Consider the following 52,096-nt stretch of genomic DNA (forward strand, 5'->3'; position numbering starts at 1 on the left):
GCCGCGTCGGAGCGCGACCGGGCCCGCGCCCAGGCCCGGCACGCGCGGGCGTTGACCCGCTACCTCGAGGGCAAGCTGCCCGGGACCGTGCTCGACGCCGAGGACGCCGCGCTGGCCGAGGCGGTGGCGGCGGCGGACCGCGCCCTCGCCCGGCTCCCCCAGGCGCCGGACGTCGCCGCGCTCCGCCGGTCGTGGGACCTCCTGAGCGCGGCCGCCGGCGTGGTTCACGCCTACCGGGACGACGAGCTCGCCGCGATCCTGAGCGAGGCCGGGACCGTCGTCGTGTCGCGGGAGGGCGTCCGGCTGGCGTGGGGGGACCGCCTGGTCGGGCTCGGCGACCCGCCCGCGGTGCCGCTCCCCCGCGCGTGGGCGGTTCGGCCGCGCGCGATCTAACCGTGTCCCCTCGGTGGATTGTGGCTCGGCTTCATCGTCCTAGGGGACACGTTCAGACACCGTCGCGACCCCACGACGACGAGCGGCCGGTTGCCCGTGCCTACTCACGTACTCACTCTGTCGGGGTTATCGTGCCGCTACGCCCGCCCCTACCCCTGCGCCCGCGTGACCAGGACGCTGCCCGTGTCGCCGTGGTCGAGGGTGACGACGTCGCCGTTCGAGAGCGTGGCGATGAGTCGGTAGCCGTAGGAGACGAGGCCCAGCCCCGCCGTTTGCTGGGCCGTGAGTGGCGTGTGAACGACCTGAGCCGCCGGGTAGACGCCGCTGGCGAGTGTCCCCGCCGCCGCGACCACGACGGCGCCGTTCCGCGTGATCTGCAAGGCGATTGTCGCGCCCGCAAGGTTCGGCGCGTTGGCGAGCGTCCAAGCGGGCGGCCCCTGGCCGATGACGGTGTAGGCGTCTCCCTGGTGGAGATGGATGACTGGCGTTGCCATGGTGTTACTCCTCGACGATCGCGACGACGTGCGGGACGGTGACGGTGGCGGTGACGTGCTGGACCAGGACGACCGCGCCCCGCTCCGGCACGGCGATGGTGCTGGCCCGATCCGGGACCGCGACGCTGGCCGTGATGTGCGGGACGGAGACGACCGCCGAGATCGGTCCGGTGGCCGGGCCTGACGCGCCCTCGACGCCCGATGCGTCGTCGGTCCCGACGAGGCCCCCGGTGTCCGCACGGGTGAGCGCGGCGACCATGGCCAGCGCATCGACCGCCGTCATCGTCGCGAGGTCCGCGATCGACCGGGATACCGCCAGCGTTGCCGTCTCGGAGCCGGTCAGCGTCGCGCCGTCCGTCGTCGCCGCGTTGGCATCCATCGTCGCGGCGTCGACCCCGGTCGCCGTCCCCGCGTCCGCCGCCGTGAGCGACGCCGTGACACCCGCGACGGCGTCCGTCCCGATGAGGGCGCCGGTGTCGGCGGCCGTGACCGCCACCCCGCCGGTGGCCACCGACTGGGCATCCGCGCCGGTGAGCGCCCCGGCGTCGGCTCCCGTCAGGGATGCCGTCGGCGACGCGGCCTCCGCGCCGACGATCGATCCCACGTCGGCCGTGGTGATCCCGGCCGCTATCGTCGCGACATCGAGCCCAGTGAGTACGCCCGCGTCGGTCGCCGTGCGGGTGACGCTGATGCTGGTCACTGCGTCGGTGCCGGTGAGCGATCCGGTGTCCGCGACGTCGTGGCTTGCGCTGACACCCGTGACGATGTCGGTGCCCGCGAGCGATCCGGTGTCGTTGACGGTGACCGGCGTGACCGCCGTGGCCGACGCCGTCTCGATGCCCGTCGCGGTCCCCGTGTCGACCACGGTCATCGAGGCCGTGGCCGTGACCACATCCGTGCCGGTGAGCGTGCCCACGCCCGCGATCGAGCGGGACGCCGTGATCGTGGCGACGGCGTCGGCACCCGTAACGGTGCCCATGTCGGGGGCGCCGAGGTTCGCCGCGACGCTCGTGACCGCGTCGGCCCCGGCCAAGACGGCCGTGTCGGCGACGCCCACCGGCGTCACCGCGACGGTCGCCCGGGCGTCGACCCCGGCCATGCTGCCAGCGTCCGCCACGGCGAGGCTCGTCGCCATCGTCGTGGCGTCCGATCCGGTCAGGATGCCCGTGTCGGCCCCTACGAGGCTCGCAGACGCGCTGGATGCGTCTACGCCGGTTCCGGTGCCATCGTCGGCCATCGTGAGCGCAGCGGCCGTCGTGGCCACGTCCGCACCCGTCAGGCTGCCGGTATCGGCTGCGGCCACCGGGACGACCGCAGCGGTGGTCGGGTCGTCGACGCCTGTCATGGTGGCCGTGTCGGCCATCGTGAGGGAGCTACTTATCGCCGCAACCGTCTCGGTCCCGATGGGCAGCCCGGTATCGGACGAGGTCAGGGTGGCGCTGGTGGCGACAGCGTCAACCCCGGTCGACGTGCCGGTGTCCGCCAGCCCGAACGACACGGTCGCCGTCGCCGTAGCCGTGCCGGTTGCCGTCCCGCTGTCCGTGACGATGTGGGATGCGCTCGTGCTTGCGGCGTCTGTACCGACCAGGCTGACGGTGTCGGCGGTGACGAGGGACGCGGTGACCGCGTTTGTCGCCGTGCCCGTCGCCGTGCCCGTGTCGGCCATCGTGGGCGCAGCGGCCGTCGCAATGGCGTCCGCGCTCGCCATCGTCCCGCTGTCTGCAACGGCCAGTGACGCGACGAGGGTCGCCCGCTCGCCGCCGAAGGTCAGATCGCCGAACGTGCCGTCGCCGATGACGGCGCCCGATGCGATGCTCCCGACGTCCGCAGCGGATACCGCTACCGACGACCCCGAGACGGACACGGACGGCCCGTCGACCGCCGTGGCCGACCCAGCGTCCGCCACCGTGACCTCAACCGCGAGCGACGCCGACTCCGACGCTGCCACGAGCCCGGTATCGCCATGTGTCAGGCTGGCCGTCGTGGTGGACGCATCGGATCCGGTGAGTGCCCCCGTGTCGACAACGGTCAGGGTGACACTCGTGGCGGCGACGTCCGTGCCGGTGACGACCCCGCTATCCGTGTCGGTGCGGGAGGCAGACGTCGATGCCGTGTCGGTTCCGGTGAGTGCCCCCGTGTCGGCCGTGGTCAGCGATGCCGCGAGGGTGGTTGCATCCGATCCCGCTGCGCCACCGGTGTCCGCGCCCGAGGCGGTCGCGCTGCCCCCGGCCGCCGCCCGCAGCGTGCCCGCCCGGATAGCCCACGTCTTGCTGGCGGCGTAGGTCGCGTTGGAGACGTAGGCCCCGGTCGCCGCCACGATCCGGTACTGCGTGTGGAGCTGTCGGTCGTTGCTGCCCGCCGCCGTGGCGGCCTCGTCGAGTTCGGTGTAGTCAACGCCCGGCGTCGTCGCCGTCGCGCCAACGGCCGCGTCGAGCGAGAAAATCAGTTCGTCGGCCGCGACGGTCGCCCCGAGCGTGACCGACGGCGAGATAGAAGCCCCCACGGCCCCGAGAATCTGGTCGATTCCGAGCGCGGTGTCTAAGCCAGAGAAGGTGTGTAGCCGCGAGATGCGGGTCGACCCCGTCCCTGACCACGTCGCCGTGACCGTGTCGTTGATGGCGAGCGCGTTGGCGACGTGGCAGAAGGCGAGCGCGGAGCCGACCGACGTGCCGTTGACCGTATTGCCGACCAGGGTCCAGGTGTTGCCCTTGGAGTCGGTGACGCCGGTCAGCGTTCGAGAGCCGTTGCTGACGAAGAAGCCGACGACCGTCTCGCCGACCGCCGCGCCCGCCGTGAGCGTGATGATCCGGCTGGCGACGAGCGCCCCGTTGTAGCTGTCTTCGCCGATCCTGGCGACGTAAGCGATAGCCATCTAGCTGAACCCACCCCGCCGGGTCATCGGCCTATGGTGCTGTGACAGTTAGGCGGGCACGGGGCGAAGGTAGCCGTGGATGCCGACCTGATTCACGGTGGTCGAGGAGATGACGGCCCCGGCGGGCAGGATGATCGGCTCCATCTGGGCCAGCGGCCACTTGTCGCCCGAGCTCAGCCCGTTGATCGTCGCCTTGGTCAAGGTGTCGGCGGCCGTCATGGTCGTAATGACGAGCTGCTTGGACGCCGGGACGGTGTACGTGACGGTGCTGGTCACGCCGACGTGCAGCGGCTCGATGGTGGCGATGGCGTCCACGAGGAAGCCCCACAGCCGGTGGAGGGCGGCGGATCCCGCCGTCACCGTGAGGGCCTGGGACGCGGACACCAACACCGGGGCAGGGAGCGAGAAATTGGCCCCGCCGTGGCCGAGGAAGCCGTGGCTGATCTTGACTCCGTCGGCGAGCACGAAGTTCGTCCCGTCGTCCTGGGCCAGGAAGGTGATGTATAGCACCTTCCCCGCCGGTGGGGTGTAGGGCAGCGCGTTGCCGCCGAGCACGACGAGCGCCGACGACTGCCCGTTGACCGCCAGCGGGTGCGGATACTTGAGCGTGCCGGTGGATCCGCCGCCGCCGGTCGGGGCCGACCACCTGACCCCCATCGGCTGGGCAGCGTCGGCGGTCAGGACCGTCCCGGCCGCGCCGACCGCCAGGCTGTCCACCGCACCGAACGCGGTGCCGACGATCAGCGCCCCCTTACCGTCCACGGGGAGCATCCCTCCGGACGCCGACGGAACGCCGAGGTGGGCCAGCATGACGGCGGTGGGCGGCTTGGCGGGGGCGGTGTAGTTGGCGACGCCGTTGGTCGAGGACGGGGTCAGCGACGTCGCGGACGTGTAGGCGGGGCCGCCCGCCCAGTAGGTCGCGTGCGCCCCGTACTGGTCGAACAGACCGAGGAGGGTGTTGAGGTCGGTCCGCCACTCGGCCGCCGACGTGCTCGTGTCGTTGAGGACGCCGAACTCGCCGAGGAAGATCGGGAGTGCCCGCGTCTGCCCCCACGACAGCATCGGCGTAACGTTTCCGGAGAGGCGGTCGCGGTACGCGACGGCCCACGTGGCGTTCGCCCCGGCGTACGTGCCGGAGTGGTCGCTGTCCTGGTAGTAGTGCGCCGAGTAGTAGACCTTATTCACGCCGGTGTCCGGAACCCACGGCGTCGGGTCGGTGCCGTAGTTGTTGACGAAGTTCTGCATCCCCCCCCACTGGTCGAGCTCGACCACGACCGGGTGGACCGTGTCGACGGAGCGGATGCCCGCCAGCCCTGCCCGGTTGAGCAGCGTCGCGGTCGCCGTGGTGTTGTAGGTCGTGGGCGACGTCGGCACCGGCATGTCGTGGGGCTCGTTCATCACGTCGTAGCCCCACACGGCCGGGTGGGCCTTGTAGCGCGCCGCCACCTTGGCCCACAAGTCCTGGAGGTGTGCGGGGGTGAGCGTCCCGTCGCCGATGGTGTTGGCGGTGGTGCCGAAGCCCGTGGTCGAGCCGTTGACGTTGAAGGTGGTGTTGTCGATGGAGAGCTTGGAGAAGTCGGACTTGATGACGACCCGCCCGGCGGTGAGCGCCGCGTCGGTGGGGTACGTGCCCTTGACGACGCCGTCGATGGTGAAGCGGACGTTCCCCGCCAGCGCCTGGTTCGCATCGACGATAGCCGTGTAGTCGGTGTTCAGGGCGAAGACCTGCGCGCCGGACCCGAGCGTGGTGCTGACCCCGCCGACCTTCTTGCCCGCCGCCCAGACGCTCGCCGAGCGGTCGAGGCGCAGCCAGTAGTAGTTGTCTCCGTCCTTGGCGACGCCATGGAACTCCATGCTCGCCGCGCCGGCCTCGGAGGTGAACCGCGCGGTGGCCGTGAAGGTCTGCGTTGCGGATGAGAGCGTGGACCCCGCCCGCATGACGGGGAAGTCCGAGCCGGGGTCGGAGATCAGGCGACCAGCCGACACGGAGAGGTTGCTGCCGGTCCACGGCCCGATGGTGGACGTGAAGTCCGCGGTGAACCCGCCGGCGGTCTCGATCGTTCGCCGCCCGTAGTTGTGGCAGTCGAGGAGGACGAACACACCTGCTGTCTCGGCTGCGTTCAGGACCGCGCTGACCTGCGCGGCGTACGTCTCGTCGAGCACGCCGTTGAGGAGCGGCTGCATGCGCTCCCACGTCCATGGCACCCGGTACAGCGTCAACCCTTTGCCGCCCCAGAACTGGAAGTCGGCCAGCTTGGGGAAGAAGTAGTCCTGGTCGGGGGAACCGCCGAACGAGCCGTGCGCCCCAAACTCGCCGCCGGACAGGTTGATGCCGCGCTGCACGCCCGTGCCGGGCGTGGCCCCTCCACCTGTGAGGGGCCTCGGGACGTAGGTGGCCTGGGCCTGCCTCCACGCGAGGACGTCACCCTCGGTGCCCGCCGCGTAGCTCGACCCACGGTAGTACGTGCCGTTGGCGTCGATGTCGACCAGCGCGTCTTTGACGCTGTCGACGTACGTGCGGATCACGTCCGTCGATAGCGGGTCGGGGATGGTGTAGGCGTTGGGGTTGATACGTGCCATCGGGGACTAGGCCGCCGTCAACGTAAGCGTCACAGTTAGCGTGGCAGTAGTCGAGCTGTTCTTCACGAAGAAGCCCGCCGAGACGCCCCGGTGGAGCATCACGCCCGCCGCCGCCGCGTTGAACAGGGCGAACTCGTCCCAGGTCCCCACTGCGTCCGCCGCCGCCCACGTCGCGACCGACGTGAGGACGCTACCGGAGCGCGTGGAGGACGTGACCGGCTTGCGGGCCTTGGACGCCCCCTGGAGGTCCGTCTGCGCGATGGCGAAGGCGCCGGATGCGCCCACGCCGAAGCCGACGCCCTGGTGTGCGTTGGCGGTGGCGAAGTTGGTGAGCGCCTCGCCCACCGCGAGGCCCATCATCTGCTGTGCGCCGCTTGTCGTGAGGCCCATGGTCTAGTTGCCTTTCTCGCGGAGGATCGTCCGCATGTCGTCGCTGAGGCCATCCGCCTCGTGGTCGATGCCGGCGTCGCGGAGTTGCGCCCGCTTCGCCGCCCGGATCTCGGGGTCGTCGAGATGCGGCCCCTCCTCGATCGCGGGCGTGGTGTTGACCTCGCCCGCCGCCATCAACCGGGCGTACTCCTCGGCCGAGATCGTGACGGTCTCCGCCGCGTCGTCGCCGTGTGCCGCTGCCGTGTCCTTATGCGTCGCCATGTGCTGCCTCCTTGTGCTGAGCTTCGAGGGCCGCGATCCGGTCCTCGGATGTGATGAGCGACCCATCCGGGTCGTACCAGAGGGTGACGACCGAGACCTGGTCGGGCGGGCCGTCCGCCCACCCCGTGCGGGGGAGCGTCCAGCCCTCGGCCGTGGCCTCCAGCCGGACGGGGCCGGTGCGCGTCGTGTCGGTCGGCATAGCTACGTCGGCCTGTTCAGTTCGACCGCACCGACCTTGCGGTCTTTGGGGTCGAAGATGCGATAGCCCGCCAGGTCCTCGAGCTGGTTCTGGACCCACGCGACGATGCCGATGATCGCGGTGATCGCCAGCGCCTCCTCCAGCCCCGCGAACTGGTGCCAGTCGTTGCGCTCGATGGCCTCCACGATGACCGAGGCGACGGCGCCCTGGATCGCCGTGCGCCCGCCTCGCCGCAGGTTGTCGGCTCCGGCGCTGCTGCTGCCGTTGTTCGCCATGGTGCTGATCCTTTCTGCTAGACGTCGTCTGGGCGCTCGCCCGGCGCTTGCGGGAGGACGGTCGTTGCGTCGGCGAGGCCCATGAGGTAGCACGCAAGCCGCCCGGGCGAGCCGGCGCGGATGCCCAACGTGTCGTAGGCGGCGGTCATGTGGTTCTTCACCGTCTGGTCGGTGATGAAGAGGGCCTCGCCGATCTCCGTGCCCGTCTTGCCGAGGCACGATTGGCGCAGGACCTCCACTTGACGCGCCGTCAGGCGGGCGACCGGGGTCGGGTCGGGCGGCGGCGGGGCGTACATCAGGCGGCCTGGTCGACGTCGACGATCTCGGACAGGTGCGCCATTGGGATACGGGAACCTCCTGCGGCAATACCCCACTTATTGTTCTCGTGGAGGTAGACGATCCGCACGACGTCGCCGGGGCGCAGGCTCGACCGGGACCGCGTCGCGCTGCCCACCGACGTGTAGCAGCCCGTCAACGCTTCGACGCGAAACTCGCGGTTGACGAGCCGGAACGTCACGCCGTTGAGCATCGTGGCGTCGGGCATCGGGTCGAGCTTCATCGCCGGCGGCATGGGCGCCCGGCGGTAGACCGGCCCGGCCGGCTTAGCCGCCGTCGCCCCGACCTGCGCGGCCTTCAGAATCGGCTGGACCCGGTCGATGAGCTCGCCATTGATGTAGGCCCACAGGACGGAGCCGGGGCACGCCTTGTAGGCGACGCCGCAGAACTCGCGGTGGCCGTAGTTGTGGGTGAGGCCGTCCGGCTTGATCGGGTACCGGTCCCATGCGATGCCGTCGTCGTGCGCCCGGCTGGCCGCCCACCGGGCGAGGTCCCGGCGCGTGTTGTCGTGGATCGGGTCGTCGTAGAACCCCTCGACCTCGATCGACTCCAGGTGCATGTTGATGACGCTGGCGAACCCGCCGTAGGCCGCCACGAACTGTCGGGCGTCCTCGGACGCGACCGCCGAGTTGTACGGACCCTGCGCCCATCCACTCATGTCGGCGTCCGTGCCGGTGATCCGGTTGATCTCCGTCATCGTGGCGTCGGCGTTCTCTGAGATGGCCCAGTCGGTCAGGCCGCGCACGTCGGGCCGGGAGAGCCATCCCGCCGCGCCGTTGCCCTGCGCCCGGTGCCAGCCCAGCCCGTGCCGCGTGCGGGGACCGAGCAGGTCCATCCCGACGCCGTTCACCTTGCGCGTGGCGAGGGCAACGTTATGTTCGGGCAGTGCGACGAGGCCCTTGGTCATATCTGGTGTACTCATGTCGTCTCCCTCAGCCCCACCGGGGCGCTTGCTTCGTCCTGCATGAACGCGGGCTCGCTGAACCGGGCGCTCACGATACGACCCGGTCCACGAACATCGTGGCCTCGCCGTCCTCGCGGATCAGCCGGTCGAGCACCTCCAGCGGGAGGTAGACCAGGTGCGGATAATCCCGTCCCCACGAGTTGAGCAGCGGCACGGCGCCGAGCGTGGCGTAGGCGGGCGATTGCAGGCAGGCGAGCACCTCGTCGGCGGATTGCGCCCAGCGGTTCTCGACGATGCCCTCAGCGGGGTCCACAGGCCGTGCTACGCCACGGTAGATCGGCACATGACCCACACGCCGTAGCACGTCCATGGCCGCCCTGACGCTCGTCCCGTTGTCATCGCCGGGGTTGGTGTCACTCCACTCGTCGATTTCCTTCGCGCGGTTCCAGAGCCACCGGGCATCCAGGCGCTTCCGGTTGAGCAGCGTCATGGCGCGGCTCGCCGCCCAACCTACGCAGGCGCCTTCACGTTGCTGGTTGTGGTAAACCCACCATGCATTTGAGTCGCGGAGCGACTGCGGCTTGAGGCAGACGGCGTGGCCGCCGCGGACGCGGCCGAGGTCGCCCCGCCCGATCCACCAACGACCGTCGCTGCCGACGGTGGGCCGGTCAAAGGCGCTGTACCAGAGGGCGCCCAACACCACCGGCACCGGCGTCGTCGGGACCGTGGCGGCGGTGAGCGGGTAGCGGGCGGTGTGGACCCAGTTGGAGGGCTCACGACGGCCTAGCGGTCGTTCGATCATCGGGGGCCCCCGTCGTAGGGCAATCTTGTCCCGCGATCTGCGTTCTGTGCTTCTTGCATCGCCTCCTTTAGCAGCTCCTCACTAGCCCGCACACCCTCGACAAAGTGGGCGTTCTGTGGTTGTTGCGTTTCGAGTTGCCCCCGATACGCTGCAAGCCACGAGACAATCGCGTGAGCGCGTCCGTGGGGTATCTGCACCATCAACTCGTCGGTCATCGCGGCCCCCCGTCGTAGGGCACGGCGTGTCCCAAGTCGACGAGCTTCTGGTTGAGGTTCTCCCCGGCGACTATGAACACGGCAAGGTAACGCCCAAATTTTTCGCGTTGTGACTTGACCGTCTCGATCTCGCAGGTCGACCCGACCGGCAGCCAATGGACCACCATCGCCGTGGCCTTCTTCCCCGCCTCGGTGTACCGCTCGGGCGCGTCGATCCCCGCCCAGCGGAGCGTCACGTCGACGCTCACGTCCAGGCCGAGGTGGCAGCGAACAGCGGTGGTATCCGCGTCGATGTGCCGGAGGATCGTCGCCCGGTAGCTATTTGAGTCCCAAGGTTGACTCACGCGACGACGGCCTTGACGCACTCGCCCTGGTTGCGGAACAACGGCGTGCCGTCCTCCGCGAGGAAGGTTGCGAACCCACCCTCGAAACACACGCCCTGGGGCACGTTCAGGTGGTTTCCGGCAGAGACGGAACCCGTGAGCGCCGACGCTCCGAGGGTGACGGCGATGGCGATGGCAGCGATGAACTTCTTCATGGTTGTGCTCCTTGTGTCGATATGCCTGACGATGACGGCTCGGTACGTGTTGCTGTCGAAAGGCGCGCTCACAACGGCTCCTTCTCGCGGGCGACCAGCCTCTGCACGTCGGCGTCCGTCGGCGTGAGGTAGAAGCTCGTTTCGGCCTCGACCTTGTTCGGCAGCCGGTGGAATTGCCGAAAGAATGAGAGCGTCCAGACGGTGAGCCCGTAGCCGAGCAGGGGGCCGCCGACGAGGAAGTAGGCGCGCGCCACGTCCACCGCCGCCTCAGCGGTCATCGGCAGGGGCGGACTTGCCTGGATATCCGGGCGATATCCAGGCAAGTCGCGGATGTAGAGCAACAACGTGCCCGCGAACAGCACGCTCGTCGCGATCGAGGTGAACAGCAGCCCGGCGGCGCGGGGGCTCCACTCGTTCGGCCTGCGGCCGATGATCAACACCAGCGCCGAGTAGCCGAAGGTGATCGCCAACTCCGCCGCGATCAGCCTGTCCACCCAGTCGCCGGTCGACGATCGGTGATGCTGCCACAGCAGGTAGAACACGACCAGGACGGGGATATGCCAGAGGAGGAAGGGGGGGATGCGATTCATGCCTGCCGCCTCCGATCAGGGAAATAATCGTTTTCGAGCGGCCGGTCGCGGGACGTCCACGCTTGTGCGTCGATGTCAATCAGAAGTCGCCCGACCCGATCCGTCGTTCGGTACGTCTCCTCAAGGACCGCGCGCGCCGCCGCAACGTCGGGATCGGGCGTCAGGCGGACGAGTCGTGACCACCAATGTCGCAACCGCGTCACGTCGCCATCCTCCGCTCCAGGTCGTCGATCTTCGCCAGCAGGTCCGGGACTCGATCCGCGAGGGCGACCTTCTTCTGGTTGTCGACGTTCGCCGCGGTCGTCAACTCCTTGATGGTCGCCTTGAACTCCGCGCGCTCCTTCAAGAGGAAGGCGAAGGCCGCCCCAACCACGGCCGTGAGCGCCGAGAAGAGCAAGTCTGGGGTCATGCGTGAGCGCCCCGATCAGCATCACGTCGCGCCCCGCCATCACTCCGCTTCATCCGCACGGCGCTCCTCGGAGGGCAGCTCGGTGACGAGGACGGAGTTTTCCCGGGCATGCTCGAGCCGCGCCGCTTGGTCCAACCGTTCGTCCTTGCCGCCTTCTAGCTTGCCGATGGCCCGCTGCTCGCGACCCGCCGAGTCGACCGAGTCGGTCAAGCGGGCGCCGAGCGACCGCTGGATCTCCGTCAGCGTCGTCGCGTTGATCCGGGCGGCGTGCCACGCGGCGGTGGCGCACAGGGCCGCGACGATGGCCGCGACGGCGGCGATCCACTCGACGTCCATTAGGCGGTCCTCGTCATGCGTGCGCTCCGGGTAACGACAAAAGCCCCCTACCGGGACTCGGTGCGCGCCGTGGGGCGGTGACCAGTCCAGTAGGGGGCGGGGCCTCTCGCGAGGCGCGGCCCTTATTCATCTGCGCCTAGTGTAGCAAACCCCCGCCGCGCCTAGACGTCCTCGATTTTGTATCCGACGTGGTAGCTCGAGGACGCGGTCAGCGTGGCCGTCGTCATCAGCCGCCATCGCGACGATTGCAACGGCGCGTCGTTCCAGGCCACGTAGAAGGGGACGGGCGCGGCCGTCGGATCCACCGCCCACACGTTGACCAGGTACTTCGTGTCGGCACGCTCCCGGCCGAAGGTGACGGTCGCGACGACCGCTGGGATGGCGACGGTGGCCGCCGCCGGGTCGGTCCCCGTGACGACGACCAGGCGGCCGACCCGATCGTTGCCATCCGGCACGGTCGCCGTCGGGCCGCCCACCGTCCCCGCCCCGCTGTTCGCGGCGGCGGTCGGCACCGCGTCGCTCACCACGTCGCCGTCGCCGACCCGCGTGGTCCGGTCGTCGATCACGCCGGCGTTGTTGAGCACGCGTAGCGTCTCGTCGAGGCCGTCGAAGCCGCTCGGCACCTTGCCCACCACGGCCGGCGGCTGGCGATGCCTCGTGTCGTGCGTCGTCTCGTCGCGCCGCTGCCGGGCAAGGTCGGCCGCGGTCGTCACGTCGAGGTCCTGCCGCAGGACCCGGTCGTGGACGCTGCCGGGCTGGATCAGGCGGTCTCGTCGGCTCCTCATGTCCACGTCCCCGAGATGGTCAGGATGCCCGACGCCGGCGAGAGACTCGCCGCCTGGACCCGCAGCGAGACCGCCATGTCGGCGCTCGGCAGGGTCACCCGGACGGTGTCGCCGACGTCGAACCAGGCGAAGCAGCCATCCTCGTCGACGAGGTCGACCCGCGCCGTCTGCCCCCGGGTGACCGACCGGGCCAACTCCGACCGGGCGATGGGCCTTAGCGTCGAGCGCGTCACCGCCCCCGCGTAGGCGCGGCTGCCCTCGCGCCGCCCGACCGCCGCGATGCTGGCCGGGTCGAGCACCCAGAAGCCACGCGCCACCGCGTACCGCTCGTCGGACGGGGTCACGTAGAGCGCGTTCTCGACCGGCGCCAGCGACATCGGCAGCCGCCCGTCGACGACGTGGACGTTGGCGACCAGCTCCACCGCGCGGCTCAGGTCGCGCCCGATCCGGTCCGACCACCGCAGCTCGCGGTCGCCACGCGCCGCCATCCGCTTGGGCGTCCCGTCGCTCCACTCCTGGCCGGAGCCGGACGCCGTGCCGGTCACGACGCCGGCGAGCGTCTCCCCGCGCAGCTCGGGCGTTATGTCGTCGCCCAGCTCGTCGATATTTAGCCGTTCGAAGACGACGTTGCCCTCCAGCGCCACCGTCCGGACCGCCCAGGCCACGACCGCGCCCGGCGCGCCGCCGGGCGGGCGGTGCACCTTCGGCAGCAGCAGCTTCTCGCCGAGCTCCAGCCAGCTCCGCGCCCCGATCTCGACCAGCCCGTCGACCGCGCTCGGTACCGCGTCCGTCACGACCCCGGCCCAGTCGCCCCACGTCGGGTGGCGGTGGCGCACCCACATGCCGCGCAGCCGGTCGAGCGGGTCCGCCCCGATCGCCCAGGCGTCCGCGACCGTGACGTCGGCGCTGAGCGTCCCGACCCCGGAGACCTCCCACGACATGGTGGGGTCGAACGCCGTGATCGTGCGGACGTCCCCCCAGCCGGGCCGCGAGATGAGCAGGTCCGTGATGCCGGGGCCGACCGACGTGTCCGGGTAGAGGCCCACGGCGGCCGTCGCGACCACGGCGGGCGCGATGGTCACGGCTTGGACGCTGGCGGCGGAGACGCCGGTCGCGGTGCCGGTGTCGGCCCGGCTGATCAGGGTCACAGGCCGAACCGAGGCGGCGTCGGCCCCAGCCGTGATGCCGGTATCGGCCCGGCTGATCAGGGTCACGACCTGAACCGAGGCGGCGTCGATGCCGGTCGCGGTGCCGGTGTCGGCGGCCGAGACGAGCGTCGGCCCGCCGAACGTGAAGTCGCCGAACGCGAGGGTACCGAACGTCCTGTCGCCAGCGCCGCCGTCGGCCCCGTAGACCGCGGCCCCGTAGAGGAACGTCCCGTACAGACTCATGGCGCCTGCCTAGACCTCCGCCGCCCACGAGAAGGTCACGCCCGAACCGCCGGGGGCAACGTCGGTGTTGATGGTGAACTGCGTCGCCGAGACGTACGTCCACCACCACCGCGTCGCCGCCCCGGGGTTGCTCTGCGGCGTGATGAGCACCGTGTTCGGCGTCTTCCAGAGCCCGTGGGTGACGGTGACCGACGTCGCCGCCGCCGGCACCGCGTGCGACCCCTTGATGCGGTTGACGACGACCTCCGCCGAGCCGGAGACGAGCGGCACCGTGGCCGAGATCCGTGGTCCCCCAGCCACGACGTTGAACCAGGTGCCGATCCCGGTGGACGACCCGCACTCCAGCCCGTCGATGGTGACCGTCGGGTTGCCGCTGTCGATCTGGAGGAAGTCCGCGGCCTTGTCGACGTGGACGCCGATCAGCTTGATGTGCGCGTAGATCCCCGACGACGGTCCCGTGTAGCGGATCACGTCGACCGCCGGGTTGGCCGTCGTCCCGATCAGCGAGCAGCCTTGCAGGGTGAAGTTGAGCCGGAACGACGTGTAGTTCGCCGTCGCGAAGATCGTCGCGTCGATCTGCGTCCGGCAGTACCGCCATTGGCAGGCGATGAACGTGAGCGCCCGGACCCCGCACAGGTACTTGACCCCGGTCGTCCCCGCCGCCGTGTCCGACCCGCCGAACCGCATGCCTTGGACGGTCAGGCGGTTGAACTCGTTGACGTTCGCCAGCGTCTCCGTGCCGCCGGCGTTGAGGAAGGTGTCGAAGAGCATGCCGGTGGTGTTCGCCGCCAGGCACTCGCCGGAGCCGCTCGCCCACACGCCTATGGTTACGTCGTCGACGACGCCCTGGTAGAGGTGCCACGCCGCCGCGACCTGGCCGAAGGCGTCGCAGCCGATGAAGCTGAACCGGTCGAGGTTGTGGACCCGCCAGCCGTCGTACCCGCCCTTGGTCGTCACGTTGCGGAACTCGGACTTGCTCACGCCCCAGACGTCGATGGCACAGACGCCCGCGCCGGGCGCGCCGGGCACCTCGACCAGGAGGTCCTGGACGACGATGTCGCTGTGCTTCGCGTTCGCGGCGCCCGCGACCTGGGCGAAGGTGCCGACCTTGAGCGGCGTCACGGTGGCGTCGACCCCCCTGAGCACCGTGCTGCCGGGGCCGGCCGCGACCAGCTTGAGCCCGGAGCGGTCGAGCCAGAACGACGACGCGACCGTGAACGTGCCCTCGCTCAGCATGAGGACGTCGCTGATGGCTTTGGCGGCGTTGAGCTCGGTCTCGTCGTTGACCCCGTCGCAGACGTAGTCGGCCCGTGCCTTGATGGTGGCCGGGGCGTCGACCGCCGCGACGCTCATCCACATCGCCCCCGGCGTGACCGACCCTGTCCCGCCGGCGGGGGCCGCCCACGTCTGGTCCCCCCGGAGGTACGTCGTTGCGCTGGCCGCGCCGGACCCGAGCCGCGCCGTGGGGACGGTGCCGCTGGCGATGTCGGCCCCGGCGTGGGTGTGGACGGCCGCCGCCTTGCCGGGCAGCGCGGCCTCGACCGACGCCAGCGCGGTGTCGATCAGCTTGACATCGGTCTGGATCAGATTGACATCAGCCGCGAAGACGGTCGTGGTGCCGTCCGTCTTGGTCGTGTAGCTAACGGGCCGTGCCATGGTGCCCCCTCATCGCTCGTCGTGTCATCCGAGGAACCCTTCTGTGTAAGAGGCCCCGATCCGGATGCCGGCCGAGGCGATCTCGTCGTACCAGAGGACGGGGCTGCCGGGGTCGACCGCGTCGACGTAGATCGAGCCCAGCGTGGCCGTGCCGTTCGGGTCAGCCCGCACGATCACCTGGTAGGCCACGGCGCCGGCCGGGGCGGTGAACATCTCCCCGATGCTGAGCCACGTGTTGGCGACGGGCGCGTAGGTCGCCTGGAACGACGTCTGGATGATGCCGACGTTGTCGAGCCAATACAGCCCGATCCGGGGGCGGATCGACGTCGACGTCGTCTGGACCGCGGCGGTCACCTCGATGAGGTCGCCCGCACGGGCGGGCACCAACGGCCACACGAGCTGCGCGATGGCGTTCGCTCCGCCCGGGTTCGTCGTGAGCTGGAGGCGGAACGCGCCGGGCTGTTGGAACGGCGTCGGGGCGGACGTGATCCGGGAGACCGCCGCCACGACCCCGCCGTCGGAGACGACCGTCACGCCGGTCGTGTTGACCGCCGCGCCGGGGTTGGCCAGCGGGTTGACCCCGATCGGGAGCGGCATCCCGTCCTGGCTCCGCCGCGCCGTCGTCACCCCGCCCTCGGTCACGATGCTCAGCCACTGTACCGTCGGCTCGGTCAGGTAGCGGATCACCGCCCCGGTCGGGACGTGGTAGATCGTGGCCGTGCGCTTCGCCGAGTCGAGGCGGATCCCCTCCGACGAGCGCGTCAGCACCCAGTCGTCGGGCGTCCCAATCCGGACCTCGCCCCGCCGTACCGGGCTGATCCCGTAGCCCCCACCCAGCCACATCCGCCCCCGGTGGTGGTAGACCGGGTTCTCGTTCGCGACGGTGCCCGTTGCGACGAGCCCGGACAGGTCGACGTCGACGTTGCACTCGACGAAGTCGCGCAACGTCGCCAGCAGCGGCTTGTGGCGCAGCTCGTACGTGTTGTCGCCGCCGATGGCCGACGACGTCGCCGCGTACGACAACACCGTTGCGGTGTTCCCCGTGATCGTCCTGGTCGTGCCCTTGAGCTTGCCGCTCGTGATGCGCAGGGTCGCCCCCACCCATTGGCCGTCCCGCCACGCCTTCTCGCCGTCGGTGAGCGACGTCGTGGCGCCGCTCGTCGTGGTCGTGCCCTGGTCCGAGCGCCAGTCCGGGGGGATCTCGTCGCCCTCGGCGGGGATCAGGCCGGTGTAGAGGTGCAGCGTGTCGGTCGGCGTCACGAGCGTGCCGGGGTCCCAGGTCGTCTCGGTCGCGACGTGCGTGTCGATCCCGGCCAGCTCCCGGTACTGCTCGCCCCCCTGCCCCCGGCTCGCCACGATGGCCCGGCACATCCCGGACGGGTTGGTCCGCTTCATCTGCGTGCGGTAGGCGGTGATCGGGAACGGCAGCGACAGCGCGACGCCGTCGGCCGCGCCCTCCTCCGGCACGCTCGGCCCGTTCTCCCACGTCCGGGAGGCGTCGAGGATCGCGAAGCTGTCGAGGTCGCCGCCGGTGCTGAGGCGGCTGAACCGCCGCTGCCCCTTCTTGTCGCGGCCGTCCGCGTAGAGCGCGGGCCGCCACGCCACCGGCACGCGGTAGTCCACGAGGTCGGGCGGCGACTCGCCCGAGCTCAGGTACCAGCGACCCCGGCTCGGGTTGTTGCCCCGCTCGGTCACGGACGTGTTCCAAAGCAGGCGGCCGTTGCGGCTGCTGAGCACGAGGAAGCGGTTGCCGGCTGCCCACGCGGTCGAGAAGGTGTCGGTGAAGACGTTCGTCACCCCGGCCGCCGTCGTGAACCCCTGGATGGTCCGGCTCACGCCGGCGTTCGGCCCGGTCAGCCCGACGAGGGTCCCGCCCAGCGCAACGGCGTTGGTCAGGGCGAGGGCCTCGGTCGCGTTGAGCTGGCCGACGGTGGAGCCGGACAGGGCGTTGGCGACGTGGGTGTCCGTCTGGATCGCCGGCTGGTCCGGGTATTGAAGTGTCTTCGGCGCCCCCGCGACGCTGTTGCCGTAGACGACGTCCAGCTCGACGACCTGACCGGCCTCCAGGCGCGGCAGCAGCACCAGCGCGTAGGACTGGGCCTCGTTCCACGCGACCAGCTGCCGGGCAAGCTCCCGACCCTGGAAGAGCACACGCAGGTCGTTGCCGGTCGCCAGCGCCTTGCCCGCCGAGACCAGCGCGGCCGTGTTGCCGAGGTCGACCCAGTAGGGCCAGCGGTCGACGGTGTTCGGCCGGTTGTTCGTGACCGTGAGCGTCCACCGAAAGCGCCAGCCGAGGGTCGCCGTGCCGGTCCCGATGCCCCGCTGCGTCCCGTTCCAGTCCATCCGGTAGACCGGGTGGATGGCCGCCTGGCCCGCGTTCGGCAGCGAGACGGCGCTGTTCGTGCCCGTCACCTGCTGGAGCGGCGACGACGGCAGGATCGTCGTCTCCGTCTCCTTGCGCCACAGCGGGTCGGCCGACGTGAACCGGACGACCAGCCGGTCGATGGCCCCGTCCGGATCGACCCCGCCGGGTAGGACGACGTTGGCGTACCGCCACACCCGCACCCCGTCCGGCCGCTCGACGACGAGCTTGCGCTTCGGCGACTGGTTGAGCGGGTCCAGCCGCCCCACCATCCGGTCGAACGTCAGCAGCAGGTCGTCGGCCGCCCCGACCGGCACGCCGTCCCAGCCGATGGTCGCCTCGATCGTCGTCGGCGCCACCTCGCCCGGCCCGAGGTGGCCCGGCGCGCCGACCCGCGCGACGTAACGGGCGTTGACCTGCCAGTTGCCCCGGTAGCTGTCCGCGTCGAGCCCGCCGTACATGTTGAGGTCGGCGAAGGCGAAGCCGTCGTAGCTGATGAGCTCCACGCTAGCGCCTCCCCTGGGCCAGCAGCTGGCCGTTCAGCGCGTCGTGGATGTCCGGGGTGCTGGCGACGACGTAGATCGTGGCGCCGGTGAAGTTCATGCCCCCACCGCCGCCGCCCTGGCCGCGCGTTGCCACGGCAGACGAAACGTAGCTGCCCTCGGGCACGGTGTAGAGCCCGTCGCGCGGGGCGATGGCGCGCATCCCCGAGCCGGGGATCGTGACCGACTCCGGTCCGACCTCGCCCATCCGCGCCGTCACCACGCCGCCGACGGCGAACGCGCCGCCCTGGCCGCCGAGTCGGCGCTGCTCGACGTTGATGTAGTTGGTGCCGATGGTCTGCCCCGTCACGGGCAGGTTGGCGTAGTAGGGCGCGGTGTTCGCGCCGATGTCGACGGTGGCGCTCCACCCATCCACGGCCGCGACCGACGACGACACGCCGCCGACCGCGCCGTAGTACAGGGAGGTGTCCGCGCCGATGTCGACGATGGGGTTCCAGCCGTCCACCTGATCCTTGGAGACCTGGACGTTGTTCATCGCGTCCCAGAAGGGTTGCCCGTCGCCCCCGATCGAGATGATCGGGTTCCACCCGTCGACTTGGTCCTTTGAGACCTGGACGTTGTTCATCGCGTCCCAGAAGGGCTGCCCGTTGCCGCCGATATCGACGGTCGGGTTCCAGCCATCGATCGACTCCGCTGATGCCCTGACCAGTGCGATGACGCCTTCGAGTTGACTCGTCTCTCCACCGAAGTTGATGGTCGGGTTCCAACCATCGATCGATTCTACCGACGCCCTGACCAGTCCAATGGCGCCCTCTAACTGGCTTGTGTCTCCACCGATATCGACATCCGGGTTCCAGCCATCGACGGTCAGCACGTCGGTGCCGACCGCGTTGCGGACGGTGACGTAGTCGAGGTCGGACGCCCCGATGTTGACCGAGGCCGCGAGGCCGTCGAGCGTCTCTACATCGGTCGTGATGTCCTGCACTTTGCCGGCGACGGCCGACGAGACCGAGACCGAGACCGAGGCCGTGAGGGCGTCGAGCGCGGCCATGTCCTCCGTGATCGACCCCACAATCATCCCGACCCCCGACGTGGCGCTGATCGACACCGAGGCCGTGAGTGCGTCGAGCGTCGCGACATCGTCGATGATCTCCTGCACTTTGCCGGCGACGGCCGACGAGATCGAGACCGACACCGAAGCCGTGAGCGCGTCGAGCGTCGCGACGTTGGCCGTGACCGTCGAATAGGCGGTGTCGAAGAGGCCGGTGTCGAGCGATACGGACGCCGACGCGGTCGTCGTATCGATCGTGGCGAGCAAGCGCTCCGTCTCTCCGATCTTCTCGTTGGCGGTGGCGGCCTCCACGTCGATGGTCGCGGTGTAGTTCTTCAGGTCAGGCGGGTCGAACGTCTCGTACTCATACGTGACCTTGACCGGCGGCGGCGCGATCTGGACCGGGTCGAACTGCGGCCACTCGGGCTCGACCGGGACCGTGATCGGGTCGAACTGGGGCGGCGCGTTCTCGTTGATCTTCAGGTCGACCGGCCAGGTGATCGGGTCGAAGGTCGGCGCGTCGGCCCCCTCCTCCACCACCGGCTTGACCTTCATCTCCTTCTCGGGCGGCACGTAGCCGATGATCCCGTCGTCGTTGATGTCGAGGTTGAGCGCCACCTCGAACGACCCCTGCAACTGCTGGAGCGTCGTGTTGAGCGCATCGAGCTCGCTCGTGCCCTCGCCGAAGTTGACCTTGATCGTCCCCTCGGCCCCGACCGTGATGAGGCCCATGTCGACCAGCATCGCCTTGAGGATCGGGTCCGCCTCGGCCGCGCCCCGGATGATGTCTTTCGCGAAGCCCTTGCCGCCCTCGCCCATCTCGCCATTCGCCGCCGAGAGGGCCAGCGTCTGCAACTCCAGGGCCTTGGCCGACTCGGCACTGTCCATGTAGGCGAGCGCGAGGAGCTGCTGCTCGGCTGGCATTCGGGCGATGCTTTCGAGGTACGCCTCCTGGTCGTCGGCGAGGCTTGCCAGGAGCGGAGCTTGCTTGGCGAGGATGACGTTCATCTCCTCCTGAGCGCCGCCCGCGACTTCCGATGCCGTCGACGACGCATTGAGCGCGGCGCTGTACTCCTCTAGCGTGATCCGGCCGCGTGCGAGCAGTTCGTCAAGCTCGCCCCATTCACCCGGAGCGGCGACGAGTTCGAGCAAGGAGTCGGCAACCTTGTCCGTTCCGCTCCCAAGCCTGTCGAGCCCGCCGATGACGACGCTGATGCCTGCGTCGAGCGCGTTGGTCGTGCCGATCATCCCGGCGTAGGACTGCGTGGCGGCGAGGACGGCCTGGGCCTGGACCTGATGGGCCTCGGCCGTCGCGATGACCTCCTGCCCGAGCGCGTTCTGCTCAGCGATGTACTCGCGGATACCGGGCAATGCCAGCGCGCTCGGGTCGGTCGGGGTCTGGGCGTTGGCCCCGCGGTTCGCCTGGCCCTGGCCGAAGGCGGTCGACGCAGCTGTGGCCTCCTCGATGGCCTTGCGCTCAGCCTCCCAGTAGTCGTCCTGCGCGAGGCCGCGCCGCTCCTGCTTGACGCCGGCGATGGCGGTCGCGTTCTGGGTGTAGGCGCTGGTCGTCGCCTCGACCACCACGACCTGCGAATCGAGCGCGCCCGTCATCAACGAGACGGCCTGCGCGCTGGACCGCGCCTCCGTTGCCTGCGCCCGCAGCGCGATGTTGTAGGCGGTGGTGTCGTCCTCAAGCGCCTGGAGCGCGGTCGACGCCTGCGCGAACGTGATGGTTCCCGCCTCGAGCGATGTGAGGATACGGGTGATCTCGGCCTGGATCTCCGACCCCGCCAACTCCGGATCGAGCAACTCGTCGGTCAGCCCGGCGACCTGCGTCTTGAGCGTGGCCGCCTCGCCGGACGACAGGACGAACCCCCGAGCGAGTTCGGACTGAGCGGCGGCAAGCTCCTGAGCGGTGATGAGCCCGTCGCGGTTGGCGTCAGCTGCCGCGACGACGTTCTTCGTGTATTTCTCGACCTCGACGCCGTCGAAGATCGCGTCGAGCGGCGCGCCGGTGAGTTCGGCGTTCATCGACTTGAGGTTGCGTAACGCCGCCTCGACGTCCGCGATGCGATCAGCCGCGATGCCGCCGTTCTCCTCGAGGACCGCGAGGTACGCCTCGGTGCCCTTGGCGGCATCGTAGAGCCCGGCGTTGACGAGGGCGGTGGTGTTGTCGACGATGGACGCGGTGTAGTCCCTCGTCGCCTCGGCGAGTCGGCGCGCCTGGCCCTCGGCCTCGGACTCGCGTTGCGTCAAGGCATAGATCGCAGCCCCGCCCGCCACCGCAGCGGCAACGAGCCCGACCGGACCGGTCGCCAGCGACAGGGCGGCCGCGCCGATCTGCGCAGTCTTCGCGGCCGTGCCGACTTGCTTGAGTCCAGATGCTAGGGGGCCGAGCAACTGGCTACCCGCGCCGAGCGCGATCAGCGGTCCCTGGAGGTCAACCAGACGCGCACCCACCGATTCGAGGGTGTTTTCGACGGTGTTGCCGAACTTCTCATAGGCGGCGGCGTTTGTGGTGGCGTAGGCCTCGGCCTGCCCCGCGTACTTCGCTTGGATGACGCCGAGCGCCTCTTCCCGCGTGGCGTTCTCGTCGATCTGGATGCCCAAGCGGGCGAGCGAGCCGTACCGCTCCTGCTCGACCGCCGCCACAATCCTCGCGCTGTCGGCGAGCGAAATGCCACGGGCACGGGCGATATCCATGACGAGGCCCATGTCGTCGAGGGCCTTGGTGGCCGAGCCCGTGGCATCGGTCAGGCTTGCGAGGGCCGATGCGGCGTCCTCGTCGTCGAACGCGAGGTCGAGCGACGTCTCGGCCATCTTGTCGATGCGATCGGCGAGGTCGTCGTAGGACTCGCCGGTGTTCTCGATCGACTGCTTGAGTCGGCTCTGAACCGCCTCGGACTCGTTGGCTGCCTTGATGGCGAGCGCGCCCAACGCACCGAGCGCAAGCCCGGTGGCGCGCCCTGCGTCTGCCCAATCCTTTAGGCCCTTTGATCCGCGCTTGCCCGCGTCCTCGACCTGGTCGCCCATCTTCTGGGCGGCGGCGCCCGCAGTGCGGAAGGTCTGCGTCGTCCCGTCTTTGGCGGTGAGGGTGATCTGGACCGTCTCAGCCACGGCACACCGCCGTGGCGACGCTTAGCGAGTCAGCAGGAAGAGCACGATCAGGAAGGGCACCACACCGATCACCGCGAAGGCGACCGTGAACTTGAACGCCAGCTCGAACACCGGATACCAGCCGAGGCGGATGTCCGTGATGGTCTGGCCGTAGGCGGTCGCCGCAACAGCAGGGGGCGGAATGGCCGACGATTGCAACCGCTGCGCGGAGACCGCGGCGTCGAGTTGGGGCGAGAGGGCTACCGGGTCGTCCGCCGACGGCGGCGACGCGATGCCGGCCTGGCGTGCCGCTGCCCGCGCTGCCGCTTGCGCCTTGGCTCCCATGGGCTGATCGTCCATGTCCGGCAGGATACCGCATCACGGCCCGCCCGCCGCCTTGCGCCGCTCGGCCTTGGCCTTGGCCGTCGCCCGCTCCGAGCGGTGGACGTCGTCCCAGATCGTGCGCGCCTCCACCAACTCCCCCCACCAGGCCACGTCCTGGTCGAGCCAGTCGGCCGGGCGCAGGGGCGACAGGTCGAACATCAGCGCCTGGCTCAGGACCCACGGCTTGTCCGGCTCCGCTTCTTGGGCGTCGCTTCCGGCGGGTCGGTGCTCGCGTCGGGCGTGCCATCCGGCGTAGTGGCGGATGGCCTTTCGTCTTTTCCCCCGTCGTCGTCCCGGTGGTAGGTGCTGGCGACGAGGCACCCCCGAACCCACTCCCAAAGGGCAGTCGGGTCGGGCAACGCCGTGGCCGCGAAGGCGTCGGCGCCCGTCTCGGCCGGGGGCGGGACATCGCACGCCTCGACATCCTTGACGATCCGCTCGGGCAACGCGCCATCGGCCGGCAGCGTCACGTCGACGACCCGTTCGCCGGGCACGTCCCACGCGACGACGGACGGGGCCATGTGCGGCAGGAGGTCCGCAAAGTACGTTCGGCTCAGGAGCGCCTGCAGGTGACGCCCCGTGCGGAGCGCGCGAACCTCCACCCACAGGCCGGCCACGGGGCTGTCGTCGGACCCGTGGTAGCGGACGATCCGCGTGCCGTCGGGCTCGACCCGAACGACGTGCGGGCCGATGGTGGTAACCGCCTCGGCGTCCCCCACTACGGCAGCGTGGCGAGCTTGGTCTTGCTCGCGAGCTCGACCACGTACCCGGCCGCGGGCACGTAGGCGACGGCCGCGTAGGTCGCCGTGATGTTGCCCTCGCGCTCGCCCTGGGGGTCGATGTCGTCCCACTGGACACGGGGGCTCGTGATGATCGCGGTCTGCTTGGACCCGGCCGTGGCGTCGATGACCGGGCCGTTGAGCTGCTGGACCCGGAGCGCCCGGTCCTTCGGGTAGGCGAGCTCGAAGAGGCGGTACTCCTTCCAGTCGTCGAACTCCATGACGATGGTCCAGACGACCTCGCGCATGCCCCGGCCGCGCTTCTTGGAGACGCCGCCGATGTTGTCGCTGAACCGCTTCGACTTCAGCATGTTGGTCTGGGTGACGCCGAAGGAGATCATCTTGTCGTTGATGACGTTGGACGAGACGCTGAGGCCCGCCAGGTCGTCGGCGATGATGAGCTGGGTGCCGGGGTTCTGGATGTAGTCGAGCGTCCGGTCGGCGACGCCGGCCGTGAACGCGCCGCTGATCTCGAACGTGTCGGCCGCCGCGACCGCCGCCGGCAGGGCCGTCGCGAGGGTGAGCGTGTCGGCGGTGTTGCTCAGGATCTGGACGATCTGGTCGATGTTGGCGGCGGTGCCGGTGCGCATCGCGACGTACCTCCCCGCGTAGGCGTCCACGGTCCAGGCCGCGAGGCTCTTGACGATGGTCGTGGTGGTGCCGCCGGTCGCCGCGGTGGCCGCGAGCGCCAGCGGGATCATGTCGTCGTCGACGACGATCAGGTTGCTGCCCCACATCCAGTTGCCGGAGGCGTCGTCGCCGTTGTGGGAGATGGTCCACTCGTCGGCCTGGATGCCGATCGTCACGAACGGCATCCCGACCACGCCGCGCTGGACGACGAGGCTGTCGAAGACGGCGTCGCTCGGGCGGTAGGCGCGGGTGTAGCCGGGGACCGCGTTGGCGTCGCTCACCGCGGTGGGCGGCTTGGAGACGGCGATCCGGGGCAGGATGGCGAGATCCTGGAAGCTCAGCTTGTCGCCGTAGGTGTAGCCGTCGAACGTCTCGGGTCCACGGGCGGGGTTGTAGTTGCCGTCGTAGCTGCCCCGGAACTGCGGGTCCCGGATGAGCGAACGGCTCTTCTTGCCCGCGAAGGTGCCGTAGAGCGGGAACGTGACCGCCCCACCCGCGCCGATCGTGGGCTCCACGCCCGCGAGGACGCGGCTCCGGATCGTCTCGTTTTGGATCGTTGAGCCGGCCATTGATTAGTCCTTCCCCGGCTTGGAGCCGGGCGTGATCGTGGTGCCGGAAGTGCGAGCGACCGGAGGGCCGTCGGTGACGAGGACGGGCGACGCGCGCTGGGGGACGATGCCCCCGGTGTCGACGTCGTCGGGCGGTGGGGCGGTCGGGATGTCGGGCGCGACGATCACGTCCGGCAGGCCGGCGTCGGCCAGGCGGTCGGGTCGGGTGCCGACGGCGACGTAGAACTTGGATACCCGCACGTCCTGCTTGCGGGTGGGCTCGACGTTGGACTCCCACTCGCCCGCGGTGAGGTCGCGGGCGGGGACGCCGAAGAAGAAGTCGACGGCCGGGTCCCCGGTGTAGCGGTAGACCACGTCCTCGGGGTTGAGCTGCTTGCTGGTCGCCATGGCTAGAAACCTCCAACGCGTTGAACGGAACAGATGGCGTGGATCTCGGTGCCGACGTAGCTGCCGTCCCGGAACGCGAACGTCCCGACCGCGGCCCCGGCCGTGGGGCTGCTGACGGCCGGCTCGCCGTAGGTGGTGGTGGCGAGGAGCAGGCCGTTAAACGTGGCCTTGCTGTCGAGCTTCGCCACGATCCGCTCCGGCCAGGGAAGGGCGGCGGCGATCTCCGCCGGGCTGTCCCCCGCCCGCTTGCCGGTCAGGACCGTCAGGTGGATGGGCCACCGCCACTCGCGGGTGTTGGACTTGGCCGACACGGTCGGCTCGCCCGGCTCGATCAGGACCACGGGCCAGGCGGTCACGATCACGGGCTGACCGGGCGCGGCCGCGAGCGCCTCGGGGATGTACTCGAGGACCGTCCCGATCCCCGCGATCTCGCGCAGGGCGGCGGCAACGGCGGGGACGATCAGGGAGAGGTCACCGTTCATCCGAGCGCCTCGAAGCGGCGGATGGCCCGGCGCGTGCCCTCGGCGACCTCCTGCCGGATGCCGGCGCGCGCGTCTTGGAGGCCGCGCCGCGCGAACCACTGGGCCGGGGCCGCCTTGACGCTCTTGGCGAAGACGACCTCGCCGGTCCGCGTCTCCCAGCGCAGCATCCGCCCCTCCGGCGCCGAGAACGCCTTGCGCCCCCGCTCGACCCAGTGGGCCTGCTTGGCCGGCCAGAGGACCTGGACCTCGTGGGACGGGCCGCGCTTGGTCGTCGTGACGGAACTCGTGTCTTGCAATTCGCCGGACCACCGCTTGACGCGCCGGTTGCCGGCGGCCCGCGCCCGGTGGCCGCCCCGCTGGAGCGCCCGCCCGTGCTCGTCGTCGGAGATGGCCGGCCACTGGGCGGCGGACTTGCGGCCCCACCGCTTGATCGGCTCGGCGTCGACGTGGAAGGCGTCGCTCACAGCAGCTTCACCTCGTACCGGGGCGCGGCCTGCTGGGTGGCGGCGGGCAGGCGCTTGACGACCTCGTAGGTGCCAACGATCGTGTCGGCCTGGACCACCATGGCCACGATGACCCGGTCCCCGGCAACGAGCGCGGGCGCGGCGTGCGTGACCCTCATGCGCGACCCATGGGCCACCCCGGATTCGCGGTCGAATCGGCCACCGCCGATGTCTCCCGTCTCCCGCAGGGAGCACCCGAACGTCGCGGACCCCGTCGACCGGACGGGCGAGACGACGGCCTGCCCCGTGTCGGGGAGCGCATCGTCCTGCCACCGGTGGAGGCGCGCCTGCTGGGCAGGCGTCTGGAAGCCGGTCACGGCCACACCGCCAGCCAGTCGCCGACGAGCGTCACCGGCGTGCCGTAGCCGCCCGTGACGAGCTCGCCGGCCAGGCAGTAGGGGCGCGCCGCGATTGCGGCCTTCTCCGCCCGCTCGGCGACCTGGGCCGCAGCCTGGCTCCACCGGGCGTTCCCCTCGGGGTTGCCGTTGTCGACCTGATCGGCCAGGCGGTCGGCCAGGAAGGTGAGGGCGCTCCACCGCAGGACCGCCCGGTAGCCGAGCGCGTCGCCCGCGTAGGGCTCCGTCGTCGTCGGATGCCCCAGCGCCAGCAGCGCGCCGTCGATAGCCACGTCCCAGTCGCCCGCCGCGACGCCGGCCAGGTCCCGCGAGGGAGCCAGCACGGCATCGAGGTATTGGGTTGCCTGAGCGCGGGACGTGGCCACGGGTTAGCCGTCGCTCTTCTTGACCGGCTCGCCGTTGCCGTCGACCTTCTGGTCGTTGACGACGTAGACGCCGGGCTTCTCCTGCGCCTCCAGGAACGCGATGCCGTCGAGCTGGTTCTGGGCGCCCTCCGCGGCCCGGTCGGGCTGGACGATCTGGACGGTGATCGGCTGCCCCGACGCCGCGTCGGTGGCCTTGGTCGTCGTCGTGGTCGTGGCGGTGGTCTTGGTCGCGTCGCTCATGCTCGGATGCTCCTTGCTACGTCACGAATGACTAGGCGATGACAGGCGCGGTGTAGGTGCCCGAGTTGGACTGGAGAACTGCGGCGTCGACACGTCCGAAGACGCCGATGCCGAACTCGCGCTCGAAGTGCTGGGCGCGGAGTGGGAACTGATCCCAGTCGCTGACCATCTGGAGGTCAGCCATCGCGCCGCCGTCGCGGGTCCGGAAGACCAGCGGCATGGTCGGGCCACCGATGCGGATGGCGACGGGGTAGTTGGCGAGCACCCACGGCTTGACCCAGACCTCGGCGGTGTCGTAGATGCCGATCGGCCGGTTGGTCGCGTCGTTCACGTCGAGCGTCGCGGTCGCCTGCTGGGTGTTCTGGGCCGGGACGATCCGCGCGTCGAGGTAGGCGGTGAAGTTGGCCGTCATCGCCCGGACGGCCGCCTCGTTCGTGGCGCTGATGTAGAGCCGGACCTGGCCGGTGACGGCGTGCTCGCGCACGGTGGTGATGAGCGCGGACAGGCTCGCCGCCGTGAGGGTGGCGCTGGCGAGGTAGTGCGTGTGGGTGGCGCCGTCGAAGGACGTCCCGCTCGGGCCGACCGGCAGGATGTCGCCGGCCGTCGCGTTGGCGAGGGCGCGGACCTGCAGCTCCACCTGGTCGACGAAACGATCCTTGTACGTGAGCCGGTTGGTCGGCGTGTAGAGCGCCCGCTGGAGCTCGGCCAGGATCCGCTGGGAGTCGGCCTCGCGCATGGCGAGGTACTGCGCCGCCAGCTCGGCCGGCGTGTGCATCTGGAAGTACTTGCGCGTCCACTGGACGGCGATTTGGTAGTTGTCCATCGGGAAACCGATGTTCTGCCCGGCCGTCACCTTCTGGGCGTTGGCGCGACCGTACTCGTCGGCCGGGATCATCTCCATCCGGGAGACCCCGCCGTAGCGGCGGAGGCGGTCGGTGGTCGGCTCGGCTATCTCGGCCACCATCTCGCGGACGATGCCGTTGTAGGCGTCGAGGTTGGCTTGGAGGGCGCCGAACGTGTCGTTCTCGCCGAACTGGGCGATGGACTGGTTCGTGACGGCCTGGAGGTCGCTGATCGAGAGGGTTCCGTATGCCATGGCTTAGCTCCTATCGGTTCGGAAGGAGCACGATTTGGGTCGCGTCCCATGCGCAGGCAATCGGGACCGTGCCCCCGACCGAGGCCACGGTGTCGAGCCCGCCGGGCACGGTGCCGGATAGGTAGAAGTCGGCGGGAGCCGTGAGGCCGGCCCCGTAGTGCATCATCACCCCGCGACCCAACAGGGTCACCGAGTCGCCGACGCCGGCCGCCACCGCCGCGAAGCCGTGGACGACGGCGGCCGCGTTGGCCGCGGCGCCGCTGGCCAGGCCGACGGTGGTGTTGTTGAGGATGGTGAGGGCGTCACCCGCCGCGACGGCCACGGCCGCGCGCTTGCCGGTGCGGAGGACCTCCGATGAGGGGTGGGTGGTGGAGAGGGACGGCGTCCCGGACTTCGCGACTGCGGCCATACGGCCCTGCCTTTCGTGTCAGGGCCACATGACCCCGCGTTAGAACTTCGGTACGCGCCCGCTGGCGACGAGGTGCTGCCGCTCCTGGGCGACGCGCTGGGCGTCGGTCATGTCGCCGCGCGACGCCGGGATCACCCCCGCTGCGCCCCGGAGGGCGTCGCGGTGGGCGTCGGTCTGCGCCCCGAGGGCCTTCACCCATCCCTGGATCGCGGGGCTGTCGAGCCACTCGATCTGGGCCAGGGGGGCGGCGTCCGTCGGAAACGTGGCCTTGACCTCGTCCGGCAGGGCGTCGCGGCGGCCCTCGATCTGCTTGGAGAGGACCTCGATCGCGCGGTCCCGCTCGGCCTTCAGGGCGTCGGCGTCGGCCTTGTGGGTGTCGCGCTCGCGCTCGAGCCCAGTGCGGACCGTGTCGAACTCGCCGCGCTTGGTGGCCTCGTCGACCTCTCGCTTCGCGTCCTCGTCGGCCTTGGCCTTGTCGGCGTCGGCCTTGAGCTTGGTGGCGGCCGTCTGCTCACCGTCCCGCCTTGCATTGGCCGCCCGCCGGTCGATCTCCTTGCGCTGGGCATCGGTCAGCCCGGCCAGCACGTCGGTCGTCTCCGTCTCGGTGCGCGTCTGCTCGGTGGTGGTGGTCGTGGTGTCGCTCACGTCAGCTCCCCCGCCGTTGGTGCGGGGACGGCGACCCCGAGGCGGCCGGTGATGCGCCCCGGCCGAGCGGTGAATCTCGGGACAACAAAAAACGCCCACCCTTGGCGGGGTGAGCGCGAAAACGCGGTGGCCCGTCATGGGTGGGCGAGACGGCAGATGCCGTGTGGCCCGGTATTCGATTGGTGCTCGCAGTCTAGACGCTGGGTACGCGGATGTCTACGCCGTGGGCGTCACAGGCGAGGCGAGCGGGCAGGTGATGAGGTCGACGTAGTCCCACGGCGTGATGATGGGCTCGGCGCCCTGACGCCGGACCCGAAGCTCGGTGCCGCAGGAGTCGCACCGCATGAGCGCCGTCGTCTCGTCTGCGTCCACCGCTGGCGGGAGCGTCCAGTCGTGCGAGTCGAAGGCGACTTCACGGGCCGTGTTGTCTGCGGTGATCTGGTCTGTCCGCGCATCGCGGGCTTCCTGATCTCGGGACCAGCGGATTGGATCCCGGAGCGCGGCAAGCCGGCGGCGGACGGTTGACGGGGATACAGCGAGCGATCGGGCGATGCTGGCGTACGACTCCCCGCCGTTGACGTGGCGCACGAGCGCGTCCCAGTCCCGCGCATCGACGAAGTAGCGGGGAGCCGCATCGTCGAGCGTATTCCGAGACCAGTAGGCTTGCTCTGCGGTCGGTCTGTTCGTCGCCATTACCACCCCCGCGTCTTCACCCGACGGATCAGGAAGCATCCTACGTGAACGACGGGGCGGCTGCTGAGTAGCCGCCCCGTCCCTCGCATTGCCGCGCCTGCCGTGTCGCGCCCGAACGCGCCCTGCCTAACCCCGTCACACCTGACCGTGCCGTGCCTGCCATGCCCGTCCTCGCTTCACCCAACCTTGCTCTACCATGCCGTGCCTGCCATGCCCTACCGCGCCAAACCACGCCCGGCCGCGCCTTGCCTCGCCTGCCTTGCCAAAACGCGCCAAAACCAGCCGTGCCTAGCCTCGCCTGCCACGCCTCACCTGGCCAAACCCGGCCCAATCTCGCCAAGCCTCGCCTGCCGCACCTGGCCCCGACACGCCGTATCACGTCTGACCTTGCCTGCCGTGTCTCACCGCGCCAAGGCGCTCCGAGACGCGCCTAACCTCGCCAAGCCTGCCTTGCCAGACCCGGACAGACCCCGCCGTAACGCACCTGACCCTGCCTTGCCTGCCTTGCCTCGCCTACGCGGCACCCAACGCCTCCTGAGCCGCGCTCACGTGACGCAGCGCCCGCCGCGTCTGCCGCTGCGCCGGGGCGGGCGAGAGCAAGTCCAGCGACGTGATCGACCGCTCCGCATCCCGTAGCCGTCGCAGGGCCTCGTTTCGCGCCAGCGCGAGTTGATCCGGTTCCCGCGACAAGTCATCCGCCGAGCGGTAGACGTAGCTCCGCTCCGCGTTGCCCGGCACCGCGTGATAGGCCCGCAGCGTCACCGGCTCCTTGTCCGGCTGGTCGACCCGGATGATCCGGACCGACTGGATCAGCTTGTGCGCCCGGAGGAGGTAGTACGCCTCTGCCGCTTGCGCCGCGTCCATTCCGAACACAGCCACATGTCCAGGGCTCTTCTTGTCCCGCGCCGCCTCGCGGACGATCTCCGGCGTCAAATACCCGTGCGCGTCGTAAAGCCCCTGGAGCCAGTCCCGCATGGGTGATCCTCCCGTCCCGTCCATCGTGTCCTCCCCTACGCCGCGCGACGGCCGCGGCCACGCGACTCGACTTCGACATCGAACCATGCCAGCAGTTCCTCGGTGTCGCGGTCATACGTGACCGGCGTCTCCATCGCGGCCACCTGGGCGTCGCGTCCGGCGGTCGCCCGCAACGCCACGTAGGCCGGGTGGTCGGGGTCGACCAGCATGAACTGGCCGTAGTCGCCCTTGCCCTTCTCGGGTCGCCAGTCCCCGACCCCGGCGAGAAGTCCAGCCGCGCTGAACAGGTTGACAACGGACCGCGCGGTGAGGATCGGGACATTGAACTCGACCAAGATGGTCGCAGCCCAGGAGCCGACGATGGCTCGCGTCCGCACGTCCGGCGTCCGGTTCATGTCAGCGGATCGGACGATGGTCGAGAACACCTCGGGGATACCGTAGACGCCGACCTGCTGACCGCGCACCCAAAGCAGCCGCCCGATCTGCGCCTTGCGGGTGCCGGGCAGGTCGAGTGATGCCGTCATCGCCGCGCCCTTGAAGGCGGAAGACATGTGCGCCAGCAACGTGGGGGCGTCCTCGTCTTCGACCATGTACGGCGACGCCCGGAACTCCGCGATCGGGTCGTGCTTTAGCGTCGCCGCCCGGTCCGCCGTCGTCTTGCGACCAGTCGGCAGCAGCAGGTCGTGCTTCGCCTTCTCGGACAAACGGTTCAGAATCAGCGGCGTCGTGCCGAGGATGTGAATCTGCATCACCTCGGTCTTGATCGGATCGACGACGATCCCGGCATCCGCCGGCTTTATCGCGCCCAGGGCGCCCTCCTCGATCCCGGTGCTGATGCGCGTGGGTACGTCGCCCGTGCGAGACCCGATGGCATTCTGTGTGGGATCATACTGATATGGTATCACAGCGATACCGTATAACGGCAGTATCGGGATGGTGTCATGCTTCGGGCGATGAAAGACGCGGTGGGGTTCTTGCTCAGGCTTCCCCCTGAGCTCCACGAACAGATGAAGCGGTGGGCAGAGCGTGAGGAGCGATCCCTCCACGCGCAGATTCTTTATGTCTTGCGCCGCGCGCTCAGGGAGTGGTCGAAGCCTTAGCGGCAGACCCGGTCGATATGGGCGCAGATCATGAGCAGCGCCCGCCGGACGACCAGCAGGAAGTCGCGCAGGTCGTCGGACATCGGCTCGGCCTCGCGCTTGGTCCGCTCGGCCGTCGCGCTCATGGCGTCGCTCCGATCACCGGAATCATCATCTCGTCGGGCAGGCCGTGGCGGGTCAAGACCAGCGCGCGGGCGACCTGCTCTATGCCTCCCTCGTGGAACAGGTCGTACCGTTTCCAGGCCAGGTTGCGCTCGGGCTTGGGAACGTACTGTCGATAGACCCGCGCAATCTCGTCGTGCTGGGATCGGTTGGCGATGTGGAGGAGCTCGTGGACGAGGGTCGTCTCGGCGTCGTGGTCATGCTGGCTGATGTTCGTCGCCGCAACCGACGACAGGTGCAGGGTCGCAGCGGAATAGCGGTCGCTGATCCAGCACGCTCCTGACGGCTTCTCGGGGTCGTCGGTCATAGCAACGCTGATCTGCCAATGCGCCAGCCCCAGCCGCGGCGCCCACCACCGGACCAACTCGACCGCCCGCTCGGCGGTGATGTAGGGCTCGTTCATCGGCTCCTCCTCACGGGTCCGCCGGGATGTCGACGTTACGCCCGGTGCGGGGGTAGGACAGCCCGGACGGACCCGGTTTGCGGCCGTCGGCCACCGCCCTGGCCCGCGCGTCCCGGACCGACGCCTCGTGGTAGTCGCGCCCGTAGCGGGTGTCCGTGCCGCGCGTGATGAAGTCGCGCAGCTCCAGGCGCCCGTTGACGAGGTCGTCGCGGGCCTTCGGCGGGATGTTGCGGAGGTCGCCCGCCGCGATCCGGCCGGCCAGCCAGTCGTCGCCGGTGTCGTCGAACGGGGTCTCGCCGGTCAGCGTCAGCGATGCGCGACAGCCGCACCCGAGATGCATGGGGGCAAACTCGTCGTCAAGGGACATCACCTGACCATGGAGGCCGATGCAGCACAGACACGAGCGCTCCGTGAGCTGGCAAGTCCATACCCATCCGGAGACCTGGTCGTCGTTGGCCCGCCCCGCCGCCAGCGTCGCGGTCCGGCCGGCGTCGTGGATCGCGGTCCGGCTGCCCATCAGGTAGCGCGACCCCACCTCGCCCAACGCCTCGGCGAAGAGCCCGCTCGGGTCGGCGACGCCGAGCTGGGCGAGCAGTAGGTCCGCGATGGTCTCGACCCCGGCGTCGCCGACGCCGCCCAGCCACCGTCCCACCGGGTCGCCGCCCCGGACGACGCCGACGAACCGCCCGGCCTCGATTGGGTCCGCCGCCCGCCAGACGTCGGCCGCGTCGGGCTTGGCCGTCGCCGTCGCCACCGAGACGGCGACCTCTTGGGCCTTGACGATGCGCGGGCCGTTGGCCTCCGCGTAGGCGGCGAGGAGGCGACGGGCGTAGGCGGTCAGCCGGTCACGGTCTGCCGGGGTCGGCGTGCCGTCGGCGGCGGCCACCAGCTCCCGCCAGGCGTCGGCGAGCGCGCGGTGGATCGCCCCCAGGTCGCGGGCGAGCCGGGCCTCGACGGCGTCGCTCAGGGTGCGGACGGTGGGCATCAGTACGGGAGGTCGCCCCGCGCGGACAACGCCTTGACGGCCTCGGCTATCCGGGCGAGCACCTCGTCGGCGCCGGGACCGCCCGTGGTCAGGACGGGGAGCTGGATGCGCCGGCCGTACTCGGCGACCAGCTCCATGACGAGGTCGACGGGGTGCTCCCCCGCACCCGGCGGGGGCACGACCTCGCCCCCGTCGGACGGGTCGGGGCGGCGGTCCGTGTAGTCCCGCACGTACGCCGCCACGTCGAGGTCGATGGCCTTCGCCCTGCCTGCCCCATCCACCCCGACGTCCGGCGGGGCGGCGCCGTCCGGCCAGCGGATCACGTCCACCCCGGCCTCGTCGTAGGCCAGCCCGGCCGCGCGCATCCGCTCCCGCCACACCACGTCGATGGGCTCGCCGGTCTCGGCCTCCAGCTCGTCGAGCGTCCGGGGGCGGCGGGCCCCGCTCGGCTTGACGTACGCGATCGGGCCGAAGCTGAGCTCGACGCGGGTGGGGCTGGACATCGCTACCCCCTCCCCTCGAACAGCGCCCGCAGACGCAGCCACCAGATCACGGGGTGCCACGGCCGGGGCTCGACGACCGTCCACGCGAAGATGCGCCCGTCGATCTGGTACGCGCCCAACCGGGAACTCTCGCGCCACGGCGACGGGAATGGACCGCGCCGGGCCGGGCTGAGGTTCATCGTCTCGTGCGGCTCCACCCCGACCCCCTCCCCCCGAACATCGTGCAGCCGTGGCTACCCGTTGTGGCTATCCAAGCAACGATAGCCTCGGCGTTAGACCCCCACGCGGTAGACTGCCGATCAGTGGTCACGCCGTCGCCATTCGCCTCTCCCTTGCGGCAAACTCCGATGTCCGTCTCCGATCGGGACGGTCGGGCGTTCTCCCAATGGCGGCAATCCATGCAGTGCCCAACGGTAGCCGTATCGCCCGGACGAATCATCGCTACACCCTCCCCGTGGCGAGCATCTGGCTGAACACGTCTCCAGCCGACGATGCCCCCGTCTGCCGCTCGACCAGGATGCCGGGCCGCGTCCGGGCCGCGTACTGCTCGTCCGTCTCGCCGTCCGGAGCCGGGCCGTAGATCTCCTCGTCGTCGAACCCCGCGTGGCGGAGCGCGAACGGAGCCGTGAGCCGCTCCAGCGCCTGAGCCTCGGTCGCCAGGTCGAGCATCGTCGGCGGCAGCACCTCCCGGTCGCGCATCGCCATCGGCATCTCGCCCCGGTCGAAGCTGTCGAGGGTGAACGCGCGGAAGGGCTCGTGGGCGGCGGTCGGGTTCGGGACCATGCCCTGGCGCAAGTACTCGCCCATCATGGCCGCGCCCATCTGGGCTAGCTTGGCGATGCCGCGGTCGGCGGCGGATCCGTAGACGCTGTTGACGTCCTCCTGGACCCGCGCCACGACGACGCGGACGCCGAGTTCCCGGACGCCCGACATCTCCACGTCGAAGCTCAGCTCGGGCAGCGCGGTCCGGATGTCCCGCTCCAGCCGGTTCACCCATGCCAAAGAGTCGGCGAGGCCGAGGTTGCTCAGCAGCGGGAACGCCTGCGAGCCGACCGGCATGGGGATCAGGCCGCTCGACTGCCGACCGTCCTGCGTCGCGGTGAGGTCGACGACGGCCCGCCCGAACTCGTCGTAGGCGGTCGCCTTCGACCCGCCGTTCACTGCCGCGCGCAGCCCGACCGGGTCGGTCGTCGTCACGACGGTCGTCTGGTGGTTGAGCAGGCCGATGAAGTCGTGGCCGTCGCTGAGCGATCCGTTGAGTTGGTGGATCATCGGGATCAGCCCGTCGAGCCGGCTGCGGTACCCCGGCCCGCCCTCCAGGATGGCCGGGCAGAAACCGAACGGGTTGTCGCTTTCTTCGACGTTCGTCTCGACGCCCGTCGCGCCCCAGACCTCCCAGCGGCGGAACGTCGCCTTGTCGACGCGCTGGTGCTTGACGTACTTCTCGACGGTGCCGTTGGCGGCGGTACGCGTCTGGGGGATCGCGACCTCGTACCGCTTGACGTCGCCCCGGATCGACAACTCCAGGTCGACGAGCTCGCGCGGGTGGATGAGTCGGGGGTAGACCTCCCGCAGGTCGTCGGCGACCTCGGCGATGGCGAAGGCGACGCCGAGCAGCGGCAGTCGCTCGGCGTAGGTCAGCAGGTGGCGCTGCGTCCACCCGCCCCAGCGCATCGCCTGCTCCCACGCCTCGATCAGGAGCGGGTTGCACTCCGGCAGGTCGTAGGGGATGCGCCCGGCCGGGAAGAGGTAGCCGGGCCAGCGCTCGATGGCGCTCTTCGGGAGCGTCGTGATGGCGCGGATGTTCTTCGTCAGCGCGGGGGATCGGCGGGCGGCCCGCTCCAGCCCACGGGCCAGCGTCGGCTCGTCGTAGAGGGTGCCGTCGTAGAGCCCTTCGAGGAAGTCGTAGCGGGCCACGGGCGCGGTGTACGCGGACGCCTCGGTCCGGGACGCGGGGGCGTTGGCGAGGAAGCGGGCACCGACGGCTTGGACGCCCATCAGGAAGCCACCGGCTCACGCTGGCGGAGTGCGTGTGTAAGGTCATCTCGGAGATCAATGATCGCCGTGCCGCTCGCGTCGAACGTCAGCGTCACCGTTACCTTGTGCCCGTCGACGATGCGCACCACGACGTCCTCACCCTCGCGGGTCACGAGGACCGACGCCACGTCTGAATTGTACCGATCACTCATCCTAGCCCCCCAATCCAGCCGACGATGACCACCGACCCGGCGACCAGCGCCGCCGCCAGCCAGACGGCGGCGAGCACGGCCAGCGTCGTCGGGAACGCGGCCACGAAGTACCCGACCATGATCTCGACGCGGGTCCGCCCGATGCGGTCGATGATGTCCACGGTCAAATCCCGCCCTCTGAAAATGCCCGAGCGTAGTCGAAGGTCGGGTCGAGGCCGGGCGGCGGGTTGTCGAGGTACATCGTCAAATACCGCGTCATGTCCATCCCGTGGTCGTCCACCTTGACGGGCCGCTCCCGCCGCGCCACCGTCGCGGACTGGCGTTCATCCCACACGTAGGTTGGGATCTCTTGGGCGGTACAGACGGGCTTGCCAGCCGCGCGGAGTTCAGGGTCGGGATGGTGGATCAGGGCGTCGCGGACGATCCGCAGCCGCGGCCCCTGGCCCTCCCCCTTCAATCGCCGCTCCACGGCCTGAATCCCGGTCTGGATGTCTTTCTTGGCCGCGATGGTCGTCAGTTTGGTCTCGCGCTCGAAGGTCGCCCGGTCCTCGGCATCGTGGTCGGCGACCACCCCGACGGGCTTCGGGCGTCCGCCCCAAAACCGCATGATCTCGTGGGCTGCGTCGGCGACCAGGGTCCGAGTCCGGTAGAGCTCGTGCTCGAGGATCGCCCCGCCGTCCGGTTCGATTGCCCAGCATCCCCAGACGAGCGGGTTGACGTACCCCCAGTCGAGCACCCACACGCGGTCCCACTCCGGACGGATGTCCGCCTTGGAACGATCGACCAGGTGGGCTCCGTCGTCCCACGACTCGTAGACCTGGCCCTCCGCCGCCACCCACTTGCCGTGCCGGAGCCGTTGGTAGCGAACGCCCGTCAATCCGTCCAAGATCGCGAGGTACCGCTCCCCGGCCACGGTCCACCGCTGAGCAACGCGATCCCACATGGCCGGGTTGTCGACGTGGGTGGAGGTCCAGAGCGTCAGGCGTCCCTCCTCCGCCCGCTGCTTGATCCAGTGGGTGGGAGCGTCAGGGTTGCAGTCGCCGATGACCAGGGACGGGGGACGATCAAAGAGGGACGGGCGATCGGTCCGACCGGTGATCATCTCCCAGTCGTTGAGGCTCAACTCGGTCGCCTCGTTCGCCAGTACGATGTCCCACTCCGACGATTTCACCTTCTCGACGTTGTCAAGTCCGGCGGTGACGATGACGGACCCGGTCTGCTCATAGACGAAGTGGGCTGGTAGCAGTTTGTTGCCCCCGAAGTACGTCACCCCGTCGAGCGCCGCGCGCTTGCCATCGAACCCGTAGAGGACCTGCTCCCGATACGTGACCAGCATGGACGACTTGAGCGACTCCTCGGTCTTGCGGATCATCAGCACCCGGAGTCGATCGCGTTGGCAACGACGGTGGACCGCCTCGAGCAACGTCCGCGTCTTGCCCGTGCCGGCCGGGCCGCTGTAAACGACCTCGCCGGAGATCTCTTCGGTGAAGAGCTTGGACCCCTCGCCGCGGATCTCGGTGACGAGTCGGACGTCGGTCCGGCCATGCGGTTGCAGCGCCTGGGCGACCATCAGGCGGCCTCTGCGGACGGGTCGACCGTCGGCGTCACCGGGTCCGCCACGATGACGAACTCGCGGGTGATCGAGCCAGACACGTCGACCCGATCGGTCCGCTGGCCCAGTTCCTTCGCGGCCTGCTCGTAGAGGGACTGGATCTCCTTCGTGACCGCGACGTCAGCCTCGTACTCGGCCACCATCGTCGCCGACTCGCCCGAACCGATCATTTTCCACCGCTTGACGATCAGGCCGGTCCCGCCGCCCGCCGCGCCCTCGTCATCCCGATACTTATCCGCCCGCTCCTGAATGACCGTCCAGTAGCGACCCTCGAGGTCGCCCAGCCGGTCCACCCGATATTCGATCTGGGCGATGGCCGATGCCCGGACCTCGTCGCGCCACGCCTGGATGGCGGCCTGAATGTTTGCGTTTGCCAATAGCAGGGAGCCGCGGGTCCGAGCGCCGCGCTCGCTGTAGCCTGCCAGGATGGCCGCTTTGGTCGCGTTCATCCGAGCGTCGCCCAGATAGGCGGCGACGAACGCCTCCTGCTTAGGCTCGAGCGCCTTGCCCTGTGCCATCCACCCACCATGTCGTGATCGGCATATGCCGGTATGCCGCAGACCGTATGCGCTCAGTCTAGCGGGCCGGGGCCGCGCGTCAACCGGGACTCCGCTCGATCCGCGCGGCCGTCGGGTCGGTGGGGGTGGGGGGGTCAGACCACCTCCGTTTCGGCGAATAGATCCCACGAGACTTCCAGGAGTGGGTCCAGAATCAACATGGCCCGGACGAGCGACAGCGGAAGCGTTTCGACGGTGCGGGTGACATGGTCGAGGCAACCTAGCGCGAGCCCTCGGTCCATGAACTCGCGGATGATCTTGGACAGCATCATGTCGTCGATCAGCGGGTTTCTCAGCGGAGCCCATCCGTACTTACGTCCATGCTCAGCAAGCACGTCGAACAACTCCATCCGCTCTTGCTGGCGACGCCTCTTCTTGCTAGCCACCTACGCCCCCTCCTGTGCTTCCAGCAGCGCCCGCAGCCGGTCAACCTCGTCGTGGATATTCGTGCAGTCCCGACTCCGCACCTTCGGGTTGTCGAGGATCGTCCGCAGGTCCGCCACGTCCTCGGCGCTGAAGATGCGCCCGCCCTCCCCCACGGCGCCGGCGAGGGCGGCGCGGGCCTGGTCGCGGTACCGCCCCTGGACCTCGGGGACCAACTGATGCCAACGACGCCCGTCGTCTCGCCCGTCCAGCACCGTCTGGGCAAACGCAGCCGCCGCCGCCTCGACCTGCTTCTCGGTCGACCCCGTCTCCCCCGTCGCGGGCGCGGGGGCCGAGGCGGCGAGGGCCATCCGACGCGTGATCTCGTCTCGGAGCGCAATCCGGTGATGTGGGAAGTCCGGGGGGAGCTGGCGACGCTCAGCCGCCGCGAAGGTCATAACCAACTCGTAGTCAGCCATCCCCCCCACCCCCTCCCGCTCCGGCGGGGTCGCGGGGGCCGGGGCTGCGAGGTGGGTGGCCGACGACCCGGTACGGAGTTGCCCCCACGCGCCGTACCCGACGTCGAAGATGGTGGGCTTGGGACCGATGACGGCACGGACCGCGTCGACGGTCGCGTTGGGGTCGTCCGGGTTTGCCGCATCCGCTGGCACGAGGACCTGGATCATCGCGAGGACGTACACCTCCTCCCGATCCGGCGGGGTCGCGCCGGGCTCGGTCGGCTCCGGGGTGTTGGTGGCGGCCATATCGGTGGTCACGGCGTGACTCCTTCGGTGATGATCTCGACGACGGTTCGGGGGGTGGGGTCGGTCGCCATCGTGGCGAGGATGCGCTTGACCTGATGGTCGTCCACCCACGCCACCTTATTGAGCGCGTCGGACACGAGCTTGACGACGTTGTCGAGGTCGGGTGCGCGCGTCTTGGCGCTGTAGGCCCGGACGATCAGGGCCACCTCCCCGGCGTAGGGCAAGTCGAGACCGTGGATGGCGGCGACCCGCTTGTACTCCCAGGCGACGGCGGCCTCGGCCGCCTTCAGGGCGTCGCTGTTGAACATGCGACCAGAGCGGGGGTTGTAGCGGACCCGCTGCCATGCCTGCGGCTCCCCGTCGACGGTGAAGGCGACCACCAGCACAGGCTGCGCCTCGGTCGCGGGCCGGGGGCGGGCAGGGGCAGTCATCGGATCCTCCGCTGGTCGAGCAGAGCGCAGAGGCGGGCCTGCCGATCGTCGATGCGGGCGTTGACCGCGGCGTCGTCCCGCCACGTCGCCGCGTCCGGCTCGACCGTGACGACCATCGCCGGCACGCCGTCGGTGATGGCATGGACCTCCCGCTGGCCGCTCGCGCGGTCGCGAAGTCGGTACCAGCGGAACGTGTGGTCCGGGGGGCGGGTGGGGTTGACGCCGATCCTCATCCCGCCCCCTCCGTGTCCACGTCACGCCGTAACTCCACTCGATAGCCAGCGGCAATGCACCGCCACACGTAGCCGATGAAGTCGCCACGGGCGTCGTAGGCCGCCGACTCCACGATCTCGACGGTCGCGCCGTCCCGGTTGCGGACGGTGGCGGTGAGCTCAACGGCCTGGAAGGTGGTGGTCATCGGTTCTCCTCCGCGTGGCGCCTGATGAATGCGTTAGCCTCGTGGATGGCAATGTCGAGGCAGGCATAGTGCTGCTCCCTCCCGATCAGCGCGCACCCCTTGAAGAGCATGAACCCCCACCACTCCTTGCCGACCTGCGTAAGGTGGATCGTGTAGCCCTTGACCGCGGCAGGCTCGGTCCGCTCTGCCCCATAAAAGGCGGTGAAGTCGTCGCCCTTCATGGTCTTGTGCCCCGGCGGGGTCCGCGACCCCCTGCCGTCCATGCCCGTGTGGTTCGTCATGCGGGCACCTCAGGCGGATGCGCCAACGCGGGCGGGACGCGCACGGCCCAGGCGTCGTAGGTCTTGATCTCCCCCTTCCGGGGGCGCCCGGTGCCACGCAGATACCCGTTCCACCGCACCTCGATCAGCCAGTCCGACCGGTGCTCTTCGAGGATGTCGGCGTCCTCCGTGCGCCCGAGGAGCTTGTGGAGCTCGAAGTCGGCGTTCGGGACGGCCCGCTCCCAGTAGAGCCAGCCGGAATCGTTGTCGCCCAACCCCCAGAGCGACAGGTTCCACATCGGCGGCGCCGCGGCCATCGCCTCGCGGCAGGGCGCGCAGAAGGTGAAGATGTCGAACCATCGATCGTCGCTCTCGATGCCGACCAGGTCGCCGGCGGTGGAGTACCCGCGACACGCCTCGCATTGCTCGGTGGTCATGCGGCGCTCCACTCGTGCTGCGTTCGGACGGCGACGGTGCGGGCGACCGAGCGGGCGGTCAGGACGAAGGTGGGGACGCCACGGGCCGCGCAGGTGTCGGCGTAGGCGTAGGCGTAGGCCGGGTCGCACCACGTCCAGCACCCGTCGGGGATGCGGTGGACGGCGGCGAGGCGGTCGGCCTCGGGCTCGCTGCGGGCGGGGACGATGATGGTGGCGGTCATAGCGTCTCCAGTCGGGCGAGGGTGGTCCGGCCCTGGGCCAGCGCCACGCCGGCGAGCTGCGGGCGGGTGGAGCGGGCGACCTCCACGCCGTCGCGCTCGACGACGTAGACGAACAGCGGGCGGTCGCGGTACGTCGCGCCGTCGGGGTCGGGCTCGATGCGGACGGTCATGGCAACCGTTTTCCTGGATCAACTGCCCACGGGTCGACGCTTGGGTCTCGGATCTCCCACTCCAGGGCCTCATACGGGGTTAGCGACTCGGGGTGACGGTCCCTCAGGGCCAGCACCTCGTCCGCGGGCGACACGAGTCCCCGCTCGTCGACATACGCGGCGAACTCGTCCCAGGTCATCTCCCACCAGAGCACCGTTCGATGCGCGGGAGGCTCCCGCTGGGTGAGTCGGCGCCATTCGATGTCCCAACGATCGAGCGGAGCGCTCACGCCGTTTCGGAGATGTCGAACGACCGGGGGTCAATCCCGTCGATCTCGCACGCCTCGCCTGGGGTCTGCGTGTGCGGGTACTTGTCCTTGAGGGTGATAACGTCGCTGAACGCATCGACCTGTGCTGACATGACATCCCGTCGAGCGGCCACCGTCTCGACCATCTTCTCGAACTGCTTCCACGTCAGCTCCCACCAAAGGGGCTGCTGGTAGTGACGACTGGGGACCCCGTCGTCATCGACCGCGGGGACGCCCCGGCGAGACGGAACGGAGAGCACATGTCCGGTCCGCGCAATCCGAAACACGGATACATCGGACTTGAGCCACGTCTGAATGCGGCCACGAGCGCCGTCACGGCCGAGCGCCGACACGACGCGCTGCGCCTGGCGATCGCCGCCCTCCGCCATGCGCTCGACGTTGGGGTAAACGTCGTCTGTGAGCGCGGTGACGGCGCACTCGACCCCCTTGGTCGACGCCGCCTCGATCAGCGAATCGAACCACTTCTTGTCGTCCGGCTTGAGCGCTGACATCTTGGACACTACGCGCCTTCCTTTCCCACGAGGCGGATTCCCCGCCCCAATGCACTGCGGAGCTGCCCCGACCACGTGTCGAGGGTGTCAACGAACCGGCGGGCTCGCTCGGCGTCGCCCGCGTCCAGCACGTCGGCGATCCGTTCCGGGTTGAGCGAGATCAGGTTGCGGTGCGCCCCGACGACCGCGGTGGAGAACGCGGCACGCAGCACCGCGTCCTGCGTCCTCGGCGACATGACGCGCGACAGGATCGCGTCGCCCATCGCTTGCTCCGCCTTGGCCTGCCCGCGGCGGGCCTCCCGCTCCCGTTGCCGGCGGTGGTCGTCGAGGTCGAGGGGCCGCTCGGTCATGTGGCAGTTCTGGCAAGAATCGCGACCGAGCGGCCAGTGGTGGTCGCACTCCGCGCAATGCCAGACCTCCTCGCTGAACAGTTCACCGCAGTCCTCACACGGGACCGAGGCCTCGATGACGTGCTGGGGAAGGGGCTCGGGTCGGGCAGCCTGGATGGCGTCGCGCACGTCGCTGTAGCGGACGGGTTCGCCAGACTCGGCTTGGGTCACGAAATGCTGGCGAACCTCGGCTGGGGTGGACGGCGATGCGAGGAGGTACAGCGCGGACGGGCCAAATCCCACAAGTTGTGGGATTTCCCCGAACGTTGTGGCGACCCGCATGAAACGATTGGCGGTCTCGTCGGACCAGCCGAATTCGGCATTAAGCCACGGTAGCCACGCCCCGCGTCCGACCCGCTGCTTGACCAGGATCAGCCGCTTTCCGATATCCACAATGTCGGTGCTGGATCTGGTTGCGAGTCGGCGTATCTCCTCAGCGTGTGCCTCCACAAACGGGTCGCTCGGTACCGCTAGCGCTTCCACGGAGAACCCACCTTGCTCATACTCGTTCATCGTCCCGTCCCCACCTTGACCATCGGCACGACGTTGCCGGCGCTCGGCATCCGCTTGAGCCCACCGGCCAGCTCCGCGATGCGCTGCGCTGTTCCGCCGGTGACCGCATCACGGTCATCGTCGCGACGACCGCTCGCCGCCAGGCCCCGATACACGTCCCGGTACTGCGCTCGCATCGTGTTCTCCTGATCACTCTCGACCATGCATATCGCCTCGATGCCGATGATCCTGGCCGCCCGAAACGCGAGCGGATCCGTCATGGACCACGGTCGCCACAGGTGGTTATCCCGGCGCTGCGCCTTGACCGCCTCCCACGCCGTCTCCCAGTCGGGCGCCCCCCCTTCGGTGAGGTCCTGGATGGCGTTGGCGAGGGCCGGGGCGCTCGGACAGAAGTCCGGATGGCGGCGCAGGATCGTCGGCAGCGCGGCCAGCACGACCTCCCACGGCACGTCGCCGATCAGCGCCCGGTACATCTCGGGGCTTCGGGCGCCGAGCTTGGCGTTCGGGTAGGTGTCCGACAGCACGGCGCATAGCTCGACGGACTGAAGCTCGGTGATCACGATTGGTTCCTCTCTGCGGCTCGTAGGGCTTCGGCTCTGGCGTAGAAGTCGGGTGTTCCGTTAGCGCTGCCCGTCGGAGATCGAGGCCGGCCGAACTCCTGGTAGTTCCCGGCCCACGTTTGCCACGCCTTGGCGACATCGAGGAACGTGGTGCCCTTGGACCGGTGGTGGTTGACGAACTTCTCGACCTGACGAGGCACCTGCTCGAACGGCATGCCTTGGGCGAGGGCGTAGTTCACGCCGGCGTCGTCGGGGTAGAAGTCATCCGGCACCTGCTGCTTGCGTTTGGCGCGCGGCGCAGTCGCGCTCGAAACAGAGGTGACGATAGGAACCTCTGTTTCGTCTAGGACGGGACGGGACGGGACGGGGCCATCGGTTTGCCATTCGTTTGCTACGGCTTTGCCATTGCCGTTGCCATCCGTTTGCCATCTCGCGGCAGCTCCTGCCCGTCCGGCAGCGGCGCGTTTTGCCGACAGCGAGGTCCGCTCGGCCTTCACCTTCTCCGCGCTCGGCTGATAGTCGAGGTAGTCGTGGACGCGGTAGCCGTCCTCGCACGTTTCCCACAGGCCGACGTCGACCAGCCGTTGGGCGAGGTCCTCATCGGTGTACTCGGCGTAGTCGTCAGCGAGGCGGAGTGCCATGCGTCTCGGAATCAATCCATCGGTTAGCAGTCGGTTGCAGTAGCAAAGTCCGTCGACAAACAACGACTTCGCTAGCGGCCCCGCTGCGATCACCTTCGGGTGATCCGGGAACTGGTCATCCAATCTCGCCCACGCCATCGGTTAGCGGTTCCCCCACGTCTTGACCGGCGCCGTCGTCTTCGCCGGCGGCGCGAGGCGGGCCACGTCCTCGGCCCGCTCGCTCGCCATCCGCCGTCCTTTGGCGCACCAGCAGAAGCCCGACCGCCCGGACCGGGGGTAGCCCGAGTCCACGCAGTCGACGCACTGCGTCCACGGCGGCATGCCCTCCGCCTCGATCGTCTCCGCCGCGTGGCGTCGGTTGCGCTCCACCGGCCCGTCGGGGCCGTAGAACCGCGCATGCCAGTCCGTGGGCTCGGTGTCGTGCATCGCTACTTCGCTCCGTACTTGCGGAACACCTTGTCGAACGCGGTGATGATCTCCATGTCGTTGATGAGCCCAAGCAGCACGGCGACCGCCTTAGCCCAGTCCTGATCCTGCGCCGGGGCGTCAGCAGGAGGTGGCGGCTCCGCGGCGAAACGATCGAGCAGCTGAAGGGCCTCGCGGCGGCTGATCCCGACGTAGCCGGGGATGTTGGTGGCACTCATCGTTTAGTTGACCCCCGCGATCTGGTCCGCCGTGCGCCCGCGCGTGGTCGTCGGCATGCCGGCGAGTTGGTCCGTCGCGGCGACCTTGCCCACCCAGTCGGGGATGCGCTCGCCCGTGGCCGGGTCGTACTCCGCGTCGTCGTCGGGTGTGGCAGCGGCGAACCCCTTGACCAGGTCCACGCGCCCGCTCCTGGGGCTCACGGACAACACCATCGTGTTCGGCATCGGGTCCTCGTCGGGGCGATTGTCCGCATCATCGGCGTCGCCCGCCTCGATCAGCGCCGTGAGATCGGCACGCCGCCGGTCGAAGTGCGGGCGGAGCTGCTGACCCTTGCCGTTGGCCGCTTTCTCGAGCCACGCCAGGTGCGTCTCGGACGGGCTCTGCGCGATGAGCGCGGGCCAGAGGTCGACGTCCTTCCCCACCTCCGCGACGAGTGCCTTCCACGCCTCCTGGTCGCGGTTGGCGGTGGCGGCGACGGCGCGGTCGGTGAGGTTGTCGTAGATGTGCTTTACGCCGGTACCCGCTCGCCCGCCGCTGCCCTCCGGCGTGATTGAGCCGGTGAGGCGGGCGGGGTCCGCGTTGATGTGGGCGCCGGGGATCGTCTCGATCTCCGACTCGTCCAACATCCCCAAGCCGCACAGGGAGAGCGTCACGCGGCGCTTGGCCTTGGTCAGCGCCTTCATGTAGGCGTTCGCGAGCGCATCACCGGTCAGCCCCTTGACCGTCGTGACACCCATGTCCATGTCTTGCCGACCGGTCGAGTCGGTTGCGTAGACCTCCACGATCCGCATGTCCCCCTCGGTCCGCGCGTCGACCTTCGTGACGCTGATGCCGCGGATGCTGCGGAGTTGGTCGGTGCAGGACTTGGTCGCGTACAGGACGGTCTTGCCGGAGAGGGTCAAGTAGTCGAACGGCTTGGTGAGCGGGTTCAGCCCGATCGAGCGGCACGTCTCGGAGTAGTACTGCCACTTCTCCTCGGGGGTGAGCTTGCCCAAGTCGCCCTTGGTGATGACCGCTTCCATGACGGCGTGGTGGTCGCGAACGGCGGGGCTGTTGTCGGTGTCTGCCACGGGGTTACACTCCTCAGTAGGTCGTCGAATCCTGTCGATGGGGGGCTCGCCGTTCGCAGCGGCGAGCCCCCCGCGTTATCCGCCGATCTCCGGCCCCTCCAGCAGCCCCATCCCGATCGTCACGCTCGGCCCCACGAGCAGCGCCAGCACGACCCGCTGCCACCGCCTGGCGTAGCGGCGCAGCACGCGCGGCCGTCGCGGCTCGGGCATCGGGGCGACGGGCAGCGCCGCCTCCCCCAGCTCGGCCAGCGCCCGCCAGTACGGCGAGGTGCGCGGGAAGCACGCGGCCAGGCCGTAGTAGCGCCCCGCGAGGTTGAGCCGCTCGACCTCGCTCAGGTCGGCCACCGAAACCGCGACCGAGTACGCGGCCGTCGCCGGCGGGGCAAGCGCATCGCCCTCCTCGTCAAGCCAAGACGTCGGCACAGGCTGTCGTCTAAGAGCCACGCGGCGAGCCGCCGCATCCTGGTGCCGGAGAATGGCCCGGATGTCGTCGGGGGTGCGGCCGTAGTCGTCGTGATCGTCGGTGGCGCGCATGTCGTCTCCATCGGGTGCCCTCGAGGGGGCGGGGTCGCGGGTCCGGTCGGTTAGGTGGCTTTCGGGTCGTCGGCGAAGGCGGGATCGAGGGTCACGGCCAGCCGCATCCACGCGTCCATCCCCTCGTCGTCGTAGATCGGCGCCTCGCTGTGCAGCACGATGTCGAGGTCGGCCCGCGACACCGTTACGGTGTCCCGCGTCGACGCCTCGGCCCCCGGCAGCAACAGCGTCAGGAGCGGCAGGGTGGCCTCCCGAAACACCGCGTAGTCGTCGGGGTCGACGATCACGCCGGGTCGATTGCCGTAGCGGACATAGGCGTCGTGGATCGACTGCTCGTCGTCGGCCGCCTGCAACTCGGCCAGATGCGGGCTCCACGCGGCGACGTCAGGGTGGGGGTCAGCGGTGATGGCGTTGAGCTGGGCCTGAATGGCCTCGATCATGTCCATCACGAGGTGATCGCTCGGGTCGTGGTCCCCGGCGGGCATTGCGCCCCACGCCTCGCGGGCGGTGTCGTAGTCGCCGCGTGGATCGTCTGGAGGGCCGTCGGTCGTCGGTTGCATGGTTTAGACTCCCCTTGGATCAGTCCACTGATTGGTCGGTCGGCCCCCTGCGATCCCCTCGCACGGGGCCTTCTTCGTTGTGCGCGTCAGGCGGCTTGTTCGCTTTCTCCCGGAAAGTTGAGTCGGGCGAACTCACCGAAGTGCTCTCGCGCCATCCGGTCGTAGTCGCGGGCGGCCTCTTCGGGTGACGGCCTCCATCGCCCTCGAGTCGTGACCCCGTTCACTTGGATTTGGGCCTGCCAGCGGTCGTTTCGCCAGAAGGCCGCATGGACGCACCGGTATCCAGACCGACTCGGTTTCGCCCGGACGTTGGCGCATTGCTGTTGACGGGTAGCCAGACGCAGGTTGGTCGAGCGTCGGCAGTCAAGCCCGTCACCGTTCTTGTGGTCGACCTCGATCCCAGCCGTCGCATCCATCACCAGACGGTGCAGATAGACCGTCTTTCGGTCGATCTGCGTAATGGCATAGGTCGTATGCGGATTGCGCGATGCACTCCAGCGGAGCCCGCTGACTCGCGGAAGATCGATGTCATCGATGAGTGCAACGTCGCCGTTCGTGAGCAACACCTGTGCGGTCATGCGGCTTGGTTCTCCAGCCCGTACACGCCGGCACGCATCCCGAGGTCGGACAGATAGCTGTCCGTCTCGATGTCGCGGGCGAGGGCGGCGTTGAGCTGGCCCCGGTAGGCGGCCAGGTTGACGACGCGGGCCTTGCGCTCCTGCGACTCCAGGACCCGCAGGTACTCGGCGTCGGAGATGTGGCGGTCGGCGATGATCTCGAGCACGACGTCGTCGTGGCGGTCGCACTCCTGTCGTGCGAGGACGACCAAAAGCGGCTTCATGGCCATGGCGGGGGTGGACTCCGTTCGCGGGATGAAAATCAATTTGTTGCCGGGGCGCGTCCTGGTTGATACCGTCGTCGTATGGGCATTTCTCCTCAGGTAAAAACGAATGTCTCGGACGGGCGCCCCGCCCTCGTCGATCGACGCGCCGCGCTGGCTGGGGCACGGCCGGGCGGCTCCCGCCCCGGCGCTTACTCCGCCCCCTGCTGGTCCGCGGAGCCAGCCATCGCGCCAAAGAAGACCCGACGATGCGGCGGGTGCCGGGGCGCGTTGACGCGGCGTGTCGATCGACGAGGGCGCGGTGCTCAATCAGGCCGCCCGGTCCAGCGCCACGCCGGCCGTGTCCACGACCGCGAGCGCGTCGCGGATGGCGGTCGGGAGGTCGAACGCGACGCCATTGCCGAACGCCCCGCCGTCGACGGTCCAACCCACCTCGTCGGGCCAGACGGTGAACAACGTCACCACCGTCGGAACGGGATCGTCGGTGAACGTCTCGTTCGGATCGGGAACGGCGATGGTCACGGTTGCGGGCAGCTCGTCGCTGATCCGCGCGAAGTGGCTGAACACGGCCCACCTGGGGTCGGACTCGCGCCGCCGGGGCCGAAGCTCGGCCATGAGGACGTAGACCGTGCCGGCCGTGACGGTGTCTGGGGTGGTCATGCGGCTCGCCTCCGATCTTTCAATTCGCGATGTCGACGGGCGTCGCACGTCCGGCATATCCGCCTCCCACTGGAATGGATCGAGATGTCGGTATGTCCTTGAAGGCAGTGGCCCGCGTGATGAAGGACGACGTTCCGGTTGAACCCACGCATGAGGTTTTCGCGCGGCGTCACCGGCTCCAAGTGCTCGGAGTTCACACACGACGGGTTTCGGCACAGGTGGTCGATCACGAGACCGTCCGGGATCGGGCTAACGACCTCCTCGTATGCAAAGCGATGAGCCAGCACTTTCTGGTCTCCCAAACTGAAAGTCCCGTAGCCGTCTCGGTCTCGATATGCCATCCACTCGTGGCATCCGGTGGCGGCGTTGATTCGGACCTTCGACGTGAATCTCTCGGGAAGACGCGACACACGATCAATGTCATCGTCGTCAACGAGGGCGACCATCCCGTTGGAAAGAGGAATCTGCCAAACCATCAGGCTGCCTCTCGGGTGGACTCGTCGGCGTATCGGCCCTCGGCGGCCAGGGTCCGCAGCGTCTCGACCATCGCCTCGGCGTGGACGGCGACGGCGAGGCAGCAGAAAGGGCAGAGGACCGCGTCGTTGCGCTCCGGCCGGAGGGTCGCGGGGGTGCCGCAGCCGGGGGTCTGGCAGATGGTCATCACGCCGCCACCTGCTGGCGAGCGCCGTCGATGATCTGCCGGACCAGCTCGCTCTTGGAGATGCCGCGCTTGCGGGCCTCAGCCTCGATCCACGCGATCAGGGAGACGGTCAGGGAGAACGACGCGGTGGGCGCCGTGATCCTGGAGACCTTCTCCTCGACTGCCATCGTCGCCATCAGATTGCTCCTGGTTCGTCGGTATTCCGTCTGCACACCTTCAGTATACGGACTGAATACCAGTTGTCAATAGTCATCGCACCGACGACCATGGCCGGCATGGGGAGCTTGCTAGGTGCCTATGTCCGCACGTATCGGGAGGGGAAGGGCCTCACCCTAAAAGCGTTCGGCGACCGGATTGGCAAGAGCAAGGAGTACGTCTCTCAACTGGAGTTGAGGACGAAGCTGCCTGACGCCGATATTCGGAGACGTATCGCGGAGGCGATGGGCGTCTCGCACCTGGACCTGCTGATCGCGGCCGGGGAGCTGTTGCCCGAGGAGGTGACGGCGGCGGGCAAGGTGGGGGTGGTCGAGGAAGACGCCGACAGCCCGGCCACCGTGCTGGTGGAGCGCCTTCGGAGCGCACGCCTTGACGCCGCTCAGGTTGAGGCGATCGAGATCATGTTGAAGACGTGGGGGAGGTGATGCCGCAGAAAGACCGTCCACCGAGGGTGGTGTCGGTGCGCGTCGTTCAAGGGCAGGCGTTCGTCGGCCAGACGATCCGGATCGACGGGCGCCGGTTCGAGCGGTGCTCGTTCACCGACTGTGTGATCGAGTTCGGCGGGGCCGAGATCGGGTCGATCGCGGGCTGCTCGCTCACGCGAACCGGACTCGCGCCGGTGGACGCGGCGGAGACGACGCTCCAACAACTCGCGCTCATGTACGAGGATCCGGGGTTCCGCGAGGTCATCGAGACGATGTTCGATGACGTGCGGGGGATGTTCGCCGATGAGGACGCGCCCTCATCATCGCCGGTTGCATCGTTCGATGCCTAACGAACGGACCGCGCGGCCACTGCGTAGCAATCGACAAGGGTGTTGCCTTCGCAGCGAGCGGGGTACGCCTCATGGAAATCGCGGTACGTCTCCCAATCCTCAAGCGGCTTGAGGTTGGCATCATCGGGAGCTGTCGCGACGTTCTCGTCGTCGTTGGTCTCGTCGTCGTTGGTCTCGTCGGCCGACATCGTTGCATCTGAATCTTGCATGGTCATCCTCCCGATCATCACTATATCTGATGGTCAGGGGTGGCGCCGTCGTCGTCCCCCGTTCGCGGCACGATCCCCAGTCCGCCGCAGACGTCGCACCCGTCGACCTCGCCCGGCTCGCAGCGGCACCACCCGCACACCTGATAGCCGAACGGCAGCTCCCCCACGCCGGGGACCGGCGAGACGGTGCCGCGAAAGATCGGCGTCACCTGCCGGCTCCCGTACTGATCGGCCGCCCGCGTCGCCACCATCTGCAACAGCAGCCACCACCAATGGCGCTTGACCGCGGGGTGGTCGGACGCAACGGTCGTCGTTGTCCCACCGCCGAGGCCGGACACGATGACCTCCACCAGCTCGTCGACGGTGATGGTCAGCCCGGTGTTGGCGACGGCGGACTCGTCGCCGCTCGCGATGGTCAGGACGGCGACGCCGGACGCGGTGATGGGTGGCATGAGGACTCCTAGACGATCTGGCTAGGCGCTTCGGCGCTCTGCGGTCAGGAGTAGAATAGAACGTCTGTTCTGTATCCGCAAGAGGTGACGCCATGACAACGGTCCTGGGGTATTGCCGTCAGTCTTTGGCCAGAAAGCACGAGCTCACCGCCGCCGATTCGTTGAGCCTCGACGCCCAGGCGGCCCGGATCGCGGAGCACTGCCGGGTCAACGGGTGGGAGCTGGTCGACTGCGTCCGGGACCACGACGTGCGCGGCTACGACGCCGACCGGCCGGGGCTCAACGCGGTCCTCGCGCGCGCGTCCTCGGTCGACGCGGTCGCGGTCTTCGCCCTGTCGCGCCTGGCGCGCGACAACATCCTCCAGGAGGTGATCTGGCGGCGGCTGCGCGACGCGGGGTGCCGGCTCGTCTCGGTCTCGGAGCCGGCCGCGGAGGACGAGCTGGTGCGCGGCATCCTGGGCGTCGTCTCCCAGGCGGAGCGGCGGCGGATGGGCCGGATGATCGCCGCCGCCGGGGCGGAGCGGCGCCAGCGCGGCCACCTCCACGGGCGCATCCCGTACGGATACCGATCGGTCGACGGCGCGGTCGTCCTCCACGACGACGAGGCCGCGACGGTCCGGCTCATCTTCGACCTCGCCGAGGGCGGGGCCAGCGCCTCCGCGATCTGCCGCGAGCTGGAGCGCCTCGGGGTCCGCCCCCGGTTCGCGCCGGCCTGGAACGTCAGCACGGTGATCCGCATGCTCCGCAACCCCGTGTTCGGCGGGATGGCGAGCCTGGCCGCGGGCGGGGTCGTGGCCGGGCAGCACCCCGCGCTGGTCGACGAGCCCCGGCGGGCCGCGATCGCGGAGCGGGTCGCCGGGGCCCCGCGGGTCCGCCACAAGGTGGGGACGAGCTGGCTCGAGGGGCGGGTCCGCCACGCCTGCGGCGCCCGGATGTACCTGATGATCGTGGCGCGCCGGCCCGACGAGCGGATCGGGATGCTGCGGTGCGCGGCCCTGAAGGGCGAGCGCCCCGACCGGTGCCGCGAGCCGCTCGTGCAGGTCAG

At 69.5% G+C, this 52,096-nt stretch carries 76 protein-coding genes (1 of these 76 cut by a window edge); 5 read left to right on the plus strand and 71 right to left on the minus strand.

Annotated features, from left to right (window positions below):
• Nucleotides 1–393 (plus strand): hypothetical protein (locus VNJ48_RS13425; RefSeq protein ID WP_325602907.1); only part of this gene is annotated, 393 nt, incomplete at its 5' end.
• A gap of 149 nt (nt 394–542) precedes the next feature.
• Here VNJ48_RS13425 and VNJ48_RS13430 read toward each other — a convergent pair.
• The 36 genes from VNJ48_RS13430 to VNJ48_RS13605 all read right to left on the minus strand — a co-directional run bounded on the left by VNJ48_RS13430 (nt 543) and on the right by VNJ48_RS13605 (nt 31,997).
• Nucleotides 543–887 carry a hypothetical protein gene (locus VNJ48_RS13430; protein ID WP_325602909.1) on the minus strand — a complete coding sequence of 115 codons (345 nt, stop codon included), beginning with the start codon at nt 885–887 and terminating at the stop codon, nt 543–545.
• A gap of 4 nt (nt 888–891) precedes the next feature.
• Entirely contained in the window at nt 892–3,759 is a 2,868-nt protein-coding gene (locus VNJ48_RS13435; RefSeq protein WP_325602911.1) for a hypothetical protein, read from the minus strand.
• A gap of 48 nt (nt 3,760–3,807) precedes the next feature.
• The gene (locus VNJ48_RS13440; RefSeq protein WP_325602913.1) at nt 3,808–6,339 is read right to left on the minus strand and encodes a glycoside hydrolase family 5 protein; all 2,532 of its coding nucleotides are present in this window, start codon (nt 6,337–6,339) and stop codon (nt 3,808–3,810) included.
• A gap of 6 nt (nt 6,340–6,345) precedes the next feature.
• Entirely contained in the window at nt 6,346–6,729 is a 384-nt protein-coding gene (locus VNJ48_RS13445; RefSeq protein WP_325602915.1) for a hypothetical protein, read from the minus strand.
• A 3-nt stretch (nt 6,730–6,732) separates the two neighbouring features.
• Nucleotides 6,733–6,990, minus strand: a complete 258-nt coding sequence (locus VNJ48_RS13450) for a hypothetical protein (protein ID WP_325602917.1) — start codon at nt 6,988–6,990, stop codon at nt 6,733–6,735.
• Nucleotides 6,977–7,189, minus strand: coding sequence for a hypothetical protein (locus VNJ48_RS13455; protein ID WP_325602919.1), 213 nt, complete (start codon nt 7,187–7,189; stop codon nt 6,977–6,979). The genes VNJ48_RS13450 and VNJ48_RS13455 overlap by 14 nt, the downstream gene beginning before the upstream one ends.
• 2 nt (nt 7,190–7,191) lie before the next feature.
• The gene (locus tag VNJ48_RS13460; protein ID WP_325602921.1) at nt 7,192–7,464 is read right to left on the minus strand and encodes a hypothetical protein; all 273 of its coding nucleotides are present in this window, start codon (nt 7,462–7,464) and stop codon (nt 7,192–7,194) included.
• A 17-nt stretch (nt 7,465–7,481) separates the two neighbouring features.
• Entirely contained in the window at nt 7,482–7,760 is a 279-nt protein-coding gene (locus VNJ48_RS13465) for a helix-turn-helix transcriptional regulator (RefSeq protein ID WP_325602923.1), read from the minus strand.
• Nucleotides 7,760–8,722 carry a hypothetical protein gene (locus tag VNJ48_RS13470; RefSeq protein ID WP_325602925.1) on the minus strand — a complete coding sequence of 321 codons (963 nt, stop codon included), beginning with the start codon at nt 8,720–8,722 and terminating at the stop codon, nt 7,760–7,762. Before VNJ48_RS13470 ends, VNJ48_RS13465 begins: the two co-directional genes overlap by 1 nt.
• Nucleotides 8,723–8,792: 70 nt before the next feature.
• A complete protein-coding gene (locus tag VNJ48_RS13475) occupies nt 8,793–9,506 on the minus strand; it encodes a hypothetical protein (protein WP_325602927.1) in 714 nt (237 codons plus the stop codon).
• A gap of 211 nt (nt 9,507–9,717) precedes the next feature.
• Nucleotides 9,718–9,969, minus strand: a complete 252-nt coding sequence (locus VNJ48_RS13480; protein ID WP_325602929.1) for a thermonuclease family protein — start codon at nt 9,967–9,969, stop codon at nt 9,718–9,720.
• A gap of 92 nt (nt 9,970–10,061) precedes the next feature.
• Complete coding sequence (locus VNJ48_RS13485; protein ID WP_325602931.1) at nt 10,062–10,259, minus strand: hypothetical protein; 198 nt, start codon at nt 10,257–10,259, stop codon at nt 10,062–10,064.
• Nucleotides 10,260–10,327: 68 nt separating this feature from the next.
• Entirely contained in the window at nt 10,328–10,849 is a 522-nt protein-coding gene (locus tag VNJ48_RS13490) for a hypothetical protein (protein WP_325602933.1), read from the minus strand.
• Between the two features lie 199 nt (nt 10,850–11,048).
• On the minus strand, nt 11,049–11,258 hold the full coding sequence (locus VNJ48_RS13495) for a hypothetical protein (protein WP_325602935.1): 210 nt from the start codon (nt 11,256–11,258) through the stop codon (nt 11,049–11,051).
• Nucleotides 11,259–11,297: 39 nt separating this feature from the next.
• Entirely contained in the window at nt 11,298–11,594 is a 297-nt protein-coding gene (locus VNJ48_RS13500; protein ID WP_325602937.1) for a hypothetical protein, read from the minus strand.
• A 161-nt stretch (nt 11,595–11,755) separates the two neighbouring features.
• Complete coding sequence (locus VNJ48_RS13505; RefSeq protein ID WP_325602939.1) at nt 11,756–12,379, minus strand: hypothetical protein; 624 nt, start codon at nt 12,377–12,379, stop codon at nt 11,756–11,758.
• The gene (locus VNJ48_RS13510; protein WP_325602941.1) at nt 12,376–13,770 is read right to left on the minus strand and encodes a hypothetical protein; all 1,395 of its coding nucleotides are present in this window, start codon (nt 13,768–13,770) and stop codon (nt 12,376–12,378) included. The genes VNJ48_RS13505 and VNJ48_RS13510 overlap by 4 nt, the downstream gene beginning before the upstream one ends.
• 9 nt (nt 13,771–13,779) lie before the next feature.
• Complete coding sequence (locus VNJ48_RS13515) at nt 13,780–15,426, minus strand: hypothetical protein (RefSeq protein WP_325602943.1); 1,647 nt, start codon at nt 15,424–15,426, stop codon at nt 13,780–13,782.
• 24 nt (nt 15,427–15,450) lie between these two features.
• Nucleotides 15,451–18,294 (minus strand): hypothetical protein, encoded by a 2,844-nt coding sequence (locus tag VNJ48_RS13520; RefSeq protein ID WP_325602945.1) that lies wholly within the window; start codon nt 18,292–18,294, stop codon nt 15,451–15,453.
• A 1-nt stretch (nt 18,295) separates the two neighbouring features.
• Entirely contained in the window at nt 18,296–22,459 is a 4,164-nt protein-coding gene (locus tag VNJ48_RS13525; protein ID WP_325602946.1) for a hypothetical protein, read from the minus strand.
• Nucleotides 22,460–22,480: 21 nt separating this feature from the next.
• Complete coding sequence (locus VNJ48_RS13530; protein WP_325602948.1) at nt 22,481–22,798, minus strand: hypothetical protein; 318 nt, start codon at nt 22,796–22,798, stop codon at nt 22,481–22,483.
• An 18-nt stretch (nt 22,799–22,816) separates the two neighbouring features.
• Entirely contained in the window at nt 22,817–22,981 is a 165-nt protein-coding gene (locus VNJ48_RS13535; RefSeq protein WP_325602950.1) for a hypothetical protein, read from the minus strand.
• An 11-nt stretch (nt 22,982–22,992) separates the two neighbouring features.
• The gene (locus VNJ48_RS13540; RefSeq protein ID WP_325602951.1) at nt 22,993–23,541 is read right to left on the minus strand and encodes a hypothetical protein; all 549 of its coding nucleotides are present in this window, start codon (nt 23,539–23,541) and stop codon (nt 22,993–22,995) included.
• On the minus strand, nt 23,541–24,800 hold the full coding sequence (locus VNJ48_RS13545; protein WP_325602953.1) for a hypothetical protein: 1,260 nt from the start codon (nt 24,798–24,800) through the stop codon (nt 23,541–23,543). Before VNJ48_RS13545 ends, VNJ48_RS13540 begins: the two co-directional genes overlap by 1 nt.
• Nucleotides 24,801–24,803: 3 nt before the next feature.
• Nucleotides 24,804–25,187 (minus strand): hypothetical protein, encoded by a 384-nt coding sequence (locus VNJ48_RS13550; protein WP_325602955.1) that lies wholly within the window; start codon nt 25,185–25,187, stop codon nt 24,804–24,806.
• A gap of 2 nt (nt 25,188–25,189) precedes the next feature.
• Nucleotides 25,190–25,669 carry a hypothetical protein gene (locus tag VNJ48_RS13555; RefSeq protein WP_325602957.1) on the minus strand — a complete coding sequence of 160 codons (480 nt, stop codon included), beginning with the start codon at nt 25,667–25,669 and terminating at the stop codon, nt 25,190–25,192.
• A complete protein-coding gene (locus VNJ48_RS13560) occupies nt 25,666–26,133 on the minus strand; it encodes a hypothetical protein (protein ID WP_325602959.1) in 468 nt (155 codons plus the stop codon). The genes VNJ48_RS13555 and VNJ48_RS13560 overlap by 4 nt, the downstream gene beginning before the upstream one ends.
• On the minus strand, nt 26,130–26,489 hold the full coding sequence (locus VNJ48_RS13565; protein WP_325602961.1) for a hypothetical protein: 360 nt from the start codon (nt 26,487–26,489) through the stop codon (nt 26,130–26,132). The genes VNJ48_RS13560 and VNJ48_RS13565 overlap by 4 nt, the downstream gene beginning before the upstream one ends.
• Nucleotides 26,486–26,893: a hypothetical protein gene (locus VNJ48_RS13570; RefSeq protein ID WP_325602963.1), complete on the minus strand. Its 408-nt coding sequence runs from the start codon at nt 26,891–26,893 to the stop codon at nt 26,486–26,488. Before VNJ48_RS13570 ends, VNJ48_RS13565 begins: the two co-directional genes overlap by 4 nt.
• Before the next feature lie 3 nt (nt 26,894–26,896).
• Nucleotides 26,897–27,133 carry a hypothetical protein gene (locus VNJ48_RS13575; protein WP_325602965.1) on the minus strand — a complete coding sequence of 79 codons (237 nt, stop codon included), beginning with the start codon at nt 27,131–27,133 and terminating at the stop codon, nt 26,897–26,899.
• A 31-nt stretch (nt 27,134–27,164) separates the two neighbouring features.
• On the minus strand, nt 27,165–28,229 hold the full coding sequence (locus VNJ48_RS13580) for a hypothetical protein (protein ID WP_325602967.1): 1,065 nt from the start codon (nt 28,227–28,229) through the stop codon (nt 27,165–27,167).
• A gap of 10 nt (nt 28,230–28,239) precedes the next feature.
• Nucleotides 28,240–28,638 (minus strand): hypothetical protein, encoded by a 399-nt coding sequence (locus VNJ48_RS13585; protein ID WP_325602968.1) that lies wholly within the window; start codon nt 28,636–28,638, stop codon nt 28,240–28,242.
• A gap of 39 nt (nt 28,639–28,677) precedes the next feature.
• Nucleotides 28,678–29,283 (minus strand): hypothetical protein, encoded by a 606-nt coding sequence (locus VNJ48_RS13590; protein WP_325602969.1) that lies wholly within the window; start codon nt 29,281–29,283, stop codon nt 28,678–28,680.
• Nucleotides 29,284–29,499: 216 nt separating this feature from the next.
• Nucleotides 29,500–29,871: a hypothetical protein gene (locus VNJ48_RS13595; protein WP_325602971.1), complete on the minus strand. Its 372-nt coding sequence runs from the start codon at nt 29,869–29,871 to the stop codon at nt 29,500–29,502.
• A gap of 618 nt (nt 29,872–30,489) precedes the next feature.
• Nucleotides 30,490–30,951, minus strand: a complete 462-nt coding sequence (locus VNJ48_RS13600; RefSeq protein WP_325602973.1) for a hypothetical protein — start codon at nt 30,949–30,951, stop codon at nt 30,490–30,492.
• 35 nt (nt 30,952–30,986) lie between these two features.
• Complete coding sequence (locus VNJ48_RS13605) at nt 30,987–31,997, minus strand: hypothetical protein (RefSeq protein ID WP_325602975.1); 1,011 nt, start codon at nt 31,995–31,997, stop codon at nt 30,987–30,989.
• On the opposite strand from VNJ48_RS13605, the gene VNJ48_RS22685 reads away from it, so the two are divergent.
• Nucleotides 31,959–32,051, plus strand: coding sequence for a hypothetical protein (locus tag VNJ48_RS22685; RefSeq protein WP_414689953.1), 93 nt, complete (start codon nt 31,959–31,961; stop codon nt 32,049–32,051). The genes VNJ48_RS13605 and VNJ48_RS22685 overlap by 39 nt on opposite strands.
• Here VNJ48_RS22685 and VNJ48_RS13610 read toward each other — a convergent pair.
• The 33 genes from VNJ48_RS13610 to VNJ48_RS13765 form a co-directional block, all read right to left on the minus strand.
• A complete protein-coding gene (locus VNJ48_RS13610; protein WP_325602977.1) occupies nt 32,048–32,176 on the minus strand; it encodes a hypothetical protein in 129 nt (42 codons plus the stop codon). The genes VNJ48_RS22685 and VNJ48_RS13610 overlap by 4 nt on opposite strands.
• Nucleotides 32,173–32,616 carry a hypothetical protein gene (locus VNJ48_RS13615; RefSeq protein ID WP_325602979.1) on the minus strand — a complete coding sequence of 148 codons (444 nt, stop codon included), beginning with the start codon at nt 32,614–32,616 and terminating at the stop codon, nt 32,173–32,175. The genes VNJ48_RS13610 and VNJ48_RS13615 overlap by 4 nt, the downstream gene beginning before the upstream one ends.
• Before the next feature lie 10 nt (nt 32,617–32,626).
• Entirely contained in the window at nt 32,627–33,601 is a 975-nt protein-coding gene (locus VNJ48_RS13620) for a hypothetical protein (RefSeq protein WP_325602981.1), read from the minus strand.
• Nucleotides 33,601–34,104 carry a hypothetical protein gene (locus VNJ48_RS13625; protein ID WP_325602982.1) on the minus strand — a complete coding sequence of 168 codons (504 nt, stop codon included), beginning with the start codon at nt 34,102–34,104 and terminating at the stop codon, nt 33,601–33,603. Before VNJ48_RS13625 ends, VNJ48_RS13620 begins: the two co-directional genes overlap by 1 nt.
• Nucleotides 34,105–34,545: 441 nt before the next feature.
• Nucleotides 34,546–36,102, minus strand: coding sequence for a hypothetical protein (locus VNJ48_RS13630; RefSeq protein WP_325602984.1), 1,557 nt, complete (start codon nt 36,100–36,102; stop codon nt 34,546–34,548).
• The gene (locus VNJ48_RS13635; RefSeq protein ID WP_325602986.1) at nt 36,102–36,269 is read right to left on the minus strand and encodes a hypothetical protein; all 168 of its coding nucleotides are present in this window, start codon (nt 36,267–36,269) and stop codon (nt 36,102–36,104) included. Before VNJ48_RS13635 ends, VNJ48_RS13630 begins: the two co-directional genes overlap by 1 nt.
• Before the next feature lie 20 nt (nt 36,270–36,289).
• Nucleotides 36,290–36,454, minus strand: coding sequence for a hypothetical protein (locus VNJ48_RS13640; RefSeq protein WP_325602988.1), 165 nt, complete (start codon nt 36,452–36,454; stop codon nt 36,290–36,292).
• Nucleotides 36,455–36,456: 2 nt separating this feature from the next.
• Nucleotides 36,457–37,863, minus strand: a complete 1,407-nt coding sequence (locus VNJ48_RS13645; protein WP_325602990.1) for a phage terminase large subunit — start codon at nt 37,861–37,863, stop codon at nt 36,457–36,459.
• Nucleotides 37,863–38,423 carry a terminase small subunit gene (locus VNJ48_RS13650; protein ID WP_325602992.1) on the minus strand — a complete coding sequence of 187 codons (561 nt, stop codon included), beginning with the start codon at nt 38,421–38,423 and terminating at the stop codon, nt 37,863–37,865. Before VNJ48_RS13650 ends, VNJ48_RS13645 begins: the two co-directional genes overlap by 1 nt.
• A 134-nt stretch (nt 38,424–38,557) precedes the next feature.
• A complete protein-coding gene (locus VNJ48_RS13655; protein WP_325602994.1) occupies nt 38,558–38,848 on the minus strand; it encodes a hypothetical protein in 291 nt (96 codons plus the stop codon).
• Nucleotides 38,849–39,601, minus strand: coding sequence for a hypothetical protein (locus tag VNJ48_RS13660; protein WP_325602996.1), 753 nt, complete (start codon nt 39,599–39,601; stop codon nt 38,849–38,851). It abuts the gene before it with no gap.
• Nucleotides 39,598–40,020 (minus strand): RusA family crossover junction endodeoxyribonuclease, encoded by a 423-nt coding sequence (locus tag VNJ48_RS13665; RefSeq protein ID WP_325602997.1) that lies wholly within the window; start codon nt 40,018–40,020, stop codon nt 39,598–39,600. Before VNJ48_RS13665 ends, VNJ48_RS13660 begins: the two co-directional genes overlap by 4 nt.
• Complete coding sequence (locus VNJ48_RS13670) at nt 40,017–40,253, minus strand: hypothetical protein (protein WP_325602999.1); 237 nt, start codon at nt 40,251–40,253, stop codon at nt 40,017–40,019. The genes VNJ48_RS13665 and VNJ48_RS13670 overlap by 4 nt, the downstream gene beginning before the upstream one ends.
• Nucleotides 40,250–40,438, minus strand: coding sequence for a hypothetical protein (locus tag VNJ48_RS13675; RefSeq protein ID WP_325603001.1), 189 nt, complete (start codon nt 40,436–40,438; stop codon nt 40,250–40,252). The genes VNJ48_RS13670 and VNJ48_RS13675 overlap by 4 nt, the downstream gene beginning before the upstream one ends.
• The gene (locus VNJ48_RS13680) at nt 40,435–40,719 is read right to left on the minus strand and encodes a hypothetical protein (protein WP_325603002.1); all 285 of its coding nucleotides are present in this window, start codon (nt 40,717–40,719) and stop codon (nt 40,435–40,437) included. The genes VNJ48_RS13675 and VNJ48_RS13680 overlap by 4 nt, the downstream gene beginning before the upstream one ends.
• On the minus strand, nt 40,716–41,135 hold the full coding sequence (locus tag VNJ48_RS13685) for a hypothetical protein (protein WP_325603003.1): 420 nt from the start codon (nt 41,133–41,135) through the stop codon (nt 40,716–40,718). The genes VNJ48_RS13680 and VNJ48_RS13685 overlap by 4 nt, the downstream gene beginning before the upstream one ends.
• On the minus strand, nt 41,132–41,356 hold the full coding sequence (locus VNJ48_RS13690; protein ID WP_325603005.1) for a hypothetical protein: 225 nt from the start codon (nt 41,354–41,356) through the stop codon (nt 41,132–41,134). The genes VNJ48_RS13685 and VNJ48_RS13690 overlap by 4 nt, the downstream gene beginning before the upstream one ends.
• Entirely contained in the window at nt 41,353–41,526 is a 174-nt protein-coding gene (locus VNJ48_RS13695) for a hypothetical protein (RefSeq protein WP_325603007.1), read from the minus strand. The genes VNJ48_RS13690 and VNJ48_RS13695 overlap by 4 nt, the downstream gene beginning before the upstream one ends.
• Nucleotides 41,527–41,791: 265 nt before the next feature.
• Nucleotides 41,792–42,325, minus strand: coding sequence for a hypothetical protein (locus VNJ48_RS13700; protein WP_325603009.1), 534 nt, complete (start codon nt 42,323–42,325; stop codon nt 41,792–41,794).
• A gap of 8 nt (nt 42,326–42,333) precedes the next feature.
• Complete coding sequence (locus VNJ48_RS13705) at nt 42,334–43,227, minus strand: DUF3102 domain-containing protein (RefSeq protein ID WP_325603011.1); 894 nt, start codon at nt 43,225–43,227, stop codon at nt 42,334–42,336.
• Entirely contained in the window at nt 43,224–43,787 is a 564-nt protein-coding gene (locus tag VNJ48_RS13710; protein ID WP_325603013.1) for a hypothetical protein, read from the minus strand. Before VNJ48_RS13710 ends, VNJ48_RS13705 begins: the two co-directional genes overlap by 4 nt.
• Nucleotides 43,784–44,551 (minus strand): hypothetical protein, encoded by a 768-nt coding sequence (locus VNJ48_RS13715; RefSeq protein WP_325603015.1) that lies wholly within the window; start codon nt 44,549–44,551, stop codon nt 43,784–43,786. The genes VNJ48_RS13710 and VNJ48_RS13715 overlap by 4 nt, the downstream gene beginning before the upstream one ends.
• Nucleotides 44,552–44,569: 18 nt before the next feature.
• The gene (locus VNJ48_RS13720) at nt 44,570–44,854 is read right to left on the minus strand and encodes a hypothetical protein (RefSeq protein WP_325603017.1); all 285 of its coding nucleotides are present in this window, start codon (nt 44,852–44,854) and stop codon (nt 44,570–44,572) included.
• A 2-nt stretch (nt 44,855–44,856) separates the two neighbouring features.
• Nucleotides 44,857–45,072, minus strand: coding sequence for a hypothetical protein (locus VNJ48_RS13725; RefSeq protein ID WP_325603019.1), 216 nt, complete (start codon nt 45,070–45,072; stop codon nt 44,857–44,859).
• 3 nt (nt 45,073–45,075) lie between these two features.
• The gene (locus VNJ48_RS13730; RefSeq protein WP_325603021.1) at nt 45,076–46,143 is read right to left on the minus strand and encodes a hypothetical protein; all 1,068 of its coding nucleotides are present in this window, start codon (nt 46,141–46,143) and stop codon (nt 45,076–45,078) included.
• 75 nt (nt 46,144–46,218) lie between these two features.
• The gene (locus VNJ48_RS13735; RefSeq protein WP_325603023.1) at nt 46,219–46,677 is read right to left on the minus strand and encodes a hypothetical protein; all 459 of its coding nucleotides are present in this window, start codon (nt 46,675–46,677) and stop codon (nt 46,219–46,221) included.
• Between the two features lie 50 nt (nt 46,678–46,727).
• A complete protein-coding gene (locus VNJ48_RS13740) occupies nt 46,728–47,162 on the minus strand; it encodes a hypothetical protein (protein WP_325603025.1) in 435 nt (144 codons plus the stop codon).
• A 161-nt stretch (nt 47,163–47,323) separates the two neighbouring features.
• Entirely contained in the window at nt 47,324–47,815 is a 492-nt protein-coding gene (locus VNJ48_RS13745; RefSeq protein WP_325603027.1) for an HNH endonuclease, read from the minus strand.
• Complete coding sequence (locus VNJ48_RS13750) at nt 47,812–48,084, minus strand: hypothetical protein (protein WP_325603029.1); 273 nt, start codon at nt 48,082–48,084, stop codon at nt 47,812–47,814. Before VNJ48_RS13750 ends, VNJ48_RS13745 begins: the two co-directional genes overlap by 4 nt.
• A 303-nt stretch (nt 48,085–48,387) precedes the next feature.
• Nucleotides 48,388–48,738, minus strand: a complete 351-nt coding sequence (locus tag VNJ48_RS13755) for a hypothetical protein (protein ID WP_325603031.1) — start codon at nt 48,736–48,738, stop codon at nt 48,388–48,390.
• Nucleotides 48,735–49,214 carry an HNH endonuclease signature motif containing protein gene (locus VNJ48_RS22690; RefSeq protein ID WP_414689955.1) on the minus strand — a complete coding sequence of 160 codons (480 nt, stop codon included), beginning with the start codon at nt 49,212–49,214 and terminating at the stop codon, nt 48,735–48,737. The genes VNJ48_RS13755 and VNJ48_RS22690 overlap by 4 nt, the downstream gene beginning before the upstream one ends.
• Nucleotides 49,214–49,402, minus strand: a complete 189-nt coding sequence (locus VNJ48_RS13760; RefSeq protein WP_325603032.1) for a hypothetical protein — start codon at nt 49,400–49,402, stop codon at nt 49,214–49,216. The genes VNJ48_RS22690 and VNJ48_RS13760 overlap by 1 nt, the downstream gene beginning before the upstream one ends.
• Complete coding sequence (locus VNJ48_RS13765) at nt 49,399–49,575, minus strand: ribbon-helix-helix protein, CopG family (RefSeq protein ID WP_325603034.1); 177 nt, start codon at nt 49,573–49,575, stop codon at nt 49,399–49,401. Before VNJ48_RS13765 ends, VNJ48_RS13760 begins: the two co-directional genes overlap by 4 nt.
• Before the next feature lie 99 nt (nt 49,576–49,674).
• Between VNJ48_RS13765 and VNJ48_RS13770 the strand changes: the two genes are divergently transcribed.
• Both VNJ48_RS13770 and VNJ48_RS13775 read left to right on the plus strand, forming a co-directional pair.
• Nucleotides 49,675–50,040, plus strand: a complete 366-nt coding sequence (locus VNJ48_RS13770) for a helix-turn-helix transcriptional regulator (protein ID WP_325603036.1) — start codon at nt 49,675–49,677, stop codon at nt 50,038–50,040.
• Nucleotides 50,041–50,075: 35 nt separating this feature from the next.
• Complete coding sequence (locus VNJ48_RS13775; RefSeq protein ID WP_325603038.1) at nt 50,076–50,390, plus strand: hypothetical protein; 315 nt, start codon at nt 50,076–50,078, stop codon at nt 50,388–50,390.
• Here VNJ48_RS13775 and VNJ48_RS13780 read toward each other — a convergent pair.
• Together VNJ48_RS13780 and VNJ48_RS13785 are read right to left on the minus strand one after the other, a co-directional pair.
• Nucleotides 50,387–50,578 (minus strand): hypothetical protein, encoded by a 192-nt coding sequence (locus VNJ48_RS13780; protein ID WP_325603040.1) that lies wholly within the window; start codon nt 50,576–50,578, stop codon nt 50,387–50,389. The genes VNJ48_RS13775 and VNJ48_RS13780 overlap by 4 nt on opposite strands.
• A 41-nt stretch (nt 50,579–50,619) precedes the next feature.
• The gene (locus VNJ48_RS13785; protein ID WP_325603042.1) at nt 50,620–51,051 is read right to left on the minus strand and encodes a hypothetical protein; all 432 of its coding nucleotides are present in this window, start codon (nt 51,049–51,051) and stop codon (nt 50,620–50,622) included.
• A gap of 125 nt (nt 51,052–51,176) precedes the next feature.
• On the opposite strand from VNJ48_RS13785, the gene VNJ48_RS13790 reads away from it, so the two are divergent.
• Nucleotides 51,177–52,096: part of a recombinase family protein coding region (locus tag VNJ48_RS13790; protein WP_325603044.1), annotated on the plus strand (this coding region is incomplete at its 3' end). The annotated region continues 153 nt past the right edge of the window; the window shows 920 of its 1,073 annotated nt.

It is taken from the genome of Nocardioides sp. (assembly GCF_035576065.1).
GTDB lineage: Bacteria > Actinomycetota > Actinomycetes > Propionibacteriales > Nocardioidaceae > Nocardioides.

What these genes read in the sequence shown, in the direction of transcription:
- VNJ48_RS13430 (WP_325602909.1), bottom strand. Translation starts at nt 887, where the DNA reads ATGGCAACGCCAGTCATCCATCTCCACCAGGGAGACGCCTACACCGTC.
- VNJ48_RS13435 (WP_325602911.1), bottom strand. Translation starts at nt 3,759, where the DNA reads ATGGCTATCGCTTACGTCGCCAGGATCGGCGAAGACAGCTACAACGGG.
- VNJ48_RS13440 (WP_325602913.1), bottom strand. Translation starts at nt 6,339, where the DNA reads ATGGCACGTATCAACCCCAACGCCTACACCATCCCCGACCCGCTATCG.
- VNJ48_RS13445 (WP_325602915.1), bottom strand. Translation starts at nt 6,729, where the DNA reads ATGGGCCTCACGACAAGCGGCGCACAGCAGATGATGGGCCTCGCGGTG.
- VNJ48_RS13450 (WP_325602917.1), bottom strand. Translation starts at nt 6,990, where the DNA reads ATGGCGACGCATAAGGACACGGCAGCGGCACACGGCGACGACGCGGCG.
- VNJ48_RS13455 (WP_325602919.1), bottom strand. Translation starts at nt 7,189, where the DNA reads ATGCCGACCGACACGACGCGCACCGGCCCCGTCCGGCTGGAGGCCACG.
- VNJ48_RS13460 (WP_325602921.1), bottom strand. Translation starts at nt 7,464, where the DNA reads ATGGCGAACAACGGCAGCAGCAGCGCCGGAGCCGACAACCTGCGGCGA.
- VNJ48_RS13465 (WP_325602923.1), bottom strand. Translation starts at nt 7,760, where the DNA reads ATGTACGCCCCGCCGCCGCCCGACCCGACCCCGGTCGCCCGCCTGACG.
- VNJ48_RS13470 (WP_325602925.1), bottom strand. Translation starts at nt 8,722, where the DNA reads ATGAGTACACCAGATATGACCAAGGGCCTCGTCGCACTGCCCGAACAT.
- VNJ48_RS13475 (WP_325602927.1), bottom strand. Translation starts at nt 9,506, where the DNA reads ATGATCGAACGACCGCTAGGCCGTCGTGAGCCCTCCAACTGGGTCCAC.
- VNJ48_RS13485 (WP_325602931.1), bottom strand. Translation starts at nt 10,259, where the DNA reads ATGAAGAAGTTCATCGCTGCCATCGCCATCGCCGTCACCCTCGGAGCG.
- VNJ48_RS13490 (WP_325602933.1), bottom strand. Translation starts at nt 10,849, where the DNA reads ATGAATCGCATCCCCCCCTTCCTCCTCTGGCATATCCCCGTCCTGGTC.
- VNJ48_RS13495 (WP_325602935.1), bottom strand. Translation starts at nt 11,258, where the DNA reads ATGACCCCAGACTTGCTCTTCTCGGCGCTCACGGCCGTGGTTGGGGCG.
- VNJ48_RS13500 (WP_325602937.1), bottom strand. Translation starts at nt 11,594, where the DNA reads ATGGACGTCGAGTGGATCGCCGCCGTCGCGGCCATCGTCGCGGCCCTG.
- VNJ48_RS13505 (WP_325602939.1), bottom strand. Translation starts at nt 12,379, where the DNA reads ATGAGGAGCCGACGAGACCGCCTGATCCAGCCCGGCAGCGTCCACGAC.
- VNJ48_RS13510 (WP_325602941.1), bottom strand. Translation starts at nt 13,770, where the DNA reads ATGAGTCTGTACGGGACGTTCCTCTACGGGGCCGCGGTCTACGGGGCC.
- VNJ48_RS13515 (WP_325602943.1), bottom strand. Translation starts at nt 15,426, where the DNA reads ATGGCACGGCCCGTTAGCTACACGACCAAGACGGACGGCACCACGACC.
- VNJ48_RS13530 (WP_325602948.1), bottom strand. Translation starts at nt 22,798, where the DNA reads ATGGACGATCAGCCCATGGGAGCCAAGGCGCAAGCGGCAGCGCGGGCA.
- VNJ48_RS13535 (WP_325602950.1), bottom strand. Translation starts at nt 22,981, where the DNA reads ATGTTCGACCTGTCGCCCCTGCGCCCGGCCGACTGGCTCGACCAGGAC.
- VNJ48_RS13545 (WP_325602953.1), bottom strand. Translation starts at nt 24,800, where the DNA reads ATGGCCGGCTCAACGATCCAAAACGAGACGATCCGGAGCCGCGTCCTC.
- VNJ48_RS13550 (WP_325602955.1), bottom strand. Translation starts at nt 25,187, where the DNA reads ATGGCGACCAGCAAGCAGCTCAACCCCGAGGACGTGGTCTACCGCTAC.
- VNJ48_RS13555 (WP_325602957.1), bottom strand. Translation starts at nt 25,669, where the DNA reads ATGAACGGTGACCTCTCCCTGATCGTCCCCGCCGTTGCCGCCGCCCTG.
- VNJ48_RS13575 (WP_325602965.1), bottom strand. Translation starts at nt 27,133, where the DNA reads ATGAGCGACGCGACCAAGACCACCGCCACGACCACGACGACGACCAAG.
- VNJ48_RS13580 (WP_325602967.1), bottom strand. Translation starts at nt 28,229, where the DNA reads ATGGCATACGGAACCCTCTCGATCAGCGACCTCCAGGCCGTCACGAAC.
- VNJ48_RS13585 (WP_325602968.1), bottom strand. Translation starts at nt 28,638, where the DNA reads ATGGCCGCAGTCGCGAAGTCCGGGACGCCGTCCCTCTCCACCACCCAC.
- VNJ48_RS13600 (WP_325602973.1), bottom strand. Translation starts at nt 30,951, where the DNA reads ATGCGGGACTGGCTCCAGGGGCTTTACGACGCGCACGGGTATTTGACG.
- VNJ48_RS22685 (WP_414689953.1), top strand. Translation starts at nt 31,959, where the DNA reads ATGAAGCGGTGGGCAGAGCGTGAGGAGCGATCCCTCCACGCGCAGATT.
- VNJ48_RS13610 (WP_325602977.1), bottom strand. Translation starts at nt 32,176, where the DNA reads ATGAGCGCGACGGCCGAGCGGACCAAGCGCGAGGCCGAGCCGATGTCC.
- VNJ48_RS13615 (WP_325602979.1), bottom strand. Translation starts at nt 32,616, where the DNA reads ATGAACGAGCCCTACATCACCGCCGAGCGGGCGGTCGAGTTGGTCCGG.
- VNJ48_RS13620 (WP_325602981.1), bottom strand. Translation starts at nt 33,601, where the DNA reads ATGCCCACCGTCCGCACCCTGAGCGACGCCGTCGAGGCCCGGCTCGCC.
- VNJ48_RS13625 (WP_325602982.1), bottom strand. Translation starts at nt 34,104, where the DNA reads ATGTCCAGCCCCACCCGCGTCGAGCTCAGCTTCGGCCCGATCGCGTAC.
- VNJ48_RS13630 (WP_325602984.1), bottom strand. Translation starts at nt 36,102, where the DNA reads ATGGGCGTCCAAGCCGTCGGTGCCCGCTTCCTCGCCAACGCCCCCGCG.
- VNJ48_RS13645 (WP_325602990.1), bottom strand. Translation starts at nt 37,863, where the DNA reads ATGGTCGCCCAGGCGCTGCAACCGCATGGCCGGACCGACGTCCGACTC.
- VNJ48_RS13650 (WP_325602992.1), bottom strand. Translation starts at nt 38,423, where the DNA reads ATGGCACAGGGCAAGGCGCTCGAGCCTAAGCAGGAGGCGTTCGTCGCC.
- VNJ48_RS13665 (WP_325602997.1), bottom strand. Translation starts at nt 40,020, where the DNA reads ATGACTGCCCCTGCCCGCCCCCGGCCCGCGACCGAGGCGCAGCCTGTG.
- VNJ48_RS13670 (WP_325602999.1), bottom strand. Translation starts at nt 40,253, where the DNA reads ATGAGGATCGGCGTCAACCCCACCCGCCCCCCGGACCACACGTTCCGC.
- VNJ48_RS13675 (WP_325603001.1), bottom strand. Translation starts at nt 40,438, where the DNA reads ATGACCACCACCTTCCAGGCCGTTGAGCTCACCGCCACCGTCCGCAAC.
- VNJ48_RS13680 (WP_325603002.1), bottom strand. Translation starts at nt 40,719, where the DNA reads ATGACGAACCACACGGGCATGGACGGCAGGGGGTCGCGGACCCCGCCG.
- VNJ48_RS13685 (WP_325603003.1), bottom strand. Translation starts at nt 41,135, where the DNA reads ATGACCACCGAGCAATGCGAGGCGTGTCGCGGGTACTCCACCGCCGGC.
- VNJ48_RS13690 (WP_325603005.1), bottom strand. Translation starts at nt 41,356, where the DNA reads ATGACCGCCACCATCATCGTCCCCGCCCGCAGCGAGCCCGAGGCCGAC.
- VNJ48_RS13695 (WP_325603007.1), bottom strand. Translation starts at nt 41,526, where the DNA reads ATGACCGTCCGCATCGAGCCCGACCCCGACGGCGCGACGTACCGCGAC.
- VNJ48_RS13700 (WP_325603009.1), bottom strand. Translation starts at nt 42,325, where the DNA reads ATGTCAGCGCTCAAGCCGGACGACAAGAAGTGGTTCGATTCGCTGATC.
- VNJ48_RS13705 (WP_325603011.1), bottom strand. Translation starts at nt 43,227, where the DNA reads ATGAACGAGTATGAGCAAGGTGGGTTCTCCGTGGAAGCGCTAGCGGTA.
- VNJ48_RS13720 (WP_325603017.1), bottom strand. Translation starts at nt 44,854, where the DNA reads ATGCACGACACCGAGCCCACGGACTGGCATGCGCGGTTCTACGGCCCC.
- VNJ48_RS13725 (WP_325603019.1), bottom strand. Translation starts at nt 45,072, where the DNA reads ATGAGTGCCACCAACATCCCCGGCTACGTCGGGATCAGCCGCCGCGAG.
- VNJ48_RS13735 (WP_325603023.1), bottom strand. Translation starts at nt 46,677, where the DNA reads ATGCGCGCCACCGACGATCACGACGACTACGGCCGCACCCCCGACGAC.
- VNJ48_RS13740 (WP_325603025.1), bottom strand. Translation starts at nt 47,162, where the DNA reads ATGCCCGCCGGGGACCACGACCCGAGCGATCACCTCGTGATGGACATG.
- VNJ48_RS13745 (WP_325603027.1), bottom strand. Translation starts at nt 47,815, where the DNA reads ATGACCGCACAGGTGTTGCTCACGAACGGCGACGTTGCACTCATCGAT.
- VNJ48_RS13750 (WP_325603029.1), bottom strand. Translation starts at nt 48,084, where the DNA reads ATGGCCATGAAGCCGCTTTTGGTCGTCCTCGCACGACAGGAGTGCGAC.
- VNJ48_RS13755 (WP_325603031.1), bottom strand. Translation starts at nt 48,738, where the DNA reads ATGACCACCCCAGACACCGTCACGGCCGGCACGGTCTACGTCCTCATG.
- VNJ48_RS22690 (WP_414689955.1), bottom strand. Translation starts at nt 49,214, where the DNA reads ATGGTTTGGCAGATTCCTCTTTCCAACGGGATGGTCGCCCTCGTTGAC.
- VNJ48_RS13765 (WP_325603034.1), bottom strand. Translation starts at nt 49,575, where the DNA reads ATGGCGACGATGGCAGTCGAGGAGAAGGTCTCCAGGATCACGGCGCCC.
- VNJ48_RS13770 (WP_325603036.1), top strand. Translation starts at nt 49,675, where the DNA reads ATGGGGAGCTTGCTAGGTGCCTATGTCCGCACGTATCGGGAGGGGAAG.
- VNJ48_RS13780 (WP_325603040.1), bottom strand. Translation starts at nt 50,578, where the DNA reads ATGTCGGCCGACGAGACCAACGACGACGAGACCAACGACGACGAGAAC.
- VNJ48_RS13785 (WP_325603042.1), bottom strand. Translation starts at nt 51,051, where the DNA reads ATGCCACCCATCACCGCGTCCGGCGTCGCCGTCCTGACCATCGCGAGC.